Origin of the sequence: Bradyrhizobium sp. BR 10261 (genome assembly GCF_019455395.1) — a bacterium.
Taxonomy (GTDB): domain Bacteria; phylum Pseudomonadota; class Alphaproteobacteria; order Rhizobiales; family Xanthobacteraceae; genus Bradyrhizobium; species Bradyrhizobium manausense.
Genome location: NZ_JACOFQ010000005.1, coordinates 226,006 through 281,754, shown reverse-complemented (window position 1 = coordinate 281,754; position 55,749 = coordinate 226,006). Strand labels below are relative to the sequence as shown.

The window sequence follows — 55,749 nt, the reverse complement described above, 5'->3', positions numbered from 1 at the left end:
CGCGTCTGCGCGCGCCCACATGCTTCTTTGGGCATGGACAAATGGATATAGGTAAGTATTATTGACCTAATTTGCCCCCGACCAGGAAGCGGGGCCAATCAGGGAGAACGCCATGTCTAGATTTCATCAACCAGCAACGCTCGCCGCGCTCGGCCGCACCTGGGTCGAGGCCTGGAACGCGCGCGATCTCGAGCGCGTGCTCGCGCTCTATGACGATGCCACATTGATGACCTCGGACCGCATCCCCGCGATGGGGTTCGATGCCAGCGGCACCGTGCGCGGCAAGGACGCGTTGCGCGCCTATTGGAGCAAGGCGCTCGCGCTGCTGCCGGAGCTGCACTTCTCGCTGATCGAATTGTTCGTCAGCCCGGACAGCGTGGTGGTGTTTTACCAGAACGAGCGCGGCAAGAAGATCTGCGAGTATCTGCGGGTGAATGATGCGGGGCTGATCGTGCAGGGATCGGCGAACCATCTGCCGCATTGAGGGGACCCCACCCACCGCTGTCATTCCCTGCGAAAGCGGGGAATCCAGTACGCCGCGGCTTCTCAATGAATCACGGCTGCCTCGGAGTACCGGATCGCCCGATCAAGTCGGGCGATGACAGCGCGACTGAGGCGCGAGCGTTGGCTAAAACTGCGACCGCCGGCATCAAAACAGGATCCTCCCCATGAAACTGCCCACCTCGCCCTTCACCGTCACCGACTGGAGCAAGGTCGAAGCCACCAGGCACCCCGGCGAGACTGGGCACGCGCTGTGGCGCACGCTGAACATTGGCGATCTCCGCGTGCGGATGGTGGAGTATTCGCCGGGCTATCTCGCCGATCATTGGTGCGATCGTGGGCACGTGCTCTATGTGCTCGCAGGCGAGCTCGACAGCGAGTTGCAGGACGGGCGCAAGTTCAAGCTGACGCCGGGGATGAGCTACCAGGTCTCGGATTTCGGCGATGCCGCGCACCGCTCGTCGACATCAGTGGGCGCGACGCTCTTCATCGTGGATTGACGGAACCTCGCCGTGTGCAGCGCAAAATAGCAAAGCGTTGGCGGCTCGCTGTCCGCGGGCACTGCCTTGCTCTGGCCCCATTATTTCGCTAGATTGTGAACCATCGATCCTTGGCCGAACGACTGGGCCGCGACGCCTCATTTCCAATGGGCGAGCACGTTTCAGGTATTTCTCCAAAAATCGACCAATCGGGACGAAGGGCGCGACGATTCGCGCTTCAGTCCCCCTGAGTGCATCGTCAATTGAAAGGAAATGACTATGGCAATGGGCACCGTGAAGTGGTTCAACAACCAAAAGGGCTTTGGCTTCATCCAGCCGGATGACGGCGCAAAGGACGTCTTCGTTCACATCAGCGCCGTCGAGCGCGCTGGCCTGTCGACCCTCAACGAGGGCCAGAAGGTTTCGTTCGATATCGTCGCGGACCGCCGCAGCGGCAAGTCCTCGGCCGACAACCTCCGCGCCGGCTAGTCGCCGCGCTGACGCTCTGACCACGGACGTACCGGCAGAGTGTTGAGACAAGAAGCCCCGCGGCCGGGATCCGGTTCGCGGGGTTTTTGTTTGCGCTGTCATTCCGGGGCTCGCGAAGCGAGAGCCCGGAATCCATTGATCCGCAGAATGCGCCGCCCGATGGATTCCGGGTTCGCGCCTTCGTCGCGCGCCGGAATGACGGCGGAACGGATCAGCCGACCTTTTTCAGAACGGACACGAAGAACCCATCCGTCCCGGTGCGCCTTGGCGTCATCAGCCAGCCCTCAGGCGATTGCAGCGCGGCCTCTGCAAACGCCTCGGCCTTGTCCCAGAGCACGCTTGCGGTCTGCTCCGGCGGCACAACCGCAAACTCCGGATGCCGGGCGATGAAGGCCCTCACCTGCTCGCCGTTCTCTTCTGTCAGCACCGAGCAGGTGATGTAGGCGATACGGCCACCCTGCTTCACCAGCGGAACTGCCCGCGCGAGCACCTCGGCCTGATCTTTCAGGCGGATATCGAGCGCACCCGGCCGCATGCGCCATTTGGCATCGGGGTTACGGCGCCAGGTTCCGGTTCCCGTGCAGGGCGCATCGATGACGACGAGGTCGGCGGTGGCGCTGATGTCGGCGAGCGGATCGGCCTCGCCCTTCGGCGCGCGGACGTCGGCATTATGGACGCCGGCCCGCGACAGGCGCTCGTGGATCGGCGCAAGCTGGCGCTTGTCGCGGTCGGTGGCGATGAGCCGGCCCTTGCCCTGCATCAAGGCGGCGAGCGCCAGCGTCTTGCCGCCGGCCCCGGCGCAGAGATCGATCACCTGCTCGCCCGGCTTTGCCGCGGTGAACAGGGCCGCAAGCTGCGATCCTTCATCCTGCACTTCAATGCCGCCCTTGATGAAGTCCTCTTCCGCCTGGATGCCGGGGTTGCGCGCATCCGCCGAAAGCTCGATGCGCAGGCCGTTTGGCGACCAGGGCGTCGGGTTCGCATGAAGATGAGCAAGCGCCTTCAGCACCTTGTCGCGATTGGATTTTAGCGTGTTGACGCGCAGGTCCAGCGGCGCCCGGCTCGCCATCGCCACCGCTTCCGCCGCGCGGTCCTCGCCGAACACTTTTGCCAGATGGGAATCGAGCCATTCGGGATAGTCGCCGGCGGTCGCGGCGGGCGCATCCTTGAGGGAGCGATGGCTGAGCGCCGCCTGCTCGGCCTCAGTCAGCGGCGCCGGCGCAAACCGGCTGCCGTCGAACATCGCGGCCATGGTGGCGGTGTCCATGTTGCGCTCCAGGCGAAGCATGCCGATCAGGCGCGCACGCGCGGTGTCGGAATCCATCAGGAACGCGCTCGACGCGTAGCGGCGCAGCACGTCCCAGACCAGGCCGGCAATGGCGGCGCGGTCGCCGGAGCCGGCGAAGCGGTGCGCGGTGCCCCACTCCTTCAAAGCCTTGGCCGCGGGCACGCGGTCCTTCTCGATGATGTCGATCACTTCAATGGCTGCGGACAGCCGGGCAGCGGGAGTCATTTGAATCTTTCAGGTGAGATCCGACGGCTAACCGTCAGATCAGCAACAAAATCTTGAGTGCGAAGTAGATCCACATCGCCAGCAGCACGAGCACGCCGGCGAGCCAGACCGTGGAGCGGCGGCCGAGATCGTTCGAGGTGACGAACACGCCGGCATGGGCAAAGCGGCTCACCACGAACACCCAGGACATCAGCACGATGAAGAGATCGGCATGGCGCAGCGGCAGCGCCAGCGCGATCAGGGCATAGAACAGCACCGGCAGCTCGAACTGGTTGCGGTAGCAATTGGCGATTTGTGTGGCGCCCTTCGGCCAGTTCGGCTCGCCCAGCGCGATGTCGCGGATCTTGGTCTCGCCGGAGACCAGCGCCTTCCGGCGCCCGAACACCATGCCGATCAGGAGCGCGAAGGTGAGTCCGATCTGCACGAAAACAGGCAGCAGGACCATTTGAACTGACATCGGAACTTTCCCGTCGATCGCGGCATGCCGCGGACCGTCATTAGCCGCGACTTCTCGCGCTGACAATCAAGGAGTTGAACCGGCGTTCTCGATTCCGCGACCAACCGCCGATTGTTAAAGCGATTTTGCCCCATTGCGGGCCCTCGAGGCGAGCCGCCATGAACATCCTGTCCAGCCTTTGGACCGATTCCGCCGACGCCCAGCTCGGCATCTGGATGTCGGCGCTGTCGGGCGTCGCGGCGGCGCTCGCCGTCGCGCTGGCGATGGCGGTCTATTTCCGGCTCGCCTACCGCACCTGGCGCGATGTCGTCAGGCACGGACTGGCGATGCTCGCGGCAGCAGGATGCCTACTCGATCCGTTATCGCGTGCTTTAAACTTTGTTTCATCGCGGATTTGGCGCACGCGTCATCGTTCCGACGTTTGGGCGCGCGATAGTTCGCGCATGTCCGAATTTCGCCTCACGCAGATTTCCGACACGCATCTCGGCCGCCACTTCCCCGGTCTGATCGCGAATTTCCAGGCGGTCAGCGAGCACATCGATGCAAGCCGGCCCGATCTCGTCATCAACACCGGCGATGTATCGTTCGACGGGCCGAGCAGCCGCGACGATGTCGAATTCGCGAAGAGCCTGCACGCCGCCCTGCCCGTCGACTGTCGCTACATCCCCGGCAATCACGATATCGGCGACAACCCGACTGCACTCGGGCCCGCACCGAAGCCACCGGTCACTGAGGCGCACCGCCAGCAATTCCGCGACATCATCGGAGAGGACCATTGGTCGTTCGAAGCCGCCGGCTGGCGTTTCATCGGCCTCAACTCGCTGGTGATGAATTCAGGGCTCGCCTTCGAGGCCGAGCAGCTCGACTGGCTCGCCTCGGAGATCGCTGCGGTGAACGGCAGGCCGGTCGCGCTGTTCATTCACAAGCCGCTGTTTCTCAACCTCCCCGACGATCCTGAACTCCCGGAGACCTCGATCCGCTACGTGCCGCAGCCGGCGCGCGCGCAGCTGATCGACATGTTCGCGCGCGTCGATCTCCGCCTGATCGCCAGCGGTCACGTGCACCAGCGGCGCGACTTTACGTTCCGCCACATCAGGCACGTCTGGGCGCCGTCTGTCGGGTTCAAGATCAACGATTCACGCCAGGACCGGATCGCGATCAAGGAAACCGGCCTTGTCGAGTACCGCTTCGCTCCAGACAGTTTTGAAGTCTGCCACGTCCGCGCCGCGGGCCAGGTTGATATCGATATCGAAGAGGTCCTCGCCCAGATCGGCGCCCACCACTAGCTCAACCGGCGAGCATCTTTTCTTACCTTATTACCTTACTGCACCAAAGTTGATCTCAAAATGCTTGATTTTCACTGATGACAACGTTGTCATTAGCCCATATCGTTCTCTCCAGCGGCCTTGAGCCGCGCGAGGGGGGGCGATTGATGCAGTTCTTGGCCCGGTGGGATAACCAGCGCCTGTCCGCGACGACGCGGGGCATTCCGCTGGTTGATGGCATTGCCACCGACGACATCGGCACCCGGGGCTGGCAACCTTCACGCGGAGATCTCGCGCTGCCCGCCCTCACCCTCGATGAGACCGCCTTCGCCGCCAATCGCGACCTCTTTCTTCGTTGGTGCAAGAGCAGCGGCGTTGTCATTGCCCCGCACGCCAAGACGCCGATGTCCCCAGAGCTTGCGCGCTCGCTGCGCGAGGCCGGCGCCTGGGGCACGACTGTTGCGAACATCCAGCAGGCCGCTGTGCTGCTCAGCCATGGCGAGCGGCGCCTCTTGCTCGCCAACGAGATCGGCGGGCTCGCGGCTGGCCGGCGGCTCGGCGCGCTGCTGAGCGCCTATCCCGATGTCGAGCTTCATGCCTTTGCGGATTCACCTGAGGCGGTCGCAACGCTGGCCGAGGCGGCGCGTGTTGCCGACAGGCGCGAGCTGTCCGTGCTGATCGAGCTCGGCGCAGGCCGCGCCGGCGCGCGCGATCGCGCCGCCGTCGAGGCGACGATGGCCGCGGTGCTGGCCGCTGATGGCCTCGTGCTTGGCGGCGTTGCCGCTTACGAAGGCGCCGTCGCAACGCCTGATGCCGACGAAACCCTGAACTCGATCGCAGCGCTGATGGAGCGCACCGTCGAGGCCTTCACCATGGTCCGCGCCGCTGCGCCTCGCCTGCCGCTGATCCTCAGCGCCGGCGGCTCCGCCTATTTCGATGTCGTGGCCCGCGCGCTCGCATCTGGCGCGCAGGCCGATGGCAACGCCACCATCGTGCTGCGCTCCGGCGCGCTGTTCTTTGCCGATCACGGCATCTATGCCCGCGCCTTCACCGAGCTCGACCGGCGCGGCGGTCTTTCCATCGACGGTACGCATCACTCGGCGGCGCAAAGCTTTCGACCGGCGCTGACGCTGTGGGCTGAAGTGCTGTCGCGCCCCGAAGCCGGACTGGCGATCGCAGGCTTCGGCATGCGCGATGCCTCCTTCGACCAGGGATTGCCGGTTCCCCTGCGCGTCTTTCGCGACGGTGTCGAACAGGATGGGCTCGCCGGGCGCCTGTCGGTCACGCGTCTCAACGACCAGCACGCGTTCCTGTCCGTCGCGTCAGACAGTGCGCTCGCGGTCGGCGATATCATCGCCTTCGGCATCTCGCATCCCTGCACCTGTCTCGACCGCTGGCGCGTGATCTTCGGCCTCGATGCCGACGGCGTCGTGAGGCGCGCCCTTCCCACCCAGTTCGGCTGAGAGCGCTACGATGAATTTCCTGCCGCTCTGGCGCTATCAGAACCAGCTCATCGACGGGGCCATCGTCACTCTCGAGCTGACGGTGATCTCGGCCTTGTGCGGGCTCCTGATCGGCGTTGCCGGCGCGGTCGCGCTGAAGGGGCGCAGCGCGCCGCTACGTTTGATGGTGCGCGGTTACATCGAATTGTTCCGCAACACGCCCTCGCTGATCCAGATCTTCATCATCTTTTTCGTGCTGCCGAGTTTCGGCCTGAAGCTGCCGGCGTTCGAATCCGCTGCGGTCGCGCTGTCGCTGTATTTCGGCGCCTATTCGGTCGAGATCACCCGCGCAGGGCTCGATTCCATTCCGCCCAGCCAGGTCGAGGCCGGGCAATGCTTGGGGTTGTCAGGCTGGCAGGTGTTTCGTCACATCGTGCTGCCGCCGGCACTGCGCAATGCCTATCCGGCCGTGACCAGCCAGTTCGTGCTGCTGCTGCTCGGCACCTCGCTCGCCTCACAGGTCGCGGCCGACGAACTGTTTCATGTCGCCGGCTTCATCGAGAGCCGCACCTATCGCAGCTTCGAGGTCTACGCGGTGATCTGCGTGGTCTATTTCGCGATGGCGATGGCGTTCAAGGCGCTGTTCGCGATCATCGCGGCGGCCGCCTTCCGCTGGCCGCGACGGCGCTGAGGGACAGGCGATGCGATCCTTCACCCTCATCGACTTCGTCTCGCTGTTTTCGGCCCTGCGCTGGACCGTCGCGCTGGTCGTGCTTGCGCTTGTCTTCGGCGCGCCGCTGGCGCTCGGCCTCGCAATGGGTCGCATCAGCCGCTTCAAGGGCCTGCGCTGGATAATGGCGGCGCTGATCCAGACCATCCAGAGCGTGCCGCTGCTCGGGCTGTTGTTCTTCTTCTATTTCGGCATGCCCGTCTTCCTCGGCATCCAGGTGCCCGCGATCATCGCGGTCACCATCGCCTACACGCTCTACACCGCCGCCTTCCTCGGCGAGATCTGGCGCGGCGGGCTCGAGGCCGTGAAGCAGGCGCAGTGGGAGGCCGGTGCCTGCCTCGGCCTCTCCGCCTGGCAGCAATTCCGCCACATCATCGCGCCACAGGCGCTGCGCCTGTCGCTGCCGCCGACCGTCGGCTTCCTGGTGCAACTGATCAAAGGCACCTCGCTCGCCTCGATCCTCGGCTTCGTCGAGCTCGCCCGCGCCGGGCAAGTGGTGAGCGCGGCGACGTTCCAACCGCTGCTTACCTATGCGCTGGTCGCCGCGATCTATTTCGCGCTGTGCCTGCCGCTCACGCTCTGGTCCCGCTCCCTGGAGGCCCGCCTCGATGGCTCTCGTTGAAATTCGCGACGTGCACAAGACATTCGGCAAGACCGAGGTGCTCAAGGGCGTCTCGCTCGACGTCGAGGAAGGCGAGATCGTCACCATCATCGGCCGCTCGGGCTCGGGCAAGTCGACGCTGCTCCGCTGCATCAACGCGCTGGAGAGCGTCGATTCTGGCGAGATCCGCGTTGAGGGCCAGAGGGTCCACGCCAAGATGCCGGACCTGAAGAAATTCCGTCAGCGCGTCGGCATCGTATTCCAGGCCTTCAATTTGTTTCCGCATCTGAAGGTCGAGCGCAACATTACGCTGGCTCCCCTGCTCACCGGCCGTATCGACAAGTCGAAGGCCCGCGCACTCGCCGAGGACGTGCTGACCCGCGTCGGCCTCGCCGACAAGATCGACGCCTGGCCGGAGCAGCTCTCCGGCGGCCAGCAGCAGCGCGTTGCGATTGCGCGGTGCCTGGCCATGGCCCCTCACCTCATGCTGTTCGACGAGGTGACCTCCGCGCTCGATCCTGAACTGGTCGGCGAAGTCCTCAAGGTGATGGAGGCGATGGCGAGGCAAGGCATGACCATGGTCCTGGTCACGCACGAGATGGGCTTTGCCCGCAACGTCGCCAACCGCATCGTCTTCATGCATCAGGGCCGCGTCTGGGAACAGGGCCCGCCGGCAAAGCTGTTCGCCAACCCTGAAACACCCGAGCTCGCAAGCTTCATCGGTTCGGCGAAATGAACGTCGTCTCACCAATCCGGCCATCGTGCCGCCACCAGGAGAAAGCCATGAGAAAGCGGAAGTCCCTCTTCACGGTCGTAGCAGCGGCACTTGCCGTCCTCGCTGCGACAAGCCTTGCCAAGGCCGACAAGCTCCAGGACGTGCTCGGCGCGGGCAAGCTTCGCGTCGGTATCCTCACCGATGCCGCTCCCTGGGGCTTCAAGGACGACAAGGGCGAGATCGCAGGTCTCGATGCCGATCTCGCCAAGCTGATCGCGGCCGACATGGGCGTGAAGCTGGAGCTTGTCCCGGTGACGGGCCCGGCGCGCATTCCGAGCCTCTTGTCCGACAAGATCGACATGCTGATCGCAGGCCTCGGCGCCACACCGGAGCGCGCCCAGCAGGTGATGTTCTCGCAGCCCTATGCGGTGGTGAATCTCGGCGTCTACGGTGCGAAATCGATTCCCGCTGCCACCGGCAAGAAACCCGACAATCTGGAGGGGCGCACCGTCGCAGTCGCCAAGGGCACGACGCTCGACGTCTGGCTGACCGACAATGCGCCGAAGGTGAAGCTGGTGCGCTTCGAGGATACGCCGGCCGCACTCGCCGCGTTCCTGGCGGGACAGGCCGACACCTTCGCCGAGAACAGCGCCATCGCGATCAAGGCGCAGGAGCAGAACCCGGCCAAGGAGATCGAGCTCAAATTCCTGATCCGCCAGTCGCCCGCCCATGTCGGCGTGCGCCAGGGCGAGCAAAATCTGCTCAACTGGATCAACACCGACATCTTCACCAACAAGCTCAATGGCAAGCTCGGCGCGCTGCAATTGAAATGGTTCAAGGAAGAGCAGACGCTGCCGACGTTGTAAGTTCAGACCGGCTCCCGCGATTCTGCGGGAGCCGCCCTCAGGAGAATTCGAAATGATCAAACGTTATGTCGTCGGCTCGCGCATGAGTCAGGCCGTCGCGGCGGGCGGCATGGTGCACATCGCAGGTCAAGTCGCCGATGACCGCAAGGCGGGCATCGTGTCGCAGACGCAGCAGGTGCTCGCCAAGATCGACGCGTTGCTGAAGGAAGCCGGCTCCGACCGCTCCAGGCTGATCGCGGTCAACGTCTTCCTGCCTCACATCACCGACTTCGACACCATGAACTCGGTCTACGACGCCTGGATCGATCCGGCCAACCCGCCGGCGCGCGCCTGCGTTGAAGCACGCCTGGCCGATCCGGATCTGCGCGTCGAGATGACCGCGGTCGCGTTGCTGTAACGGCTGCCCCTTCCACCCTTCGGCCGGCGTCGGCAACGACCCGGCCATGAGGCCTCCCATGCATACCGGACTTTTCCACGAGATCGATTTCGAGAAGGACCAGAAATGGTCCGGGCATCTCGGCATTCCCTTCTCGATCGATCGCTCCCCCTACTTCCAGCTCAAGATCCCGATCTTCCGGATCAAGAACGGTGCCGGCCCAAAGCTGCTGCTGATGGCCGGCAATCATGGTGACGAGTATGAAGGCGAGATCACGCTGACGCGGCTGTATCGCCGGCTCGATGTTACGGCCGTCAAGGGCGAGATCACCATTCTTCCGTTCGCCAATCTGCCGGCGGTGATGGCGGCGCGCCGCCGCTCGCCGCTCGACGAGGGCAATCTCAACCGCGCCTTCCCCGGCGATGCCGGGGGCACGCCGACGTTTCGCCTCGCGCATTTCCTCGAGCACGAGCTGTTTCCGCGCCATGATGTCGTCTTCGACATCCATTCCGGCGGCACGTCGATGGCGCATGTGCCCTGCGCATTGATCGAGCGGCAGGGACCGCCCGAGATGTTCGGCCATGCGCTGCGCCTGATGGAAGGGCTTGGCATGCCCTTCGCCTTCGTCGCCGAGAACGGCGCCGCTGCACCGACCTCGATGGCAGCTGCCGCGCGCGCCGGCGCGATTGGCCTCTCGGGTGAATTCGGCGGCGGCGGCACCGTCACGCCGCAGACGATGGCGCTGACCGCGCGCGCTGTCGACCGCCTCCTGCTCGCACTCGGCCTGGTTCAGGCACCTGTGCTCGGACCGCACGCGCCGGTCGAGCGCGCCACCGAATTGCTGGCGCTGCAAAGCCATGCCCAGGCGGTGTTCGCGACACGCCGCGGCTGGTTCGAGCCGGCCGTCACCGTCGGCGCGCGGGTCAAGGCCGGCGACATCGCTGGTTGGTACCATGATTTCGAGCGGCCGGAGCTGGCGGAAGAGATGCTGCGCTTCCCTGCCGACGGCATCGTGATCTCGCAACGCCTACACACCGACAGCCAGAGCGGCGACTGCCTGGCCCAGGTCGGCCGCGCCCTCTCTCGCGACGAGGTGCTGGCGCGGTGAGCTGGAGCGCAGTGAGGTGAACAGGTGCCGCCGCGAACTCGCTGCACCTCTCCCGCTTGCGGGAGAGGTCGGATCGCGCGCGGCGATGCGAAGCATCGTCCGGCGCGATCCGGGTGAGGGCTTTTTCCTCTAGGGGATTCTGGCCGTAACCTTGGATAATCCCGACGTTGAGATACCCTCTCCCCAACCCTCCCCCGCAAGCGGGGGAGGAAGCGGAGTGCCGATGCGGTTGCAGTACGATCTGATCTCATGATGCTCTAACCTGACGTCTCTCCAGGAAATCGATGACCGATCCGGCCAAGCCGAGCTATGACGATGTGGTGCGCATTCCGGCGCCGCCCGGCCGCAGCAATGCGACCGGACGGCCGCCGCGCATCGAGGAGGTCGCGGAGCGCGCAGGCGTGTCGCCGATCACGGTGTCGCGCGTGCTGCGCCACCCCGAAAAGGTCAATCGCGAGACGCGCGAGCGCATCCTCGAAGTGATCGAAGCGACCGGCTATGCCTCCAACCCGCATGCGCGCGCGCTGCGCTCCGGCCGGTCGAACGTGGTCGTCGCCTTTGTCTCCAACATCCTCAGCCAGCAGTTCGGCCTTGCGGTGCGCAGCTTCGCCGCAACGCTCGAGCCGGAGGGTTTTGAAGTGCTGGTCGGCCAAACCTCCTACTCCTATGTCAAGGAGGTCGCGATGATCCAGTCGCTGCGCGGCATCAGGCCCGCGGCGGTGATGTTCACGGGCGTGATCGAGCTCGAAGAGAATCGTGCCGCCCTTGCCGAACTCGGCATTCCCGTGATCGAGACCTGGGCCTATCCGCGCGATCCCATCGACATGCTGGTCGGCCTGCCCAATGCCGATGCCGGCGCGATGGCGGCGCGCAGGCTGGCGACCGCCGGGCACCGCCGCGTCGCCTTCATCGGCCGCAGCAGCGGCCGTGGCGCGCTGCGCCGCGACGGATTTCGCGCAGCCGCGGCGCAGCTGGGGCTCACTGTTGTGCACGAGATCAGCGTCGGTGAAATCACCGGGCTCGTCGACGGCCGCGCCGCGTTCACTGCCCTGCTCGAGCGCGGCGACCGCGTCGATGCCGTGTTCTGCGCGAACGATCTGCTCGCAACCGGCGCGCTGATCGAGGCCCGCGCCCGCGGGCTCTCGGTGCCGCGCGATCTCGCCGTGCTCGGCTTCGGCGACAACGACGTTGCCGATCAGATTACGCCGGGACTCACCACCATCTCGTTCGATGCCGGGGCTGTGGGTCGTATCGCGGGCGAGCTGCTACTGGCACGACTATCAGGCACACCGCGCGGCGCGCAGCAGCTGGCCGTCGATCTGTTCCTGATTGAACGCGGCAGCGTCTGAGCGGGCAGCTCAGGCGACACTCCTGAGATCCTGCTGGATCGCAGCCAGCAACGACTGCAGCGCATCGCTGCTCACTGGCTTGGCCGTCTGATCATTGGCCTGCGCGATCTTGGTTGGCTGGGCTGGCTTGACTGGACGACTGGGAAAACGCGGAGGAGGTGTCGGCATTGCCGGAGCGGCGAAGTCGCCCTCGTCCTCGCTGTGCACGAACTTGCCGTGGATGACGTCGTCGTGGCGGCCCATGACATACATGGCCGCCCAATAGCCAGCAGCCAGCAGGATTACGCAGAAAATACCGATCTCTAACATCGCAGCACCCTAAATATGCGCGATGATTCAATGCCTTCACCCCGGCGTCAATGAACCCTCGGTCACAGCTTGCGGCTTTTACGGGCAGGTGTGGCCGATCGGTAACTATTCGTTAACCAGCGGCGTCTGGTGTGTGGCGCCAGCGCAACCCCAGGACGCTCCAAGCCTCCTGGAGACGCCAAAAGCCCAGGCTTTACGCCTTGTCCGGCCCGACCCGGACCAGCTGCTTGCCGAAATTGGCACCCTTCAGGAGACCGATGAAGGCGCCGGGAGCACTCTCCAGGCCCTCGGTGACGAATTCCTTGTATTTCACCTTGCCGTCACGGACCCACGCGGACATGTCGCGCAGGAAGTCGCCATGGCGCGAGGCGAAATCCGAGACGATGAAGCCGCGGAAGGTCAGCCGCTTGGTCAGCGTCGCGCGCATCATGCTGGCGGCCCATTTCGGCGGCTTGGCCTCGGTGTCGTTGTAATGCGCGATCAGGCCGCAGACCGGCACGCGCGCGAACGGATTGAGCAGCGGAAACACCGCCTCGAACACGGCTCCGCCGACATTCTCGAAATAGACGTCGATCCCCTTCGGGCACGCGAATTTCAGCTTGGCCGGGAAATCGGTTTCGCGATGATCGAGACACTCGTCGAAGCCGAGCTCCTTCACCACGTAGTCGCACTTGTCCTTGCCGCCGGCGATGCCGACTGCGCGCGCGCCCTTGATCTTGGCGATCTGGCCGACGGCGGAGCCGACTGCGCCTGACGCTCCGGCGACGACGACGGTCTCGCCGGCTTGCGGCTTGCCGATGTCGAGCAGGCCCGTATAGGCGGTCATGCCGGGCATGCCGAGCACGCCGATCGAGGTCGAGATCGGACCAAGCTTGGGATCGACCTTGATGAGACCCTTGCCATTCGAGATCGCATGCGTCTGCCAGCCAGTCCGTGCGCGCACGATGTCGCCTACCGCAAAATCAGGATTGTTGGAGGCCGCCACTTCGCTCACAGCCTCGCCTTCCATCACGCCGCCGACCGGCACTGGCGCGGCGTAGGATGGACCATCGCTCATGCGTCCGCGCATATAGGGATCGAGCGACAGCCAGATCGTGCGCAGCAGGACCTCGCCAGCGCCGGGCGTTGTCACCGCGAATTCCTCGATGCGGAAATCGGACGGCTTTGGTTCACCGACGGGACGCGCGGCGAGAACGATGCGTTTTGCTTGGGACATGGCTTCCTCCTGACTGCTTGTTGCAGACATTTAGGAGGTGCGCGGGAATGAAGCAAATCCCAACACGCGCTGTCATCGCCCGCGAAGGCGGGCGATCCAGTATTCCAGAGGCGGTTGTGATTGAACCGAGACGCCGCGGCGTACTGGATTCCCCGCCTTCGCGGGGAATGACACCGCCGGTGGGGCGAGTGCGCCCGCGAGCGAAGCGCCTAACCCCCGCCCGGATAATTCGGCGCCTCGCGCGTGATGGTGACGTCGTGGACGTGGCTTTCGCGCAGGCCCGCGCCGGTGATGCGGACGAAGTTCGCCTTCTCGTGCAGCTCCTTCATGTCCTTGGCGCCGACGTAGCCCATCGCCGCACGGAGGCCGCCGGCGAGCTGGTGCATGACGTTGCCGACCGGGCCCTTGTAAGGCACCTGGCCTTCGATGCCTTCAGGCACGAGCTTGAGGGAATCCTTGATGTCCTGCTGGAAGTAGCGGTCGGCAGATCCCCGCGCCATCGCGCCGACCGAGCCCATGCCGCGATAGGCCTTGTAGGAACGGCCCTGCCACAGGAACACTTCGCCGGGAGTCTCGTCGGTGCCGGCGAGCAGCGAGCCGACCATGGCGATATCGGCGCCGGCGGCGAGCGCCTTGGCGAGATCGCCGGAGAACTTGATGCCGCCGTCGGCAATGACGGGAATGTCGGACTTCTTGGCCGCCTCGACCGCGTCCATGATCGCGGTGAGCTGCGGCACGCCGACGCCGGCGACGATGCGCGTGGTGCAGATCGAGCCCGGGCCGATGCCGACCTTGATGCAATCAGCGCCTGCATCGATCAGCGCCTGCGCGCCGTCCGAGGTCGCGACATTGCCGGCGACGACCTGCACCGAATTTGAGAGACGCTTGATGCGGTTGACCGCATGCAGCACGTGGCGGGAATGGCCGTGCGCGGTGTCGACGACGACGAGATCCACGCCGGCATCGATCAGGCGCTCGGTGCGCTCGAAGCCGGTGTCGCCGACGGTGGTGGCGGCGGCAACGCGCAGGCGCCCCTGCGCGTCCTTGCAGGCGAGCGGATGGGCGACTGCCTTCTCGATGTCCTTGACGGTGATCAGGCCGACGCAGCGATATTGATCGTCGACCACCAGCAGCTTCTCGATGCGGTGATGGTGCAGCATCCGCTTGGCTTCGTCCTGGCTGACATTCTCGCGCACCGTGACGAGGTTCTCGTGCGTCATCAGCTCGGAGACTTTTTGCCGGCGGTCGGTGGCAAAACGCACGTCGCGGTTGGTGAGGATGCCGACCAGCTTGCCGGGCGTCGCCTTGCCTGCACCGGTGACGACGGGAATGCCGGAGATGCCGTGATCGCTCATCAGCTTGAGCGCATCGTCGAGCGTGGCCTCGGGGCTGATGGTGAGCGGGTTCACCACCATGCCCGACTCGTAGCGCTTGACCTGCCGCACCTGGGCGGCCTGGCCTTCGGGATCGAAATTGCGGTGAATGACGCCGAGGCCGCCGGCCTGCGCCATGGCGATCGCCATGCGGGCCTCGGTGACGGTGTCCATGGCCGAGGCCATGATCGGGATGTTGAGCGGGATGGCGCGGGTGACCCGGGAGCGGATGTCGACCTCGCCCGGCATGACGTCGGACAGGCCCGGCTTGAGCAACACGTCGTCGAACGTAAAGGCTTCGCGGATGCCCTGAAGTTGCACCGTGGCCATATGCCAACTCCTTCCTGCGGCCCTGCCGCAAATGAGAATGGATGAGCGCCGCCCTCGGCGTACCTTGCGGCATCGCCTTGAGAATCGGAGCCCATCGGTGGGGTTGACGCGGGTCGATAGCATGTCCGCGTGACGAATCAAAGCAAATCGGGCCGCTGGCCAGCCATGCACAGGCTTTTTACGTCAATTCAGTGCGGATTGCCGGTCGGGGGGAGCCCATCCACCCGTCATTCCGGGGCGCGACGAAGTCGCGAGCCCGGAATGACGAAGGAGCGAGCGCAGGATTTAGGTGCTATGCGTCGATCTGCAATGGTCCCGCCGGGGTGGTGGTGATAAGCCGAAATTCTCGTCCTTCCACCCCATTTCCATGACCAACCCGACATGATCGACAAGCAACGCATCATTCCGCTGATCGTGGCCACGGCTCTCTTCATGGAGAACATGGATTCCACCGTCATCGCCACCTCGCTGCCGGCGATCGCGGCCGATATCGGCACCAGCCCGCTGACGCTGAAGCTCGCGATCACCTCGTACCTGCTGTCGCTCGCCGTGTTCATCCCCGCGAGCGGCTGGACCGCTGACAGGTTTGGCGCGCGCCTGGTGTTCGCGATCGCGGTCGGCGTGTTCATGATCGGCTCGGTCGGCTGCGCGCTGTCAGGTTCGGTCACCGGCTTCGTGTTCGCACGCATCCTGCAAGGCATGGGCGGCGCGATGATGACGCCGGTCGGGCGTCTCGTGCTGCTGCGCTCGGTCGACAAGAGCGCGCTCGTCAACGCGATGGCCTGGGTGACGGTCCCTGCCCTGATCGGTCCCGTGATCGGCCCGCCGCTCGGCGGCTTCATCACCACCTACGCGTCATGGCACTGGATCTTCCTGATCAACATCCCGATCGGGCTGCTCGGCATCTTCATGGCCTTGAAGTTCATCGATCCGATCAAGAGCGAGACGCAGGAGAAGTTCGATCTCTACGGCATGGTGCTCGCGGGCGTCGGGCTTGCCGGCATCGCCTTCGGACTTTCGGTGGCAGGCCTCAATTTGTTGCCGTGGAGCACGGTGGCGGCCCTGGTTGCGGGCGGCGCGATCTCGATGACGCTCTACGTCATTCATGCCCGGCGGACGGGCTCGCCAGTGCTGGATTTCTCGCTGCTCAGGCTGCCGACGTTGCGCGCGGCGATTATCGGCGGGTTCCTGTTCCGACTCGGCATCGGCGCCCTGCCCTTCCTCTTGCCGCTGTTGATGCAGATCGGCTTCGGGCTCACGCCATTCCACTCCGGTCTCGTCACCTTCTCCTCCTCGCTCGGTGCCATGGGCATGAAGACGCTGGCGGCACGGCTCATCCGTGCCTTCGGCTTCCGCAACCTGATGACGGTGAATGCGATCGTCAGCGCGTTCTTCCTCGGCGTCTGCGCGCTGTTCACGGTGACGACGCCGCTTCTGATCATCATGGTCATCCTGGTGGTCGGCGGTTTCTTCCGCTCGCTGGAGTTCACCGCGATCAACACCGTGGCCTATGCCGAGGTCGAGAGCCCGCAGATGAGCCGGGCCACCACGCTGGTCAGCGTCAACCAGCAGCTCGCCGTCTCCGCCGGCGTTGCGGTCGGAGCCGCCTCGGTGGAGACGACAATGTGGCTGAACCACGTCAGCGAGCTCAACGCCACCGTGTTCATGCCGGCCTTTGTCGTGGTGGCGCTGACCTCGGCAGCCTCGAGCTTTTTCTTCTGGCAGATGCCCGCCGATGCCGGCCACGAGATCTCCGGCCGCAAGGCGATCGAAGTCGCAAGCCGCAAGGGTGCGGCGAAGAGCGCCGCGAGCGCCGCGGTCAAGGCGGCGACGGAAGACACGCAGGACATGCGGGATCAGCGGCTGGGGTGATCGCACCATCGTCATTCCGGGGCATGCGCTGCATCGAGCCCGGAATCCATTGCATCGCTGGAACGCTCGGAGAAATGGATTCCGGGCTCGCCTCTTCGAGGCGCCCCGGAATGACGGAGTTTGGAGCTACGCCTTCGTTTCACCGCGAAACCCGGTCGCCAGCACATAGCGCTCCGAGGAATCCTGCCGGCTTGCCGCCGGCTTCACGTGGCGCACCGTCGCAAAATCGCGCTTGAGCTGGGCGAGCAGATCGGCGTCGGCGCCGCTCTGGAAGGTCTTGGCCAAAAACGTCCCGCCGGGCTTGAGCACATCGCAGGCAAAGGCCGCCGCCGTCTCGACCAGGCCGACGATGCGGAGCTGGTCGGTCTTGCGGTGGCCGGTGGTGTTGGCGGCCATGTCGGACATCACGACATCGGCGCCGCCGCCCAGCATCGCGGTGAGTTTTTCCGGCGCAGCATTGTCCATGAAATCGAGCTGGGCGAAGTCGACGCCGGGGATTTCAGGCATCTCCAGCAGGTCGATCGCGACGACCTTGCCCTTGCCGTCGACCGAGCCGACGCGCTTGGCGGCGATCTGGCTCCAGCCGCCGGGCGCCGCGCCGAGATCGACCACGGCCATGCCTGGCTTCAGCAGCCGAAACTTGTCGTCGATCTCGAGCAGCTTGAACGCCGCCCGCGAGCGATAGCCCGCGGTCTTGGCCTTGGCGACATAGGGATCGTTGAGCTGCCGCTCCAGCCACAGCTTCGACGACAGCTTGCGCTTGCCGCCGGTCTTGACCTGAACGTGCAGGCGGCCGGTGGTGTCCTTCGCCATCTCACCAGCTCCTGAGCGCGCCGTCCTCGCGCATCATCTCGACCAGCATGCCCTCGCGCAGGCCGCGGTCGGCGACGCGCAGGCGCGGCAGCGGGAAGGCGTGCCTGATGGCATCGAGGATGGCGCAGCCGGCCAGCACCAGATCGGCGCGCTCGACGCTGATGCAGCTGTTGCCCGCGCGGTCCTCGTAGCTCATGCCGAGCAGCTTGTTGATGGTCGCGGTGATGTCGGTATCGTTCATCCAGATGCTGTCGATGCGGCGACGGTCGTAGCGGACGAGATTGAGATGGATGCCGGCGAGCGTCGTCACCGTGCCCGACGTGCCGAGCAGATGCATGTCGGTGAGATCGCGGCCGTGCTCCGCGGCGAAGGGCGCAACGTGACCCGCGACCTCCTGCTCCATCGCAGCATAGATCTCCGGCGTCACGTCGCGGCCGCCGAACTGCTCGGCCAGCGTCACGACGCCAAGCGGGATCGACATCCAGGCCTTGATCCGCGGCTCCGGATTGGCGGGATCGCGCTCGATCCGCACCAGTTCGGTCGAGCCGCCGCCGATGTCGAACAGGATGGCGCCGCGGCCCCTGGGATCGACCAGCGGCGAGCAGCCGAGCATGGCGAGCGAGGCCTCGGTCTCGCGGTCGATCACCTCGAGCTCGATACCGGTCTCGGCCGCGACGCGGCTGCGAAAACCCTCCGCATTCGAGGCGGCGCGGCAGGCTTCGGTGGCGATCAGCCGCAGCCGCTTGGCCTTGCGCAGGTTGATCTTGTCCCGGCAAATGCTGAGCGCGGCGATGGCGCGATCGATCGCGGCCTCGCTGATGCAGCCCGTGGCCGATACGCCCTCGCCGAGCCGGATGATGCGCGAGAAGGAATCGACCACGCGAAAACCATCGTGGGTCGGACAGGCGATCAGGAGCCTGCAATTGTTGGTTCCGAGGTCCAGCGCCGCATAGACGCCGGTTGCCGGCGCCGGCGCAGGGACCGCAGGCTCGATGGCCAACGCCACCGCCGCCATCGACCCCTCCAGCTCACCGTGCGGCCCATGTTGGCTTACATGGCCGTCGCGGAGCCGCGTGTGGTCATTCATACAAACTGTCTTTCCACGGCCCCTAAGGGGCCGATCCGGAATTGCTTTTTCGCCTGAAACATTAGCAGCGCGGCTGACATGCGCAACATCGCATCACATAGGACCATGTCCATTCGTGCGTTGTCGTGAACGGGACCGTGGGCTATTTTTGCAGAGTCCGGCCCTCCAGGCGCCCCCAAACGCGCAATTTGCCGGCGTTTCAGGTCAAATCCCATGCAAGAACACACCAAATCGTCCACGCTCGAAAATGCTATTGCACTGCAAAAATATGGCGTCGGGCAGCCCGTCCGCCGCAAGGAGGACGACACCCTGGTGCGCGGCAAGGGACGCTACACCGACGATTTCAACCTGCCGGGCCAGGCCTATGCCGTGATCGTCCGCTCTACCCATGCCCATGGCGTGATCCGCGGCATCGGCATCGACGCCGCCAAGGCGATGCCGGGCGTCCTCGGCGTCTGGACCGGGACGGATCTGGATGCCGCGGGCTACGGCCCCTTCACCTGCGGCCTGCCGCTGAAAAGCCGTGACGGCTCGCCCCTGCTCCAGACCAACCGCCAGCCGCTGGCCACCGACAAGGTGCGCTTCGTCGGCGATCCCGTCGCCTTCGTGGTGGCGGAAACGTTGGCGCAGGCCCGCGATGCGGCCGAGGCGGTCGAGCTCGATATCGAGCCGCTGCCGGCGGTCACGGATCCCGAGGAAGCTGCCAAGCCCGGCGCGCCGCAGCTCTATGACCACATCCCCAACAACGTCGCGCTCGACTATCACTATGGCGACACGGAGAAGGTGAACGCGGCCTTCGCCAGCGCCGCCCATGTCACAAGGATCGACATCGAGAACACCCGTGTCGCGGTGGTTTCGATGGAACCGCGCGTCGGGCTTGCCTCGTACGACAAGGCCACCGGGCGCTACACCATCCAGATGCCGACGCAGGGCGTTGCGGGCAACCGGGCCAACCTCGCCAAGAATTTGAAGGTGCCGAACGAGAAGGTGCGCATCCTCACCGCCAATGTCGGCGGCTCGTTCGGCATGAAGAACGTGAACTATCCCGAGTACATGTGCATCCTGTACGCGGCGAAGGCGCTCGGGCGCCCGGTGAAGTGGCTCGACGAGCGCTCGACCAGCTTCCTCTCCGACAGCCACGGCCGCGCGCAGAAGATCCATGCCGAGCTGGCGCTCGATGCCGAGGGGCACTTCCTCGCCGCTAGACTGTCCGGCTACGGCAATCTCGGCGCCTATATCACCGGCGTTGCGCCCAGCCCACTCTCGCTCAACACCGGCAAGAACTTTTCCAGCGTCTACCGCACGCCGCTGATGGCGATCGACATCAAGACGGTCTTGACCAACACCACGCTGATGGGCGCCTATCGCGGCGCCGGACGGCCCGAGGCGAACTACTACATGGAGCGGTTGATCGACCGTGCCGCCGACGAGATGGGCATCAACCGGCTGACCCTGCGCAAGCGCAACTTCATCAAGCCGAACCAGATGCCGTTCCCGGCCTCGTCAGGCGTCACCTATGACAGCGGCGACTTCCAGGCCGTGTTCAACAAGGCGCTCGAGATCTCCGACCACGAGAACTTCCCCAAGCGCAAGAAGGAGAGCAAGAAGGCCGGCAAGCTGCGCGGCATCGCGGTCGGCTCCTATCTCGAGGTCACCGCGCCGCCCGGCGTCGAGCTCGGCAAGATCGTGTTCGATCCTGACGGCAGCGTTCAGCTTATCACCGGTACGCTCGACTACGGCCAGGGCCATGCCACCCCGTTCGCGCAGGTGCTATGCGCGCAGTTAGGGGTTCCCTTCGAGAGCGTGAAGCTCGTCCAGGGCGACAGCGACATCGTCCACACCGGCAACGGCACCGGCGGCTCGCGCTCGATCACGGCAACCGGCATGGCGATCGTCGAGGCCGCCAAGCTCGTCATCGAGAAGGGCAAGCGTGCCGCCGCGCACCTGCTGGAGGCCTCCGAGGCCGACATCGAGTTCGCAGACGGCACCTTCACCATTGCCGGCACCGACCGCAGCATCGACATCATGGAGCTTGCCAGAAAGCTTCACGACAGCAAGGTGCCCGATGGCGTGCCTGACTCACTCGACGTCGATCACACCAGCGAGCCGGTGCCATCGGCTTTTCCGAACGGCTGCCATGTCGCCGAAGTCGAGATCGATCCGGACACCGGCGTGGTGCAGATCGTGCGCTACAGCGCGGTCAACGATTTCGGCACGGTGATCAACCCGATGCTGGTCGCCGGCCAGCTCCATGGCGGCGTGGTCCAGGGCATCGGCCAGGCGCTGATGGAGCACGTCCGCTACGACGAGAGCGGCCAACCGATCACGGGCTCGCTGATGGACTACGCCCTGCCGCGCGCGGAGGACGTGCCCAACATGACGGTCGGCGATCATCCGGTACCGGCCACGACCAATCCGCTCGGCAGCAAGGGCTGCGGCGAAGCCGGCTGCGCCGGCAGCCTGTCGACGGTGGTCAACGCGGTGCTCGATGCGCTTTCCGACTACGGCATCAAGCACATCGACATGCCGCTGACCCCGGAGCGGGTGTGGCGCGCGATCCAGGATGCGAAGCGGAAGGCGGCGTAAGGCTGCCCTTCCGCCTCCACAAGAATGCTGTCATCGCCCGGCTTGACCGGGCGATCCAGTACTCCGAGACAGCAGTGATTCACCGAAGGGCCGCGGCGTACTGGATGCCCCGCCTTCGCGGGGCATGACACCGTATTTAAATTGACGCGCTTGCCTCTTCCCGTGCTACGCCGCCGCCTGCTCACGCGGCTGGTAGATCGCAATGTGCTGGCAGCGTGCAATCGGCGTCGTGCCGTTGGCGACGACCAGCGCGTCGAGCTCGACGAAGCGGTGGCCTTTCTTCTCATAATTCGCAGTGACCTTCGCCCGCGCGACAATCTCGTCGCCGATGCGTGCGGTCGACAGCAGCTGCATGCGGCTGCCGACATGGATCCACGGGCCGAGGATGGTGTTGTCGACCAGCACGCGATTCATGACGCGCTGGATCAGGCCGGGATGGCCGAGGCCCTCACGCACGAAAATCGGATCCGTCTCCCTGATGTCGGCGAGATAGTCGCTCGCCGCCTGCCCGGCCCAGCGGCGCGGCGCCGTGCCCAGCCACTTGCCGACTTCGAAGGTCGAACGGCTGACCGGCTTGCGCTCGGCGATCGCGGGCACCTCCACATATTCGTCCAATGACACCGCAGGCGCTGTCGCCGGCAGCGAGGCTGTGCCCGTCGCACACAGCTCGGTGCGGCTGAACACCTCGATCGTGAGCAGGCCGTTGTGCTCGGTGGCATCGACATCGGCGGCCTCGCCGTCATAAACCGGCTTGATGAAGCGGGCCTCGACCAGCCCGCGGGACAGGAAATCGCGGCCCCAGCGCGCCACCGGCACGTGCATCATGTAGGCGAAGACGTCGACGCCGGGGACCAGCCCGCCGGAAAAACCGAAGCGGCGCGCCACGGTGTCGTCGTGCATCTTGTTTTCGGACTGTTTGGCGGTGTTGTAGGCCTCGACGCGCCAGGTTTCGAGCCGGTTCGGCATGGCTTGGCTTCCCCATATTCTTGTTGTTCGGGGCTGATCGTAGGCCCCGGGGAACAGCGGTCAATCCCCTCGCCTTTGCGGCCCGAATGCGGTACCACGCGGCGAATGACAGACACTTCCACCCGCATCTATGTCGACGCCGACGCCTGCCCGGTCAAGGACGAGATTTATCGCGTCGCGATCAGGCACGGCGTGCCCGTCAGCGTGGTCGCCGGCAATTTTATCCGCGTGCCGCAGGACCCCCTGATCGAACGCATCGCTGCCGGCGCCGGCATGGACGCGGCCGACGACTGGATCGCAGAGCGGGCGAGGCCCGGCGACGTCGTCATCACGTCTGACATTCCGCTGGCGAGCCGCTGCGTGAAGGCGGGGGCCGACGTGATCGCGCCGAACGGCAAGCCGTTCACGGAGGAATCGATCGGCATGACACTGGCCGTGCGCAATCTGATGACCGATCTGCGCTCGGCCGGCGAAGTCACCGGGGGCCCGCGCTCGTTCGCGCCGCGCGACCGCTCCGCTTTCCTCTCGGCGCTCGACCAGACCTTGCGCCGGATCCAGCGCCGCCGCGCCGATCAGGCTGCTACGAGCCAGGGCTGACGATGGCGCCGCCGCTGATCCAACTCAAGGACATCAAGCTGACCTTCGGCGGCACGCCACTGCTGTCTGGCGTCGAGCTCAATGTCGCGCCATCCGAGCGAGTCTGCCTGATCGGCCGCAACGGCTCCGGCAAGTCGACGCTGTTGAAGATCGCGGCTGGCCTGGTCGAGCCCGACGACGGCACGCGCTTCGTGCAGCCGGGTGCGACCATTCGCTATCTGCCGCAGGAGCCTGACTTCGGCGAGCACAAGACCCTGCTCGCCTATGTCGAGGCCGGTCTCGCGCCCGGCGACGACCCCTATCAGGCGCGCTACCTGATCGAGCAGCTTGGGCTTACCGGCAACGAGAACCCGGCGAACGCCTCCGGCGGCGAGGCGCGCCGCGCCGCGCTGGCGCGGGTGCTGGCGCCCTCGCCCGACATCCTGCTGCTGGACGAGCCGACCAACCATCTCGATCTCTCCACCATCGAGTGGCTGGAAAAGGAGCTCGACTCCCGGCGCAGCGCGCTTGTCATCATCAGCCACGACCGCCGCTTCCTCACCAATCTCTCGCGCTCCACCGCCTGGCTCGATCGCGGCAAGATCAAGCAGATCGATCGCGGCTTTGCCTCATTCGAGAGCTGGCGCGATGAGGTGCTGACGGAAGAAGAGCGCGACCAGCACAAGCTCGACCGCAAGATCGTCGACGAGGAGCACTGGCTCCGCCACGGCGTCTCGGGCCGCCGCAAGCGCAACGTCAAGCGTCTCGCCAATCTGCATGCGCTGCGCGACCAGCGCCGCAACTATCGCGGCACCGCCGGCACCGCCAGTCTCGCCGCGGCGGAAGCCGAACAATCCGGCAAGCTGGTGATCGAGGCCAAGGGCATCACCAAGGCGTTTGGCGATCGCGTGATCGTCGACAATTTCTCCACCCGCATCCAGCGCGGCGACCGGCTCGGCATCATCGGGCCGAACGGCGCCGGCAAGACCACGCTGGTCAATCTGCTCACCGGGGGCATGCAGCCTGACACCGGCACGGTGCGGCTCGGCGCCAATCTGGAGATGGCCACTCTCGACCAGCACCGCGAAAGCCTCGATCCGAAATCGACACTCGCGGAAGCGCTGACCGGCGGCCGCGGCGACCATGTCATGGTCGGCGGCAAGCCGAAGCATGTCGTCGGCTACATGAAGGACTTCCTGTTCGCGCAGGAGCAGCGCGGCACGCCGCTGGAGGTGCTCTCGGGCGGCGAGCGCGGCCGGCTGATGCTGGCGCGCGCGCTGGCGAAACCGTCCAACCTGTTGGTGCTGGACGAGCCCACCAATGATCTCGATCTCGAAACCCTCGACGTGCTCGAGGAGATGCTCGGCGATTACGAGGGCACCGTCATCCTGATCAGCCATGACCGCGACTTCCTCGACCGCGTCGTCACCTCGGTGATCGCGCCGGAGGGCAACGGCAAGTGGATCGAATATGCCGGCGGCTACAGCGACATGCTGGCGCAGCGCGGTGCGGATTTGAAGCGCGAGACGGCCAAGGCGCCGGCGCCAGCGGAGAAGAAAGAGGAGCGTGCCGCCGCTCCCGCCTCCACGCCCAAGCGCAAGCTGAGCTTCAACGAGAAGCACGCGCTGGAGACGCTGCCGCAGAAGATGGAGACGTTGCACGCCGATATCGCCAGGCTGCAACGCGTGCTCGACGATCCAAATCTGTACGCCAGGGATCGCAAGACATTCGACGACACATCCGCCGCCATCGCCAAGGCGCATGAAGAATTATCAGCCGCCGAAGAGCGCTGGCTCGAACTTGAAATGCTTCGCGAAGAGATAGAACAGGCTTAACCCATGACAACGACCCTTGCTGCAAAGATCGCCCGCGAATATGGCACGCCCTGTGCCGTCATCGACATGGACAAGGTCGAGCGCAACATTGCCCGGATCCAGAAGGCCTGCGACGACGCCGGCGTCGCCAATCGCCCGCACATCAAGACCCACAAGAACCCGACCATTGCGAAGATGCAGGTCGCGGCCGGCGCCAAGGGCATCACCTGCCAGAAGATCGGCGAGGCCGAGATCATGGCCAATGCAGGGATCGACGACATCCTGATCAGCTACAATCTCTTGGGCGAAGAGAAGATGGCGCGGCTCGGCGCGCTCAATGCCAAGACCAGGATGACCGTGGCGGCCGATAACTCGACGGTCGTTGCGGGCTTGCCGAAGGCCGCCGAGGCGTCGGGCCGTCCGCTCTCGGTCGTGGTCGAATGCGACACGGGTCGCAAACGCGCGGGCGTCGAGACGCCGGCGGAAGCGATCGCGCTGGCGCGCGAGATCGCCGCGTCCAAGGGGCTCGAGTTCGCCGGCTTTCTGCTGTATCCGACCGAGACCGGCTGGGGCGATGCGCAGAAATTCTACGACGAGGCGCTGGCCGGCGTACGCGCGCACGGGCTGGACGCAAAAATCGTCTCGACCGGCGGCACGCCCAACCTCGTCAATATCGGCAAGCTCAAGGGCGGCACCGAGCATCGCTTCGGCACCTATATCTACAACGATCGCATGCAGGTGGCAGCCGGCGTCGCCAGCTGGGACGATTGCGCGCTGCATATTTATTCGACCGTGGTGAGCCGCGCGGCTCCCGAGCGCGGCATTCTCGATGCCGGCTCGAAGACGCTGACATCAGACACCGGCGGGCTCGATGGCCACGGCCTGATCCTCGAGCACCCCGAAGCCAAGATCGCAAAATTCGCCGAGGAGCACGGCTTCCTCGACCTCTCGCGCAGCAACACCCGGCCGAACGTCGGCGACGTCGTCCGTATCGTGCCGAACCATGTCTGCGTGGTGGTCAACATGATGGACGAGGTGGTGATGGTGCGCGGCGATGAGATCATCGGCACGCTGCCGGTGGCTGCGCGCGGGAAGCTGCGGTAGGGCACGCTGCCGTAGGGTGGGCAAAGCGAAGCGTGCCCACGACCTCTCGTCGTAACTGCGAAGATGGTGGGCCCGGCGCTTCGCGCCTTTGCCCACCCTACGATTTCTGCAACTGGGCGAGCCACGCCAACACACCCCTGCCCGCCGCCACACCTGTCGCAAACGAGGCCTGCAGCAGATAGCCGCCGGTCGGCGCTTCCCAATCCAGCATCTCGCCAGCGGCGAACACGCCGGGCAGCTTGCGCAGCATGAAGTGATCATCGAGTTCGTCGAAGGCAATCCCGCCAGCAGTCGAGATCGCGCGCTCGATCGGGGCGACGCCGGTCAGCTGAACCGGAATCGCATTCGCCAGATGCGCCAGCTCCGCCGGCGCGAACGAGGCCAGCTGCCGACCTGATCCGATCGCCGCCTCCTGCATCAGGCCAATGCCGACGGGCGACAATTGCGCTGCCTTGCGCAGGAAGTTTGCGAGCGACTGCTTGCCGCGCGTGCCTGACAGCCGCATGGTCAGCGCGGCGGTGTCGAGATCCGGCCGCAGCGCGATCGTCAGCGTCGCCTGCCCGATCCCCAGCACCGCCTCACGCAGCTCCGCCGACAGTGCGTAGATCGCGCCGCCTTCGATGCCGCTGCGCGTGATCATGGCTTCGCCGCGCACAGTGTGCGGACCGACCGTCAGCGCCACGCCCTTGAGCGGCTGGCCTTCAAAACGATTGCGGAAGACATCGGACCATGCAACCGCGAAGCCGGAATTGGCTGGCCGAAGCTTCGAGATGGAAATACCTTTTGCAGCCAGGATATCGACCCAAGCGCCATCCGAGCCCAATCGTGGCCAGCTCGCGCCGCCGAGTGCGAGCACCGTTGCACCAGCGGCGATGGCAAGCGTGCCGTCCGGCGCGCGAAGCTTGAGCCGTCCCTCCGCGTCCCAACCGGTCCACCGATGGCGAAAAGCGAACTGCACACCCGCCGCATCGAGCCGCCGCAACCAGGCACGCAGCAGGGGCGAGGCCTTGAACGTCTTTGGAAACACCCGTCCGCTGCTGCCAATGAAGGTCAACTGCCCGAGGCCCGCGCTCCAGTCGCGCAGCGCGTCGGGCGGAAACGCCTCGATCGCATCGCGCAAGCGCGGCATCGCCTCCCGGTAACGCGGGAGGAAATCCGCCAGCGGCTCGCTGTGAGTGAGGTTGAGCCCGCCCCGGCCGGCCATCAAAAATTTGCGGCCGGCCGACGGCATGGCATCGTAGACGATGACGCGGGCGCCGCCTTGCGCCAGCACCTCCGCCGCCATCAGCCCGGCGGGACCGGCACCGATGACGGCGACGTCGGTCAGAGCTTGATCCCCGCCCGCACTGCTGCCTGCGCGACATACTTTTGCGTCTGCTCGAACGCACCGGCAAGCGCCTTGGCCTTGGACATGTCGCTGATCTCGGCGAAATGCGCCGCAATCGCGTCCGGGGTCCAGTCGGACTCGGGCAGGTTGATGCCTTCGCTCTCGACGATCTTGATCACGGCGAAGGAGCCGGCGCCGGCACCCATGATGGTGCGGGTCGGTGCGTCCTCGCTCAGCATGTATTCGACCGCCGGCGTGATCGCGTTCGGCTTCATCAGTTGCAGCGCCTGCGGCGGCAGCAGCTCTTCGGTCATGCGTGTCGCCGCCGTCGGCGAGATGATGTTGACGCGGATGTTGTTCTTGCGGCCCTCTTCCGCGAGCACATTCATCAGCCCCACCATGCCCGACTTGGCCGCGCCGTAATTGGCCTGGCCGAAATTGCCGTAGAGGCCGGAGGAGGACGTGGTCAGCACGATGCGGCCGTAATTGCGGTCGCGCATGCCGGCCCACACCGCCTTGCAGCAATAGAAAGTACCGACCAGATGCACGTCGAGCACCTTCTGGAAGTCGGCTGCTTCCATCTTGCCGAACGACTTGTCGCGCAGGATGCCGGCATTGGCGCACATGATGTCGACGCTGCCCCACTCCTTGGTGGCGCGCTCGACCATGGCGGTCACCTGCTCGAAGTTCGAGACGTCGGCGCCATCGGCCATGGCGGTGCCGCCGGCTTTGCGGATCTCCTCGACCACGGCCTCTGCCGGCGACAGCGAGCCTCCGGTGCCGTCGCGCGCGCCACCGAAATCATTGACCACGACCTTGGCGCCGCGGCTGGCGAGGCCCAGCGCGTGCGCCTTGCCGAGACCATTGCCCGCGCCGGTGACGATGGCGACGCGTCCGTCGAACCTGATTGCCATTGTGTGTTTCCCAGAAGTTAGATCGTCATGGTCAGGCTTGACCCCGCCATCGATCAAAATCGACAGGCTTTTGAGCAGCGATGGATTGCCAGGTCAAGCCCGGCAACGACGCCTCAAGTCAGGCGAAATAGGTCAGGCCGAGCCACTCGGCGACCAGCGCCGGCTTTTCCTCGCCTTCGATCTCTACCGTCACGTTGGTGCGGGTCTGAAATTCGTTGGGCTTGCGCAGCTTGGCCTCGGCCAGCACAAATCGGCCGCGGACACGCTTTCCGGAACGCACCGGCGAGATGAAGCGCAGCTTGTCGAAGCCGTAGTTCACGCCCATCGTGGTGCCGGAGATGACCGGCATCACCTCATAAGACATGATTGACAGCAGCGACATCGTCAGAAAGCCGTGCGCGATGGTGGTGCCGTATGCCGTCTCCTGCTTTGCCCTCTCGGGATCGACGTGGATGAACTGGTGATCCTCGATCACGTCGGCATAGGCGTCGATGCGGGGCTGGTCGATCAGGTGCCAGGACGACACGCCGATCTCCTTGCCGACCAGGGCCTGATAGGCCTGAAGCGTGATCGGCGGCTTCTTCCAGATTTGGTTCATTGGTAACTCCAAATACCGTCATTCCGGGGCGATGCGCAGCATCGAACCCGGAATCCATTATGCCGCAGCGCTGTTGCTGAATGGATTCCGGGTTCGTGCTCCGCACGCCCCGGAATGACAAGCTTCACCTAAGTCTCACTTCTCGTTTTTGGCAGCTCCGAAAAATCCTCCTCACGGAATTCCCGGCCGCGCAGCGGATCGTCGCGATCGTTGTCGCGTTCGAGCCGTCGTAGCTGCACGCGGCGGATTTTGCCAGAGATCGTCTTCGGCAGCTCGGAGACGATTTCCAGCCGGCGGATGCGCTTGAACGGCGCAAGCCGGGTGTGCAGGTGCTTGAAGATGGAAAGCGCCGTCTCCGGTGTCCGCTCGGCGCCCGCGGTCAGCAGCACAAAGGCCTTGGGAATCGCGAGCCTGATGGGATCGGGGCTCGGCACCACCGCGGCTTCCGCGACGAGCTCATGCTCGAGCAGCACGCTCTCGAGCTCGAAGGGGCTGATGCGATAGTCGGAGGATTTGAACACGTCGTCGGAGCGGCCGACGAAGGTGAGATAGCCGTCCTCGTCTGCGAAGACGACATCGCCACTGCGATAGAGCTCGCCTTCCGCGCCCGACAGCTTACCGTCGTCGCCCTGATAGCCTTGCATCAGGCCGGCGGGACGAGCAGCGCCCAGCAGCAGCGCCACCTCACCTTCCTTGGCTGGATAGCCGTCGGCGTCGCTGACTTGCACACGGTAGCCCGGCAGCGGCCGGCCCATCGAACCAACCTTGATCTTTTGCCCAGGCGAGTTGCCGGCAAGCGCAGTCGTCTCGGTCTGGCCATAGCCGTCGCGGATGGTCAGACCCCAGGCGGCCTGAACCTGGTCGATCACCTCAGGATTGAGCGGCTCGCCCGCGCCGCAGACTTCGCGCAAGGCAACCTTGAACGAGGACAGGTTCTCCTGGATGAACAATCGCCACACCGTAGGCGGCGCGCACAGCGTGGTGACGCCGCAGCGGCCGATGGTGGCAAGCAGGCCCTTCGCGTCGAAGCGCGGCTGGTTGACCACAAACACGGTCGCACCCGCATTCCACGGCGCGAAGAAGCAGCTCCAGGCGTGCTTGGCCCAGCCGGGCGAGGAGATGTTGAGATGGACGTCGCCGGGCTTTAGCCCGATCCAGTACATGGTCGACAGATGCCCGACCGGATAGCTGCGCTGGCTATGCCGCACCAGCTTCGGCTTTGCCGTCGTGCCCGAGGTGAAGTAGAGCAGCATCGGGTCGTCAGCGTTGGTCGGGCCGTCGGGCGTGAAACTCACAGGCGCCTTCGCCGCTTCGTCGTAAGCGAGCCAGCCCTCGGACGTCTCGCCCACAACGATACGCGCGACACCATCGACGCCAAGGCTGGCAAACTTCGCGACCTGATCCTGTGCAGCCACCACCGCCTTCGCCTTGCCGCGATCGAGCCGGTCGCGCAGCTCGTCGGCCGTGAGCAGCGTGGTCGCGGGGATCACGACGACGCCGAGCTTCATTGCGGCGAGCATCGTCTCCCACAACGGAACCACATTGCCGAGCAGCAGCAGGAGATGATCGCCGCGCTTCAGGCCCTGCGCACGGAGGAAGTTGGCAACCTGGTTGGAGCGCTGCGAGAGCGCCGCAAAGGACAGTTTCGTCTGCTTGTCCTGCGCAGCATCGACAATCCAGAGCGCGGGCCGATCCTTGCTCTCCGCATTCGTCGCCAGCTCGGCGTCGAACCAGTCGAGCGCCCAGTTGAAGGGATCAGGATCGGGCCAGCGGAAATCCCTGACCGCTGTCTCGTAATCCGTGCGGTGCTGAAGCAGAAACGCGCGCGCTTTCTGAAATGTCGTCATCAAGATTTCCCGGCCAGCTCCCTAACGTGCTTGATAATTCCGGAAAAATCCACCCCGCCATGGCCAGCTGCGTCGAAAGACTGGTAGATCTCCTGCGCATGCTTGCCGAGCGGCGTCGCTGCACCGGCGGCCTTGGCGGCGTCCTGCGCCAGGGTCAGGTCCTTCACCATCAGCGCCGAGGCGAAGCCCGGCTTGTAGTCGTTGTTGGCAGGCGAGGTCGGCACCGGGCCCGGAACCGGGCAATAGCTCGTCAGCGACCAGCACTGGCCCGAAGACGTCGAGGCGACGTCGAACAGCGCCTGATGCGAGAGGCCGAGCTTCTCAGCCAACGCAAAAGCCTCGCTCACCGCGATCATGGAAATGCCGAGGATCATATTGTTGCAGATCTTGGCGGCCTGGCCCGCTCCGGCGCCGCCGCAATGCACGATCTTCTTGCCCATCTTCTCCAGCACGGGCTTGGCTGCCGCGAACGCGCCCTCCTCGCCGCCGCACATGAAGGTGAGCGACGCACCCTTGGCGCCACCGGTACCGCCGGACACCGGCGCGTCGACCGAAAGTACACCGTGTTTGGCTGCGAGCGCATGGGCAGCCCGCGCGCTCTCGACATCGATGGTGGAGCTGTCGATGATCAGCGCGCCGTTGGTCATAACAGGTACGACCTCGTTCCAGACGGCGAGCACGTGCTTGCCGGCCGGCAGCATGGTGACGACGACATCGGCGCCTCTCGCCGCGCCCGCCGCGCTGTCGGCGATGCTGGCGCCATCGGCCTTGGCCTGGCTGCGCGAGGCCTCGACGAGGTCAAAGGCCACGACCTTGCGGCCGGCCTTGACCAGATTGGCCGCCATCGGGCCGCCCATGTTGCCGAGACCGATGAATGCGATCGTAGCCATTGTCGTTTCCTCCACTTCGATCTTTATTGGTTGAATTTGAGCTCGTCGGCGCCGATCTCGGCAAAATAAGGTTCAAGCATCTCTGGCGTCACATCCTCGATGCGCGGCGGCGACCAGGTCGGATTGCGGTCCTTGTCGATCACGGCGGCACGCACGCCCTCGCGGAAATCATCGCTGCGGAAGACCTCCAGCGCGGCGCGATATTCCCGCACCAGGCATTCTTCCAGGCTCGACGCGGTGCGCGCCAGCCGCAGCAGTTTCAGCGTCACCACCATGCCGCGCGGCGATTTTTCGTTGAGCGTCTTGAGCGTTGCCAACGCAAAGTCTGAGCCGTCGCGCTTGAGCGCGGCCAAGATGTCTTCCATGCGGTCGAAGCCGAACAAGGCATCAATCACCGGCTCCTTTGCCGCGACCGGCCCCGCGGTCTCGCCGGTCGCAAAACCGTTGATGAGCTTGCTGATATCAGTCGCGGTCGCGCCCGCGCGCACCTTGGTCAGCGCCTCACGCAACTCCGGCAATTTCGCTGCAGGAACCACCCAATCGGCAAATCTCGCGTGGATCGCATCCGGCCCGTTCATGGTCTGGCCGGTCAGGCCGAAGAACGTGCCGATCTCGCCGGGCGAGCGCGACAACAAATAGGTGCCGCCGACATCGGGAAAGAAGCCGAGCCCGACCTCCGGCATCGCCAGCTTCGTGCGATCGGTAACGACCCGATGGCTCGCATGCGCGGACAAGCCGACGCCGCCGCCCATCACGATGCCGTCCATGAAAGCGACATAGGGCTTTGGAAACTTCTTGATCCGGGCGTTGAGGATATATTCCTCGCGCCACAGGATCTTGCCGAGATCGCCGCCGGCCTTCGAGCTTTCCCAGAGCGTGCGGATGTCGCCGCCGGCGCACAGGCCGCGCTCACCGGCGCCTTCCAGCAGGATCACGGCAACGGTGGGATCGCTCTCGAAGCGGTCGAGCGCCGTCTCGATGTCGCGAAACATCTCCAGCGTGACGGCATTGATGGCTTTGGGACGATTCAGCCTGATCACGCCAGCCCCGCCCTCGATACGGGCGACCAGATCGCCCTCCTCCACTTCGTTCATCGCGCGCCCTCAATCAGTTTGCGCGCCACGATGAGCCGCATGATCTCATTGGTACCTTCGAGGATCTGATGCACACGCAGATCGCGCACGATCTTCTCGATGCCGTATTCGCTCAAGTAGCCGTAGCCGCCGTGCAGCTGCAGGGCATGATTGGCGACCTCGAAACCGACATCGGTGCCGAAGCGTTTTGCCATCGCGCAGAGCATGGTGGCGTCGGGGTCCTTGCGATCCAATGCGGCCGCGGCCCGCCACAGGAAGGTGCGTGCGGCCTCAAGCTCGATCGCCATATCCGCGAGCTTGAACTGCAAGGCCTGGAATTCGTCCAGACGTTTTCCGAACGCCTTGCGCTCCTTCATGTAGGCGCGCGCCTTCTCCAGCGCCGTCTGTGCGCCACCGAGCGAGCACGCCGTGATATTGAGGCGGCCGCCGTCGAGGCCGGCCATCGCAATCTTGAAGCCGACCCCCTCCTCGCTCAGCCTGTGGGCAACAGGCACGCGGGCGTTCTCGAACATCACGGCGCGGGTCGGCTGCGCGTTCCAACCCATCTTGCGCTCATTGGCGCCGAAGGAAACGCCTGATGTCTTGCCGTCGATGACGAGGGTCGAGATGCCGCCCGGGCCATCACCGCCGGTACGCACCATTGCGACCAGGAGATCGGTGCCGCCAGCACCAGAGATAAACTGCTTCTGGCCATTGAGGACGTAGTGATCGCCGTCGCGCACTGCACGCGTCCGCAGCGCCGCTGCATCGGAGCCGGCGCCCGGCTCGGTCAGGCAGTAGCTCGCGATCAGCTCCATCGAGCAAAGTTTTGGCAACCATTGATGGCGCTGGGTGTCGCTGCCGAACGCATCGATCATCCATGAGGCCATGTTGTGGATGGAGATAAAGGCCGACGTGGTCGGGCAGCCCGTCGCCAGCGCCTCGAAGATCAACGCGGCGTCGAACCGCGTCATGGCGGAGCCGCCGACATCGTCACGGATGTAGATGCCGCCCATGCCGAGGGTTGCGGCCTCGCGCATCACATCGACCGGGAAATGCTTCTCTTCGTCCCAGCGTAGCGCATGCGGCGCGATCTTTTCCGCCGCAAACGCCAATGCCATGTCGCGAACCGCGATCTGATCCTCGTTCAGAGCGAATTGCATGCTGGCGCCTACCCTCTTCACTCCATCGTCATTGCGAGCGCAGCGAAGCAATCCAGCATCCCTCCGTGGAGACAGTCTGGATTGCTTCGTCGCACCAGTGCAAAATTGCTACGCAATTTTGTCACGGGCTCCTCGCAATGACGGCTACGCCGTCACTTCATCAGCGGGATCGAGAACTCCGCACCTTCCTTGACGCCGGACGGCCAGCGCGAGGTCACCGTCTTGGTCTTGGTGTAGAAGCGGACCGAATCCGGACCGTGCTGGTTGAGGTCGCCGAAGCCCGATTTCTTCCAGCCGCCGAAGGTGTAATAGGCGATCGGCACCGGGATCGGCACGTTGATGCCGACCATGCCGACATTCACCTTGGCCGCGAAGTCGCGCGCGGCGTCGCCGTCGCGGGTGAAGATGGCAACGCCGTTGCCGTAATCATGCTCGGACGGCAGCGCCAGCGCCTCCTTGTAGTCGTGCGCGCGCACGACCGAGAGCACGGGCCCGAAGATCTCTTCCTTGTAGATCCGCATGTCCTTGGTGACGTTGTCGAACAGCGAGCCGCCGAGATAGAAGCCGTTCTCGTAGCCCTGCATCTTGAAGCCGCGGCCATCGACGGCGAGCGTCGCGCCTTCCTTGATGCCGATGTCGATGTAGCTCTTGACCTTTTCGACCGCCTCGCGCGTCACCAGCGGGCCGTAATCGGCCGACGGATCGATCGAGGTGCCGATCTTGAGCGACTCGACGCGCGGGATCAGCTTTTCCATCAGACGGTCGGCGGTGGACTTGCCGACGGGCACCGCAACCGAGACCGCCATGCAGCGCTCGCCGGCCGAGCCGTAGCCCGCGCCGATCAGCGCGTCGACCGCCTGGTCCATATCGGCGTCAGGCATGACGATGGCGTGGTTCTTGGCACCGCCGAAGCACTGGCAGCGCTTGCCGGTCTGGGCGGCGCGCTCGTAGATGTACTGCGCGATCGGCGTGGAGCCGACGAAGCCGATGGCCTTGATGTCAGGGTCGTCGAGGATGGCGTCGACCGCTTCCTTGTCGCCATTGACGACGTTGAGAATGCCGGCCGGCAGGCCCGCCTCCATCATCAATTGGGCGAGCAGCATCGGCACGCCGGGGTCGCGCTCGGATGGTTTGAGGATGAAGGCGTTACCGCAGGCGATCGCGGGCGCGAACTTCCACATCGGGATCATCGCCGGGAAATTGAACGGTGTGATGCCGGCGACCACTCCCAAGGGTTGCCGCATCGAATAGATGTCGATGCCGGGACCGGCGCCCTCGGTGTACTCGCCCTTCATCAAATGCGGGATGCCGCAGGCGAACTCGGCGACTTCGAGGCCGCGCTGAATGTCGCCCTTGGCGTCGGGCACGGTCTTGCCGTGCTCGCGCGCCAGCAGCTCGGCCAGCTTGTCGTAATCGCGCTGCACCAGCTCGAGAAATTTCATCATCACGCGGGCGCGGCGCTGCGGATTGGTGGCGGCCCATTCGGGCTGTGCGGCGCGGGCGTTCTCGACGGCCGCGCGAACCTCGGCCTTGGACGCCAGCGCGACCTTGGCCTGGACGTCACCGGTCATCGGCTCGAAGACGTCGGCGGTGCGGCCCGAGGTACCCTTGACCTCCTTGCCGCCGATGAAATGTCCGATTGAGCGCATGGAATGATCTCCTTCAGGCCGAGCTTGAACGCTTTGACAAATCCTATTGACCTGCATTTTATAGGATTCAAGTCTGAGATAATGCACCATAGATGTGCGAAAATGCTGGATCAAGGCGCTATCGACTGGGACGACTTCCGCTTCGTGCTGGCCATCGTGCGGGGCGGCTCGGTGTCGGCTGCCGCAAAGCAGCTCGGCGTCGACCATGCCACCGTGATCCGGCGTGTGGACCGGCTGGAGAAGCATCTCTCGGCAAAGCTGTTTGACCGGCGAAAGACCGGCTACCTGCTCACCGAATCCGGCCAGCGCGTGGCCGACAGTGCGGAGGCGATGGAATCCACCATTGTGGCCAACCAGGAGCAGGTCGGTGGCTCCGTGGCGCGGTTGACCGGCACGGTGCGGATCGGCGCGCCCGATGGCTTCGGCACCGCCTTCCTGGCGCCAAGGCTCGCCCCGTTCGCCGACCGCTATCCCGACCTCGATCTGCAACTTGTGGCCACTGCGCGGCTGTTCAGCCTCTCCAAGCGCGAGGCCGACATCGCGATCAGCCTGACCATGCCGAAGGAAGGCCGCATCGTTGGCCGCAAGCTGCTCGACTACCGCCTCGGGCTCTACGCCGCCCCCGCCTATCTCGATCGTTTCCCGAAAATCGTCTCGCGGCAGGACCTGCCGCAGCACCGTTTCGTCGGCTACATCGAGGAACTGCTGTTCACGCCGGAGCTTGACTACCTTCCGCAGGTGTCGCCGCGGATCTCTGCGCGCTTCCGCAGCGCCAATCTGATCGCGCAGCTCAACGCGACTCTCTCAGGCTTCGGCATCGCTGTGCTGCCGCACTTCATGGCGAGCGACTATCCGCAGCTCGTGGCGGTGCTACCCGAGGAGATTTCGATCACAAGGACGTTCTGGATGCTGATGCACGCCGACAGCAAGGATCTGGCGCGGATCCGGGCGGTGGCGGATTATATCGGCGAGATCGTGGAGCGTGAGCGGGCGTTGTTTGCGGGGCGATAAAAGCCGGGCTCGGAGGGTGGGCAAAGCGAAGCGTGCCCACGCATTTTTGTGACCGAGAGAGATGGTGGGCACGGCGCTTACGCGCCTTTGCCCCCCTACGGCACCTCGCCTAGTTTTGCTTCGCCTTTTTCGCCGCCGCCACCTTCGGCTCCCGCTTGGCGATCTCCAGCGCGCTGTCCCGGCCCGCCTTCAGCACCTCATCCGACAGCTCGCTGGAGCCGGCGATGCGCGCCAGCAGCATGGTGCCGGCCATGGTCGCCAGCGTGGCGATCGCCTGCTTGCGCGCGGCCTTGCGCGGAACGTTCGGGATGAAATCGGTCATCATCTCGATCATCTCGTCGAGCTTGCCAGCAAAGGCTTTTCGCGTCTTCGGGCTCTCGCGGGCGATCTCGGCGCCGAGCGCTGGGATCGAGCAGCCCTGGCCGGGATTGTCGCGGTGCAACGCCGAGAGATAGGTTTCGACGATCTGGGTGAGCTGCTTCTCGGGCGCAACCTGATCGGACTGCTTGCGCCAGTGCTCCATGGAGCGGTCCATGGCGTAGGCAAAGGCTTCGATCACCAGCGCCTCGCGCGAATCGAAATGGGCGTAGAAGCCGCCATGAGTGAGGCCCGCCTCCTTCATGAGGTCGGCAACGCCGATACCATGGGCACCTTTTTCGCGCAGCCGCACGGAGGCCTTCCTCACGATGCGGTCGTGGGTTTCCTGCTTGTGTTCCCGAGAATAGCGCATGCAGCTCTCATTGGATGTCGGAGGTCATCTCATAACACGAATATCGACCGAGCGGCGCATTATTTCCCGGCAAAGATGTTGCCGACCATGGAAAAAGTTGCAGTTGCATGGACCGCGAGTGCCCCTTTACCATCGCGCACAAACCCTTCGGTATAGCTGGTCTGGCGCCCAAGCTTGATGACCTTGCCTTCGGCTGAGATCAGCCCGGACCGGACCGAGAGCGGCCGCAGGAAGGTGATTTTCAGGTCGAGCGTCACCGACGACTGCCCGGCCTCCAGCCGCGTCGAGATCGCACAGCCCATGGCGGTGTCGAGCAGAGCCGCCGCGGTCGCCCCATGCAGAAGGCCGATGGTATTTTCGAGATCCTCGCGCGGCTCCAGTTCCATCACGATCCTGTCAGGCTCGACCACGGCCATGATAAAACCGATCAGCCTGGCGAAGGGCGGCGGTGGCAGCCGACCATCGCGGATGCCAAGCATGGCGTCCAGGCCTGATAGCCCCATGGCCACTTTCGCGACCGGCGCAGGCACCTGCCAGTCGACCACGCGCTCGCGCCGCTGCGCGGATGAAAACAAATCGACTTGAGCGGATTCGGCCATGATGCCCTCTTTGATATTATGATAATCATACTATGCGACGGACTTCATGCTGGCAACAGTGCCGCATCCGCTTGACAAGCGCGGCGTTTCGGCCCGGAAGTAATACCGACGGCCGCGCCTCGCGCCCGTCCACGAAAGATTCGAGATCTCGCGATGGAAATGCTCAACGACCACTGCGGCGTGACACGCGATGCGCGCGGCGTCGTTCATGTCGCAATCTGCAACGCCGGCTCACTGAACATTTTGAGCTCGCACGTCACCGACGCAGTCCGCGAAGGGCTGCAAAAGCTCGCCACTGACCGCAGCATCCGGGTCGTGGTGCTGCGCGGCCAGAGCGAGAAGAGCATGATCGGGGGCGCCGACATCAAGGAGATGGCCAAGCTCGACCAGAAGTCCGCGGAGGCCTTCATCAGCCGGCTGCGCGATCTCTGCGAGGCGGTGCGGCAATTCCCTGCCCCGATGATCGCCCGCATGCCGGGCTGGTGCCTCGGCGGGGGGCTCGAGGTGGCAGCGGCCTGCGATTTCCGGATCGCGGCGCATGATGCGCATTTCGGCATGCCGGAGGTGCGCGTCGGCATCCCCTCGGTGATCCACGCCGCGCTGCTGCCGCGCCTGATCGGCTGGGCCCGTGCGCGTTGGCTGGTGATGACCGCAGAAAATATCGATGCGCCGACGGCGCTGTCCTGGGGCCTCATCGACAAGGTCGCGCCGGCGGGCGGGCTGGATGCCGAGATCGAGCACTTGATGCGCACGCTGCTCGAATGTGGCCCGGAGGCGTTGCGCTCGCAGAAGGCGCTACTGCGGCAATGGGAGGAATTGCCACTCACGGAGTCCGTCGACCTCAGCGTCAAGGTGTTCGGCGAGTCGTTCCTGACCGACGAGCCGACGCGGCTGATGCAGGCGTTCGTGAACAGGAAGCGGTAGGTTCTGGGCGAAGACCCAGGGACCACTCCGTCCCCCGCTGTCATGCCCCGCGAAGGCGGGGCATCCAGTACGCCGCGGCCCCTCATTCAACTACAAGCGTCTCGGAGTACTGGATGCCCCGGTCGAGCCGGGGCATGACACCATCTTTGGAGGGACGCCCTCGTTCCTCGCGCCCACCCGACTTCGCTCGCACCACCGAATGTCATCCGGACCACGACATTTTCTCATGCCGGTCGCGGTTGCATTTTTTGCGGCGCATCATATGATGATCATAATTTAACAGATCATCGCCAAGGAGTTCTGTCATGGCCGATTCCGTCGTCATCGTCTCCGCCGCCCGCACCCCGCTCGGCCGCTTCATGGGCGAATTATCGCCGCTTGCCGCGCACAAGCTCGGATCGCACGTGATCAATGCAGCGTTGGAACGCGCCGAGCTCGCGCCCGAGAAAGTGGACGAGGTCTTCATGGGCTGCGTGCTGCCGGCTGGCCAGGGCCAGGCGCCGGCGCGGCAGGCGGCGCGTGGCGCTGGTCTGCCCGACGCGACAGGGGCCACCACAGTGAACAAGGTTTGCGGCTCCGGCATGAAGGCGACCATGCTGGCACACGACATCATCCGCGCCGGCTCGGCCGAGATCGTCGTCTCGGGTGGCATGGAGAGCATGAGCAACGCGCCCTATCTGCTCGCGAAGGCGCGTGGCGGCTACCGCGCCGGGCATGACCGCATCATCGACCATATGATGATGGACGGCCTTGAGGATGCCTACGAGACCGGCCGCTCGATGGGCGATTTCGGCGAGGCCACGGCCGAGGCTTATCAATTCACCCGTAAGGACCAGGACGCCTATGCGATGGAGACGTTGAGCCGCGCGCGCAAGGCGGTCGAGGGCGGTGCGTTCAAGGCCGAGATCGCGCCTGTTACGCTGACCGAGAAGGCTGGCCCGCGCGTGATCGCCAATGATGAGCATCCGCTGAAGGTCGATCCCGACAAGATCCCCGGACTGAAGCCGGCGTTCCGTGCCAACGGCACCATCACGCCGGCGGCCTCCTCCGCCAATGCCGACGGCGCCGCAGCGCTGGTACTGACGAAGCGCTCGCTCGCCGATCGCAACAACCTTCCTGCCATCGCCGAGATAAGGGGCCACGCCACCCACAGCCAGGAGCCGCAATGGTTCACCACGGCGCCGATCCCGGCGATCAGAAAACTGCTCGACAAGGTCGGCTGGAGCGCGGGTGATGTCGACCTCTTCGAGATCAACGAGGCCTTCGCCGTCGTCGCGATGGCGGCGCAGCGCGATCTCGGCATCCCGCGCGAAAAACTCAACATCAATGGCGGCGCATGCGCGCTCGGGCATCCGATCGGCGCGACCGGCGCGCGGCTCGTCGTGACGTTGCTGCATGCGCTCGAAGCCAACAACCTCAAGCGCGGCGTCGCGGCGCTCTGCATCGGCGGCGGCGAGGCCACCGCAATCGCGGTGGAGCGCCTGACGCCCTAGGCATCGCAACGTCCGAAATTGAGGGAAGTCTGTCATTTCAGACTTCCCGTTTTCGTGTCAGAACTGCAACAATGACGCGGGCCTGCCAAAACCCGCCAACCTGGATTGAGGCGCAATGATCTCGAACTGGCTCTCGGCCGCGCTCGGCCGTCGCAACATCCATTACGGCTGGGTGATGGTCGGCGTGACCTTCTTCGCAGCACTGATCAGCGCCGGCACGGTCGGCGCGCCCGGGGTGTTCATCGTTCCGCTTCAGAAGGAGTTCGGCTGGAGCACGGCCGAGATCTCCTCCGCGCTGTCGATCCGCTTCATCCTGTTCGGGCTGATGGCGCCGTTCGCGGCCGCCCTGCTCAACCGTTATGGCCTGCGCAACGTCACGCTGACGGCGCAGCTCATCGTCGTCTCGGCGCTGGTGCTCTCGCTCGGCATGACGCAGGTCTGGCAGCTCGTGATGCTGTGGGGCGTGGTGGTCGGCATCGGCACCGGCATGACCGCGCTGGTGCTGGGCGCCACCATCGCGACGCGCTGGTTCACAGCGCGCCGCGGCCTTGTCATCGGCATCATGACCGCGAGCGTCGCCACCGGCCAGCTCGTATTCCTGCCCCTGCTGGCGAGCCTGACCGAACGTTTTGGTTGGCGACCGGCGCTCGGCTTCGTCTGCATCATGCTTGGCGTTTCCGCAACGGCGGTCATGCTCATCATGCGCGACCGCCCAAGCGATGTGGGCCTGCGCCCATTCGGCGACGAGGGCAGCGAGCCCATGCCCGCACCTCCCGTGAGCCACGGCTCGATCACGGCGGTGGCGCTCGGCACGCTGCGCGACGCCTCGAAGTCGAGCGCGTTCTGGATCCTGTTTGCGACCTTCTTCGTCTGCGGCGCATCCACCAACGGCCTCGTGCAGGTGCATTTGATCCCAATGTGCCTCGATTTCGGCATCCCGCAGGTGCAGGCGGCGAGCCTTTTGGCGGCGATGGGCATCTTCGACTTCTTCGGCACCATCATGTCGGGCTGGCTGTCGGATCGCTACGACAATCGCTTCCTGCTGTTCTGGTATTACGGCCTGCGCGGCCTCTCGCTGATCTTCCTGCCCTTCAGCGATTTCTCGTTCTATGGCCTGTCGATCTTCGCGATGTTCTACGGCCTCGACTGGATTGCGACGGTGCCGCCCACGGTGCGGCTCACCGCGCAAAAGTTCGGCCCCGAACGTGCCAATCTGGTGTTCGGCTGGATTTTCGCCGGGCATCAGCTCGGCGCCGGCACTGCCGCTTTCGGCGCTGGCTTGTCGCGGACGCTGCTGCAGAGCTATCTGCCCGCCTTCTTCATTGCCGGCGCGCTCTGCGTATTTGCCTCGCTGATCGTGCTGGCACTATCGCGACAGCCGAAGCCACAGGCAAAACCCGCGATGGCCTAAAGCGATCGCGGCGGTGAATCAGCCGATCCGGATCCGAGGTGCCTCGCCGCCGCCGAAATGGAGCTGTTGACATGCTCGCCAGTGATGGCATCGCCATCAACGCCCGGCCGGGGACCGGCTTTCCCATTGCTCAAGGCGGTCGATCGACGCCTGCCATTCGTGCTGGCCCAGCCAAATCGTGAGGAGAACCAGCGCACCAACGAGAGCACTGATGCCGAAATAAAGGTTCTTCATGCGCGTTGAATGCAGCGCGGCGAAAATCGTTCCTAGCATCGCGGCGCGAACAGCGTTACGGATCGAGAAGTGGTCGCGGAAGCCCCGAATACCGGCGTCAGGCCACCATTGGACATCCGACGAGCGAGCGAAGACCTTCCCGGACCAGATCCTCCACTCACCGATCAACCGGACGCAGCCGGGAGCAAGCCGGGCTAACGGGAGGCCGTTCTTGAAGCGTCCTCGCCAAGTTGCTGGCCCTGCGCGAGTCTGCGCTCGACCATCCCCATGACGGAGCTCACCTCGTCGAAGGCTCTGGAGTGGGAATCGTCTCCACCAAGCTGGGTGAGGTCGAACACCAGGATCTTCTGCTGCGCCAACGCACTTCTGTACGGCTCTTCCTGCGGATTGATATCACCGAGGCGAATTGTCCCTCCGGCAAGCGACTTCGAGATTTTGAGAGCGACATCATCCTGCGACAGGAACAGGCCGATGCGGGGGCGCCGCGGCCCCAAAGCTCCGACCGCGCTGATGAACTCGTCGAAGCCGATGTCGGGCGCAACCAGCGCGACATTCTTCAGCTTCGACACCGATCCACTCCGCGAGACCCTGCTCCGCAGCGCGTCGAGTGTAACCAGGCAGCCCATGGAATGGCAGACGAACGTGATCTCCTTGATGGCGGGATTGGCGTTCACGGCCACCAGCAGTTCGGCCAGTGCCGCGCCCGATTGGCCCGCGACCTTGCGGTCGTGGTCGTATGACCCAAGATTGCCTGCCCCCTGCGACGGCCATGAAAACAGGATGGGAATGACGGGAAGCCGGCCGTCATGGACGAATTGCGCGTAGCGATACACCGCATCGTCAAAACGGTTGTTGAAGCCGTGCACGAAGACCATCGCCTTGTTGCGATGCGTGGCCTTCACCGCTTGGGTGATGGCAGCATTGAATTCGGCGCGATCCAGATAACCAACCGATGCGGTGACGAACTCCTTGCGCGGATCGCCGGGAGGCGAGAGCGGCCACTGGATCTCTCCGACCTTGCGCGATCCATCCGGTGGAATCGACACCGTGACCTGGGCAAATGCCATCTCGGTCGACGGCTCCCGGCTGAACATCTCCCCGGGATCGCCGCTTGAACGCGCCCGTGTCGTTCCGATCAGAACAGGAATTTGGGAGCTCGCTTCAACGGCCTCACTGCTCGGCACCAGCACGCCTTGCAGGGGGCGCATGGTGCAGGAAGCGCAGGCCAGCATGGCCAGCACGACAGCAGCAACATGCAGGGAAGCGACGATACGGCTCCGAGGATGCATCCGGTTCTCCTTCCGGCGCACACAATGGGGTCCGGAGCACTTACAATCGCCTGTTGCCGGCCCCGATTTTGACGCCGCCAGCGGGTGCATCCGGCAAGCAAAGGCAGCCGCACGCTGTTCCGATTGATCCAGATCAAACCTCCGGTCAGGCAGGCCGGCTCCCGACGACGCGATGATCCCTTGCCAGAACTCCGGCCCAAAGGCTTCTATGCCGGAAACCAGCCTTGATGTGCATCAAACGGTCGGGGAACGAAGCGGCTAGGAAATGAGGCCTAACTCGCCGGCGTCGGAGCGCGACATGGGAAAACATGCTGTCAAGTGTTTGATAATTGCCGGTCTTACCGCTGGTTTCACCGCCGCGGCCCAGGCTGAAGACGTCGACGTCGGCAAGTCAGAGTTTCAGTCGTCCTGCGCGAGCTGTCATGGTGCGGATGCGAGGGGCAAAGGGCCGGTCAGCAACCAGCTGAGGACACCGCCTGCCGATTTGACGATGCTGGCCAAGAACAACAACGGCGTATTTCCCGCGGACGCCATTTACGAAACAATAGAGGGAATGAAAACAGTTCCCGCTCACGGCTCTCGTGAAATGCCGATTTGGGGCGAGCGGTTCAATCCCATCGTCAACCTGCCTCACTATGTCGATCCGTCATATTGGGAAAAGGCCGGGCCGGAAAAGAACCCCGAGGTCGTTGTGCGAAAGCGCATCCTCTCTGTTGTCGATTATCTCAGCCGGATTCAGCAAAAGTAGCAGCCGGCAAGGCGAGATGACCTGCCCCCGGCGCTTGGCTGCCCTCCAGAGCGGCCCGCCGCTCAATGCCTCCCACCCCTGGCTCGGGGCATATTGCCGTTAGACTTGGCGGCCCAAACGTGGACAATGCGGCCTCAAGCGCTTCGCGCGCGCAGTGCACACCAAGATGCGCCAGAGGAAACACGATGCCGACTGCCTTCCCGTCGCCCGTCCCCACCATTCCGACCACTCCCCTGACTGCCCAGCTCCGCGACGCGATGCGCGCGATCGTGGGCGAGAAGGGCTTCATCGAGGACGAGCACGGCATGCAGCCGTTCGTCACCGATTGGCGGGGGCTGCTGTTTGGCCGCGCCGGCGCCGTCGTTCGTCCCGGAAGTACCGAGGAAGTCTCAAAGCTCGTCCGGCTGTGCCATGAGCATGGCGTCGCCATTGTGCCCCAGGGCGGTAACACCGGGCTGATGGGTGGGGCCACGCCCTGGCCTGCGCACACCGGCATCGTGTTGTCGCTGGGCCGGATGAACCGCGTGCTCGACGTTGACCCCGTCGGCTATGCCATGACGGTCGAGGCCGGCTGTGTGCTGGAAACGCTTCAGGAGACAGCTAGCCGTCACGACAGGTTCCTGCCGCTCAGCCTGGGTGCCCAGGGCTCCTGCATGATCGGCGGCAACCTTTCGACCAATGCCGGCGGCGTGCAGGTGCTGCGCTATGGCAATGCCCGCAATCTCGTGCTCGGGCTCGAGGTCGTGCTGCCCAATGGCGACGTCTGGAATGGATTGCGCGCGCTGAAGAAGGACAACACCGGCTACGACCTCAAGCACCTCTTCATGGGCGCGGAGGGAACGCTCGGCATCATCACCAAGGCCGTCCTCAAGCTGTGGCCGGCGCCCAAGGATGTCTGCACGGCGTGGCTGGCCGTTCGCGATCCGCGCGCGGCGCTGGAGATCCTCTCCGAAGCGCACGCGGCGTCAGAGGACAATGTCGGCTCTTGCGAGCTCTTGAGCCGCGCGGCCGTCGACCTCGTGATGCGCCACATTCCCGGTGTGCAGGATCCGCTGAAGGCGGACACGCCATGGTACCTGCTGCTGGAATGGTCGTCCTCGCGCCCGCGGCAGGACGGGGCCGACGGCATGTCGGAGAAGCTGGAGGCGTTTCTCGCCGACCAGCTCGAAGCCGGTCGCGTACTCGATGCGGTGATCGCGCAGACCGTCAGTCAGTCACGCAACATGTGGCGCATCCGGGAAGCCATGGCCGAGGCCTCCCGCGCCGAGGGACCGGGGATCAGCTATGACGTGTCGGTGGCGATCTCGGGGATCCCCGAGTTCATCGACAAGGGACTCAAGGCCGTGCTCGACATTCTCCCGAGCATTCGCCCCTATCCGCTCGGGCATATCGGCGACGGCAACCTGCATTTCTCGTTCATGGGACCCATCGGCGTGGATCAGCAGACGCTGAACCAGTACACCGCTGCCATCACGCGGGCCGTGAACGACCTCATCTCCTCCATGGGCGGCTCGATCTCGGCCGAGCACGGCATCGGCATCGAAAAGCTCGACGAGCTCAGCCACTACCGCTCGAAGACCGAGCTCGACATCATGCGCACCATCAAGCGCGCGCTCGATCCGCAGAACATCATGAATCCAGGCAAGGTGCTGCGGGTGTGATGGGCCGAGCACCTCGCCGTTGCCTCAGCCGCGCGGATTGACGATAGTGTAGCCCCGCAGCGAACGCGCGTGCATGCGTGTGGCGTGACCGCCCGAGTTGGCGTCGTACGCCATCCACATGTCGCCGCCGAGAGACTGCTCGAGAACGAAAACATGCCCCCGTCGCGCCGCGACCATGCCCGGCGCCGGCGCCGCACGCGGAAAGCGCAGCCAGTTGGATGCAAGATTCAATTCCGGCACGACATGACCGAACACGCGCAGCGCCGCGCCGCAGCCACAGAACGACGATGGGCAACCGGCGGGCCGGCCTCCGATGATGCGCTCGCCGGAGACGTTGATCGTGGTGGCCGTGGCGCCGGCATCGGTCAGCGTCATTTGCGCTGAGCGATAGGCCTGCAACGGCCTGGGAGCCCGTTCGCGTCGGGCGGGCGAATAGGAGAAGTCGCAGGGCATGGTGACGTTGCACTGAGACGCTTGGGCGGGGCGATAAGGCCGCGCGTCGGCAACGGTAGAACTGACGACAACAAAAATGCACGCAGAAAGAACTGGCTTGATCATTTGCAGGACTCTGAGTTGGAGGGTCCTGCCCCCCTGCAAAAGACCAGTATTGGTTTGGCTGAAATGAGCCTGAAGAGCGGCGGAAAAGAGTGTGCGATTAACCTGAGTTAACTTTCCGACCCGAGCACGGACGCACTCACGCGACAATCATCATTGCGGACAAGCAATCCAGACCGTTTCCTACGTGCCCTGTTGCAGAGCCGGGGCCTATCCTTGCGCGATCTTGCTTGTGGCTTTCTGGGTCCCGGCTCTGCGCAGCAACGCTAACGCGTTGCCGCTTGTCCGAGACACGAGAGACGGTCCATCACGGCCTGATCGTCATGTTCTCCGGCGGCCCCGCTTTGCGCAGCGGCTCGGCAAGACGTGCGAACTCGCACAGCAGCGAACGCGTCTTGCGGGGATCGATGATCTCCTCGACCCAGAATTTCTCGGCCGAGCGGAACGGCGAGCGCAGTCTGTTGAGTCGCTCCTCGATCTCCTTCAGCTTGGCTGCCTTGTCCTCGGCCGCATCGATGTCGGCGCGGTAGGCGGCTTCGATGCCGCCTTCAAGCGGCAGCGAGCCCCAATAGGCGGACGGCCAGGCGTAGCGGATCGAGAAGCGGTCGGCGGGCTGGTGCACCACGCCGGCGACCCCGAAGGCGTTGCGCAGGATCACGGTGCACCAGGGCACGGTGGTCTGGTTGACCGCGGCCATGGCGCGGACGCCGTGGCGGATGGTCGCCGCCTTCTCGGCATCGAGACCGATCATGAAGCCCGGGCAGTCCATGAGATAGACGATCGGCAGGTGGAAGGTTTCTGCGAAGTCGACCCAGCGCACCACCTTCTGGCAGGCATCGGCCGTCCAGGAGCCGCCATAGTGAAAACTGTCGCTGGCGAGCAGCATCACCGCCCTGCCCTCGAGCCGCGCGAGGCCGACGATGATAGGCTTGCCGAAATTACTGGCGACCTCGAAGAACGAGCCCTTGTCGACGACCTGCTCGATGATCGGCCTGACCTTGTAGACCTGCTTGCGGTTGCGCGGCACCGCCTTCATCAGCGCTTCTTCCATGCGCTCCGGATTGTCGATGCAAGGCAGGGTCGGCGGCAGCTCGTAGACCGACGACGGCAGATAGGACAGGAAGCGCCGGGCGCAGGCAAAGGCCTCTTCCTCGGTATTGACGGCGTGATCGACCGCACCGGCCTTGGTCTGAATATCAGCGCCGCCGAGCTCTTCCTTCGAAAGGTTCTGACCGAGCGCCTTCACCACCGGTGGACCCGCCACGAACATCGCGGACTTCCGGGTCATGATCGAATAGTGGCTGGCGGCAAGGCGCGCAGCGCCAAGGCCCGCGACCGAGCCGAGGCCGAGCGCGACGACAGGCACGCGCGACAAATTCTCCGTCGTGAAGCGATACCAGCGCGTGCCGCCGATGCCGCCGGGCAGGTTAGCCGCACCCTTGGTCTCAATGGTCTTGACCGAGCCGCCGCCGCCGGAGCCCTCGATGATGCGGATGATGGGCAGACGGAAGTCGTGCGCCATCTCCTCCGCCATCAAGGGCTTTGCCGAGATCGACGCATCCGCCGAACCGCCGCGCACGGTGAAATCGTCGCCGACAACCACGACCGTGCGGCCGTCGACGCGCGCGCGGCCGAACACGCAGTTCGCCGGCGTCACGGTCTTCAGCTCGCCTTTGGGATCGTACTCACCGATGCCGGAGACGGCACCGATCTCGTGGAAGCTACCTTTGTCGATCAGTCTGTCGATGCGTTCCCGAACTGTCAGCCGGCCCTGGTCATGCTGTCGCTTGACCTTGTCAACGCCGCCCATCTCCCGCGCGAAGGCTTCGCGCCGGGCGAGCTCGTCGAGTTCCGGCTTCCAGTTCATTCACTCCCTCCGAACTGATCGGCTTGTTATTGTTATGCACTGATATTGCGACCGGCTTGCGCGAGATGCGGTTGTTGAAGGCATCGCCTTCGGCGCCCTCCATCAGGCTGCCGAGCGAGCGGCCGAGCGCCAGCATCAGCGGCGCGACCTCGTCATGCAGGCGCTGCTCGTCATACATCGCCGACAGAAGCCCGATCGTGACGACCACGAAGGTCTGGTACTGCGGCGACCAGATCGGTACCGCCAGGCCGTTGATGTGCGGGCTCCACAGCCCGCAAGCCGTGACATAGCCGCGCTCGCGCAGCGACTGCCTGTTGGCCTCGATGCGGGGCCGCAGGATCTTTGCAGCCTCCGGCGCTTCGCGCTCCATGTCGTTGATGAAGGCATCGCCGACCTGCGGCGCCAGAGCCGCGGTGTAGGCCGCGCCCGCCGCAGTCGAGGCCATCGAGATACGGCTGCCGGTGCCCTCGTGCAGGCCGAGCGCAGAAGGCGAGCGCGCAAACTGGAGATAGACCAAATGGAAGCGATCGGGCACGACGAAGCCGACCGTGCCGGGCAGCTGCTCGGCGACTTCCTGAAGCCGCTGGCGGATCATGCTGCGAAGCTGCGCGCCCTTCATCATCGAGGCGCTCATCGCCACCGCGCTCGGACCGATCCGGTACTTCTGATCACGCGGCAGATAGACGAGCTGCCCCATGCGCGTCAGCGTGTGCGTAAGCCGCGACACCGTCGAGCGCGGCAGGCCGCAGCGATTCGAAATTTCGAGATTGCCGAGCCGCGCCTCGTGGCCCTCGAAGCATCGCAACACGTCGAACGCGCGCGACACCACCTGGATGACATCACCCTCACCGGCATCGCCAGCGAGCGCACCTTGCCTGCTTAACCGCTCCGAACGTCGTCCCATGATCCCTACCGTTTGTTCCGCTCTGCGGAATTAAATTCCACTTTGTGAACGACGCTACCTCAGGCATTTTGCGACGACAACAAAAAGGCGATGGCATGCCAGAAATTAAGATCGTGACGGAGGTCGCGGCCGCCTTTGCGCAGCTCCCGTGCAAGTTGGAGGAACTGTCGCCGATGGCGAGGACGTTGTGGTCGTCGAAGCCATGAAGATGGAGATACCGGTGCAATCGCCCGCATCAGGCGCGCCGACTTCATTGCTCGTGAAGATCGATGACCGCGTTGCGGAGGGACAGGCGATCGCGATCGTCGTGAGCTGAGCACGCGCCATCGGCGGCTTCTCAGCCACGACAATCTGAAACAGATGATATCGGAAGGGCACGCGGCGTCTTGCGTTCGGGCGTCACCACGAGACCGACGGGTTGCGCATATGTTTAATGCGTTGCACAAGGGAGCGATGATAGCGCAACCGTTGCACGCCTCCGCCTGGACCCGCTCGAAGCCGCCGCTGCTGCGGTTTCTCGACACATGCCTGAATGAATTCTCCGCGGAGACTGCAGGTCATGTCGCAGATTATATTCCCGAACTGAGCAAAGCCGATCCTGCCTATTTTGGCATCAGCCTCGCCACGCTTGACGGCCATGTCTACGAGGTGGGCGACTCCCGGGTGCCCTTCACCATCCAGTCGATGTCCAAGCCGTTCGTGTTCGCTTTGGCCCTGGATCTTTTGGGCGCGGGCAAGGTCGAGGGGGCGATCGGTGTCGAACCCTCGGGCGATCCCTTCAATTCGATCCGGCTCAACGCGGAAAATCATCCGTTCAATCCGATGGTGAATGCCGGCGCGATCGCCTGCACGGGGCTGATCTACGACAGCAAGGGATCTGAGGCTTTCGAGCAGATCCGACTTGCGCTCAGCCGCTTTGCCGGGCGCGAGCTCGCCGTCGACGAGGCGGTTTACTCTTCGGAGAGCCAGACCGGCGACCGCAATCGCGCCATCGGCTACCTGCTCAAGACCAATGCGGTGATCTCGGACAATGTCGCTGAAGTCCTCGACGTCTATTTCCGCCAATGTGCCGTGCTGGTCACCGCGCGCGACATCGCGGTGATGGCGGCGACGCTGGCCAATCGCGGCGTCAATCCGGTGACCGGGGAACAGGTGCTGACGCCGTATGCGATCTCGCGCACGCTGTCGGTGATGACGTCGTCGGGCATGTATGATTATGCCGGCGAGTGGATCTACCGGATCGGCATCCCCGCCAAGAGCGGCGTCGGCGGCGGCATTCTGGCCGCGCTCCCGGCCCGTCTCGGGCTCGGCAGTTATTCGCCAAAGCTCGACAAGCACGGCAACAGCGTGCGCGGCATCAAGGTCTGCGAGGCGCTGTCCTCGCATTACGACCTGCACATGCTCAACCGCAGCGATGACGCCCGCAACGCCGTGATCGCCGACTACGACATCGGCAAGAGCCCGTCACGCCGCGTCCGCCGCCAGCAGGAGCGCGACATCCTTGCCGCGCACGAGCAGGCCGTGCGCGTGATCGAGCTGGTCGGCGTGTTGTCGCTGTCGGCCGTCGACTATGTCTCGCGGCGGCTCGCCGGGCGGCCGCGACCGCAAATCGTCGTGTTCGACCTGCACCGCGTCACCTCCACTACGCGCGCTGGCGCCCGCCTGATCGCCGAAGCCTTCGAGGAGCTCGCCGCGCTTGATGTCACCGTGGTTCTGTCAGGCGTCAGGCGCGCCTCCAGGGAATGGGACAGCTTGCGCGAATGGACCGCGGAGCTGAAGAACGTCCGCGACTTCTACCTGCTCGACACGGCGATCGAATGGGCGGAAGACCAGATCGTCTATCGCTACGGAGGCTCGATCGATTTTCACGAGACCACCGAGCTGTCCGAACAGCCGCTGCTCGACGGCCTCAGCGCGGAAGAGCTGACCGATCTCGCCTCGATCTGCACCATCAGGACCTATCAGTCCGGCGCAAAGATCGTCACGACGGGCGATCCGGCCGATGCGCTGTTCTTCCTGCGCAGCGGCGCGGTGCATGTCACCCTGCCCGACGGCGTGCGCCTGGCGACGCTGACCGCCGGCATGGCCTTCGGCGAGATGGCCCTGATCGAGACCGCCCGCACCGCCGACGTGTTCGCGGATATGGCAGCGACCGCGTTCGAAGTGCCCCTGAAGGACTTTGAGCGCTTTCGCAAGCAGCACCCGCGGGCAAGCGAGCGCATCATGCGCAACCTGGCGCAGCTGCTCGCCGATCGCCTGATCGTCGCCAATACCAAGGTGGACATTCTGACGTCGACCTGAGCCGCGATCATTCATTCGCGGGAGGTCGTCATGCCCCGGCTTGTCCCGGGCATCCACGTTCACCGTGCTGCTTAGCAAGGCGTGGATGGCCGGGACAGGCCCGGCCATGACGCTGCGGAGACTGTCAGTGCCCAAAACGCGCAGCTGCCTTACCGGCTCGCCGCCTCGCTGATCCGCCGCTTGATCTTGGCGGCGCTGGCCTTGAGCAATTCGGACGGCTGCTGGCCGGTCGCGGCGCACAGGCAGGCCCAGTAGTAGATGACGTCGCCGAGCTCTTCGACGAGACCCGCCTTGTCGAGCCAGTCGTCACGCAGGAGTTTCTTGATGTGCTCTGCGACTTCGCCCGCTTCGCCGGCGAGGCCCAGCCCGAGATAGGACAGCCGCTCGTTCGAGGGATGCTCATCGACTTTCGCAATGGTTGCAGCCCAGGCCGCATATTCATCGATCGTCATGACCATCCCCCGCAGCTCGCGTCTGATCAGCCCACCACTTCGGTGACGGGCTGGAGATCGATCTCAAATGTCTCCAAAAACTTTGACGTCATGATGTAGAATCCGACCGAGAGCTGCAACTCGACCAGTGCAGCCGGCGTCAGCCTCGCGGCGATTGCCCTGAAGGTCGCATCGGTCGGCTTCTTCAGCTTGACGATCTCGTCGGTGAAGGCCAGCGCGGCGCGCTGCGTCTCATCGAAACAGTCGGCGGCCTGCCAGTTCTCCAGCCCCTCGTTCTGCGCGTCGGTGACGCCGACATTCTTGCCGATCCGCTTGTGCGCAATGATCTCGTACGGCGCCTCGCACAGAATGCCGGTGCGCGTGATTGCAAGCTCGCGCACGACAGGATCGAGCTCGCCCTTGTGCCTGATGGCGCCGCCGAGCCGGCAATACTGCTCAAAATAGCTCGGCGAATGCGCCATCATGCGGAAAATGTTGGCGTTGCGATTTTTGTCGAGGATTTCGCGGGTGCGGTCGGACGCCTTGGACGGATCGCTGTAGTCGATACGGGCCATGATTTACCTTGAGTTTTTCCTGACGCCTTTGAGGCTTATTGTCGTTACCGGAATAAGTACCCAAAAACTCTATTCGCAGCCCGACGCAGGAGCAACATTATCGAGTCAAATTGCCGCCGCATTGCTGATCGACCTTGGCACAGTCGATATTCGCTGCGTGGGGACTTAATTGCGGTGAATACTCGAGTGGGGTGTTCCGAGTAAAAACAATTGGCCGTCTGCGCGCTTACCACGCAACGACGAGTCATGCCCAAGTCTAGGGAGAAACGGCATGAAGGAAGCCTCCAAGGGGGCAGCCTCGGAAGCGTTCGCGCATATGCTGGCGGTGATGGCGATGCTCGTCGTCGCCAGCATCTTGTTCTACGCGCGCTGAGGAGTTTTCGTCATTCCGGAGTGGCCCTCGGACCGCGCAAAGCGCGGCCCTGGCAGGCCAGGCCCAGAATTCCCGTTCCAGGCTCGGTCCCACGACCGCCCCCGAATGACGAAATCCCTCGTTGCTGCCGTAGCCCGGATGGAGCCAACGGGTCGGTGCGAAGCGCCGCCCGATGACAGGCTCCGCGCAATCCCGGAAAATCCGCGAGGTGAGATTCCCTGATTTCGCTGCGCTCCATCCGGGCTACAGCATCCCAATCCCACTATTTCTCTTTGGCGAAGTACGGCACGAGCTTACCGGCAAAAGGCCTGAAGCTCGCCATGACCGCATCGCCAATGGCCAATCCGTTATCGCCATGGGCCATCATCCGAAATCCTTCGGCGCAATCGACCAGGAGGATGTTGTAGGGCACGTGCGCGCGCGTCTCGGACGTGGCGGCGCGGCAGACCAGAGAGGCCGCGTAGACCCTGCCCCTGCCGCTGGCGCGCGCCTCGCGCGGACCTGCGGCTCCACACGCGGCGCAGAAAGCGCGGTGGAAATACTGGACATGACCGCACGCGGCGCAGGCCTGGTAGGTAATGCCCTCTTCGCCGCTGGTCCAATCAGCTAAGCGCTCGCTCATCGCACTTGCTCCAGAAACATGCTGACATGGGACGACAGCACGCCGCCGTCGCCGTGCAGCAGCGCAATCGAGGCGTCACGCACCTGGCGATTCGCTGCCCGGCCCGTCATCTGCAAATGCGCCTCGACCAGATGCGCCATGGCGCCGCCGACGCCGCAATGGCCGTAGCTGAGCAGGCCACCATGAGTGTTGAGCGGCATCTCGCCGTCGCGGCCGAAATGCCCCGATCGCACGCGCGCAGCCGCCTCGCCTCGTCCGGCAAGGCCAAGGTCTTCCAGCAGCATGGCCAGCGTGATGGTGAAACTGTCGTAGATCGCGGCGTAACGCACGTCTGATATTGCCAGCCCAGTAGCCTCCTTCGCGCGCGCGATGGAGATTTCGGCGCCGAGCTCGCTTAAGCCTGGTGCGGCGGTGACATGCTGATGCGTATGCGCCTGCGCGCAGCCGCGAATCCGCACGCCCGCCTCGCCGGTTCGCTCGCGGCTGATCACAAACGCAGCGCCGCCGTCGGACACCGGGCAGCAATCCAGCAGCTTTAACGGCATCGCCACGGGCTTCGAGGCCATGACATCGGCCACCGTGATGGGATCGCGGAATTGCGCCCCAGGATGGGTGCAGGCGTGCGCACGCATCAGCACGGCGAATTCGGCGAGGTCTTCTGCGGTCACGCCATATTCGTGCATGTACCTGCTGGCAACGAGGCCGTAATAGGCGGGAATGGTCGGACCGAGCGGCACCTCGTAGTCGGGGTGGCCGACCTGCGCCAGCGCCTGGATCGAGGCATCGCGGCTCTGCCCGGTCAGGCGGTTCTCGCCGGCGACGACGAGCACATTGCGGCAGACACCTGATACGACGAGGTGATGGGCGAGCATGGTCATCGCAAGGCCCGTCGCGCCGCCGACCTGCACGGCATGGGCGTAAGACGGGCGGATGCCAAAATGCTCGGCGAAAACAGTCGCCAGCATGATGTGCGGCGAGACGGTGGAATAGCCGCAGAGGGTGCCGTCGATCTCGGCGCGTTTGAGGCCGGCGGCGTCGAGCGCGGCTTGCGCCGCCTTTCTCATCAGTTCGAGCGAGGACGAACCTTCGTGTTTGCCGAAAGACGTGAGGCCGACACCGGTGATGAAGCTCATGGTGCGCCCCCATCGTCATTCCGGGGCGGTCCAAAGTGCCGAGCCCGGCTCGCGACTTCGTCGCGCCCCGGAATGACGGATGAGAGAGTTAGCCCCATCACTTCCTCCCCCTACTCCGGTGCCGCGCGTGTGACGCCGTCGCGGACCATGGCGGCGATCTCGCCCTCGGAGTAGCCGATCTCGCGCAAGATCTGCGCGCCATGCTCGTTGAGGCGTGGCGCCAGCCGCACCGGCTCGGCCTCGGTCTCCGACCAGCTCGCCGTCACCTTCATGCTGCGGATCGGGCCTTCGGTCGGATGGTTGACGACGGGGAAGAAACCGGTCGCTTCGAGATGTTCATCGTGGAGGATCGACGCGAGGTCGTGCATCGGCATGACGGGCACGTCGGCCCTGGTCAGCAGGTTGATCCATTCAGCCGTGGTGCGCGTCTCGAAGATGCGGGCGAGCTCGGCATAGACGACATCGATATTGGCGGCGCGCCCCGCAAAGGTCGCGAATTTGGGATCAGCGCGCAGGTCCTCGCGCCCGGTCGCCTTGAAGAAATTCTCCCACTGCTTGTCGTTGTAGACGATGACGCTGAGATAACCGTCCGAGGTCTTGTACGGCCTGCGGTCGCGCGAGAGGTGGCGGGCATAGCCGCCCTTGTCGAGCGGGGGCTCGTAAGTCAGCCCGCCCATGTGATCACCCATGACGAAGCCGGCCATGGTCTCGAACATCGGGATGTCCAGACGCTGGCCGCGGCCGGTTCGGTCGCGATGCACGAGGCTGGCACAGATCGCGCCGACGGCGGTGAGGCCGACGATGCGGTCGACCAGTGCATTCGGCACGTAGCGCGGCACGCCGTCGCCGGTCTGCGCCATCAAGGCGGGCAGCGCGGTGGCGCCCTGGATCAGGTCGTCATAGGCAGGCTTTGCCGCGTATGGCCCGTCCTGGCCGAAGCCGAACACACCGGCATAGACGAGCCGTGGATTGATCGCGGAGACCACGTCATAGCCGAGCTGCAGCCGCGCCATTGCCTGTGGTCGGACGTTGTAGACGAGAACGTCAGCGTCCTTCAGCAGCCGCAGCACGGCCTCGCGGCCAGCGGGCTTCTTCAGGTCGAGGCAGATCGAACGCTTGCTGCGGTTGGTGTTGAGAAACACCGGGCCCATGCCGGCATGCCGCATCGGGCCGATCAGGCGGGTGACGTCGCCGTCGAGCGATTCCACCTTGATGACGTCGGCCCCGTAGTCGCCGAGCATCTGGGTCGCATAAGGCCCCATCAGCACGGTGGTCATGTCGACGACCTTGATGCCCTTCAGCGGCCCCATTGGTTCGCTCCCGATTGCGCGGGCTCTCCCGCGATTTCGGTTCAGCTAAGGGGAGTGGTGGCGCATGCGCAAGGGCTGCCGGCGAATAGCCGCATGCGCGCGGACGCGGCCGCTATTTCTTCTGGCGGGATTCGCGGATCTTCATGAGACGCTCGAGCTCGTCGTTCTGCTGGTTGATGC

At 64.7% G+C, this 55,749-nt stretch carries 54 protein-coding genes and 1 pseudogene (1 of these 55 only partly in view); 26 read left to right on the top strand and 29 right to left on the bottom strand.

Features of this window, described 5'->3' with window-relative positions:
- Positions 1–112: 112 nt before the first annotated feature.
- From HYH07_RS08170 to HYH07_RS08160, 3 genes are all read left to right on the top strand, one after another.
- Positions 113–484 carry a nuclear transport factor 2 family protein gene (locus tag HYH07_RS08170; protein ID WP_220002009.1) on the top strand — a complete coding sequence of 124 codons (372 nt, stop codon included), beginning with the start codon at positions 113–115 and terminating at the stop codon, positions 482–484.
- Between the two features lie 184 nt (positions 485–668).
- The gene (locus HYH07_RS08165; RefSeq protein WP_220002008.1) at positions 669–1,001 is read left to right on the top strand and encodes a DHCW motif cupin fold protein; all 333 of its coding nucleotides are present in this window, start codon (positions 669–671) and stop codon (positions 999–1,001) included.
- Positions 1,002–1,259: 258 nt separating this feature from the next.
- Positions 1,260–1,469 (top strand): cold-shock protein, encoded by a 210-nt coding sequence (locus HYH07_RS08160; RefSeq protein ID WP_027532363.1) that lies wholly within the window; start codon positions 1,260–1,262, stop codon positions 1,467–1,469.
- 211 nt (positions 1,470–1,680) lie between these two features.
- Here HYH07_RS08160 and HYH07_RS08155 read toward each other — a convergent pair whose 3' ends face one another.
- Positions 1,681–2,982, bottom strand: coding sequence for an RsmB/NOP family class I SAM-dependent RNA methyltransferase (locus tag HYH07_RS08155; RefSeq protein WP_220002007.1), 1,302 nt, complete (start codon positions 2,980–2,982; stop codon positions 1,681–1,683).
- A 34-nt stretch (positions 2,983–3,016) separates the two neighbouring features.
- Complete coding sequence (locus HYH07_RS08150) at positions 3,017–3,439, bottom strand: MAPEG family protein (RefSeq protein ID WP_057758099.1); 423 nt, start codon at positions 3,437–3,439, stop codon at positions 3,017–3,019.
- A gap of 443 nt (positions 3,440–3,882) precedes the next feature.
- Here HYH07_RS08150 and HYH07_RS08140 point away from each other — a divergent pair, with 443 nt between their 5' ends.
- The 9 genes from HYH07_RS08140 to HYH07_RS08100 all read left to right on the top strand — a co-directional run bounded on the left by HYH07_RS08140 (position 3,883) and on the right by HYH07_RS08100 (position 11,891).
- On the top strand, positions 3,883–4,725 hold the full coding sequence (locus tag HYH07_RS08140; RefSeq protein ID WP_220002031.1) for a metallophosphoesterase: 843 nt from the start codon (positions 3,883–3,885) through the stop codon (positions 4,723–4,725).
- Between the two features lie 146 nt (positions 4,726–4,871).
- Complete coding sequence (locus tag HYH07_RS08135) at positions 4,872–6,167, top strand: amino acid deaminase (RefSeq protein ID WP_220002006.1); 1,296 nt, start codon at positions 4,872–4,874, stop codon at positions 6,165–6,167.
- A 10-nt stretch (positions 6,168–6,177) separates the two neighbouring features.
- A complete protein-coding gene (locus tag HYH07_RS08130) occupies positions 6,178–6,837 on the top strand; it encodes an amino acid ABC transporter permease (protein ID WP_220002005.1) in 660 nt (219 codons plus the stop codon).
- A gap of 10 nt (positions 6,838–6,847) precedes the next feature.
- Entirely contained in the window at positions 6,848–7,498 is a 651-nt protein-coding gene (locus HYH07_RS08125) for an amino acid ABC transporter permease (RefSeq protein WP_220002004.1), read from the top strand.
- Positions 7,485–8,213 carry an amino acid ABC transporter ATP-binding protein gene (locus HYH07_RS08120; RefSeq protein WP_220002003.1) on the top strand — a complete coding sequence of 243 codons (729 nt, stop codon included), beginning with the start codon at positions 7,485–7,487 and terminating at the stop codon, positions 8,211–8,213. The genes HYH07_RS08125 and HYH07_RS08120 overlap by 14 nt, the downstream gene beginning before the upstream one ends.
- A gap of 47 nt (positions 8,214–8,260) precedes the next feature.
- Positions 8,261–9,058, top strand: coding sequence for a transporter substrate-binding domain-containing protein (locus HYH07_RS08115; protein WP_220002002.1), 798 nt, complete (start codon positions 8,261–8,263; stop codon positions 9,056–9,058).
- 52 nt (positions 9,059–9,110) lie between these two features.
- Positions 9,111–9,455 (top strand): RidA family protein, encoded by a 345-nt coding sequence (locus tag HYH07_RS08110; protein WP_220002001.1) that lies wholly within the window; start codon positions 9,111–9,113, stop codon positions 9,453–9,455.
- Between the two features lie 58 nt (positions 9,456–9,513).
- The gene (locus HYH07_RS08105) at positions 9,514–10,542 is read left to right on the top strand and encodes a succinylglutamate desuccinylase/aspartoacylase family protein (RefSeq protein WP_220002000.1); all 1,029 of its coding nucleotides are present in this window, start codon (positions 9,514–9,516) and stop codon (positions 10,540–10,542) included.
- Between the two features lie 284 nt (positions 10,543–10,826).
- Positions 10,827–11,891, top strand: a complete 1,065-nt coding sequence (locus HYH07_RS08100) for a LacI family DNA-binding transcriptional regulator (protein WP_220001999.1) — start codon at positions 10,827–10,829, stop codon at positions 11,889–11,891.
- A 9-nt stretch (positions 11,892–11,900) separates the two neighbouring features.
- Here HYH07_RS08100 and HYH07_RS08095 read toward each other — a convergent pair whose 3' ends face one another.
- The 3 genes from HYH07_RS08095 to guaB form a co-directional block, all read right to left on the bottom strand.
- Positions 11,901–12,200 (bottom strand): hypothetical protein, encoded by a 300-nt coding sequence (locus HYH07_RS08095; protein ID WP_220001998.1) that lies wholly within the window; start codon positions 12,198–12,200, stop codon positions 11,901–11,903.
- Between the two features lie 193 nt (positions 12,201–12,393).
- Complete coding sequence (locus HYH07_RS08090) at positions 12,394–13,416, bottom strand: NADP-dependent oxidoreductase (protein ID WP_220001997.1); 1,023 nt, start codon at positions 13,414–13,416, stop codon at positions 12,394–12,396.
- Positions 13,417–13,625: 209 nt separating this feature from the next.
- On the bottom strand, positions 13,626–15,119 hold the full coding sequence (guaB, locus tag HYH07_RS08085; RefSeq protein ID WP_220001996.1) for an IMP dehydrogenase: 1,494 nt from the start codon (positions 15,117–15,119) through the stop codon (positions 13,626–13,628).
- A gap of 381 nt (positions 15,120–15,500) precedes the next feature.
- Between guaB and HYH07_RS08080 the strand changes: the two genes are divergently transcribed.
- Positions 15,501–16,991 (top strand): MFS transporter, encoded by a 1,491-nt coding sequence (locus HYH07_RS08080; protein ID WP_057758124.1) that lies wholly within the window; start codon positions 15,501–15,503, stop codon positions 16,989–16,991.
- A gap of 126 nt (positions 16,992–17,117) precedes the next feature.
- On the opposite strand, the gene HYH07_RS08075 is transcribed toward HYH07_RS08080, so the two are convergent.
- Positions 17,118–17,804, bottom strand: coding sequence for an RlmE family RNA methyltransferase (locus HYH07_RS08075; protein WP_220001995.1), 687 nt, complete (start codon positions 17,802–17,804; stop codon positions 17,118–17,120).
- Position 17,805: 1 nt separating this feature from the next.
- Complete coding sequence (locus HYH07_RS08070; RefSeq protein ID WP_220001994.1) at positions 17,806–18,891, bottom strand: Ppx/GppA phosphatase family protein; 1,086 nt, start codon at positions 18,889–18,891, stop codon at positions 17,806–17,808.
- 213 nt (positions 18,892–19,104) lie between these two features.
- On the opposite strand from HYH07_RS08070, the gene HYH07_RS08065 reads away from it, so the two are divergent.
- Positions 19,105–21,477, top strand: coding sequence for a xanthine dehydrogenase family protein molybdopterin-binding subunit (locus tag HYH07_RS08065; protein WP_220001993.1), 2,373 nt, complete (start codon positions 19,105–19,107; stop codon positions 21,475–21,477).
- A gap of 165 nt (positions 21,478–21,642) precedes the next feature.
- Here HYH07_RS08065 and HYH07_RS08060 read toward each other — a convergent pair whose 3' ends face one another.
- Entirely contained in the window at positions 21,643–22,443 is an 801-nt protein-coding gene (locus HYH07_RS08060; protein ID WP_220001992.1) for a hypothetical protein, read from the bottom strand.
- A 105-nt stretch (positions 22,444–22,548) separates the two neighbouring features.
- On the opposite strand from HYH07_RS08060, the gene HYH07_RS08055 reads away from it, so the two are divergent.
- The 3 genes from HYH07_RS08055 to HYH07_RS08045 are packed head-to-tail and all read left to right on the top strand — an operon-like array spanning position 22,549 to position 25,937.
- On the top strand, positions 22,549–23,040 hold the full coding sequence (locus HYH07_RS08055; protein WP_220001991.1) for a YaiI/YqxD family protein: 492 nt from the start codon (positions 22,549–22,551) through the stop codon (positions 23,038–23,040).
- Between the two features lie 2 nt (positions 23,041–23,042).
- Entirely contained in the window at positions 23,043–24,854 is a 1,812-nt protein-coding gene (locus tag HYH07_RS08050; RefSeq protein WP_220001990.1) for an ABC-F family ATP-binding cassette domain-containing protein, read from the top strand.
- Positions 24,855–24,857: 3 nt separating this feature from the next.
- Positions 24,858–25,937 (top strand): D-TA family PLP-dependent enzyme, encoded by a 1,080-nt coding sequence (locus HYH07_RS08045; RefSeq protein WP_220001989.1) that lies wholly within the window; start codon positions 24,858–24,860, stop codon positions 25,935–25,937.
- Positions 25,938–26,034: 97 nt separating this feature from the next.
- Here the strand turns inward: HYH07_RS08045 and HYH07_RS08040 are convergent, their stop codons facing one another.
- From HYH07_RS08040 to HYH07_RS08005, 8 genes are all read right to left on the bottom strand, one after another.
- Entirely contained in the window at positions 26,035–27,264 is a 1,230-nt protein-coding gene (locus HYH07_RS08040) for a TIGR03862 family flavoprotein (protein WP_220002030.1), read from the bottom strand.
- Positions 27,261–28,178, bottom strand: coding sequence for an SDR family NAD(P)-dependent oxidoreductase (locus HYH07_RS08035; RefSeq protein ID WP_220001988.1), 918 nt, complete (start codon positions 28,176–28,178; stop codon positions 27,261–27,263). Before HYH07_RS08035 ends, HYH07_RS08040 begins: the two co-directional genes overlap by 4 nt.
- A gap of 118 nt (positions 28,179–28,296) precedes the next feature.
- A complete protein-coding gene (locus tag HYH07_RS08030) occupies positions 28,297–28,776 on the bottom strand; it encodes a MaoC family dehydratase (protein ID WP_220001987.1) in 480 nt (159 codons plus the stop codon).
- Between the two features lie 128 nt (positions 28,777–28,904).
- The gene (locus HYH07_RS08025) at positions 28,905–30,623 is read right to left on the bottom strand and encodes an AMP-binding protein (protein ID WP_220001986.1); all 1,719 of its coding nucleotides are present in this window, start codon (positions 30,621–30,623) and stop codon (positions 28,905–28,907) included.
- The gene (mmsB, locus tag HYH07_RS08020; protein ID WP_220001985.1) at positions 30,623–31,513 is read right to left on the bottom strand and encodes a 3-hydroxyisobutyrate dehydrogenase; all 891 of its coding nucleotides are present in this window, start codon (positions 31,511–31,513) and stop codon (positions 30,623–30,625) included. The genes HYH07_RS08025 and mmsB overlap by 1 nt, the downstream gene beginning before the upstream one ends.
- Before the next feature lie 23 nt (positions 31,514–31,536).
- Positions 31,537–32,607 (bottom strand): enoyl-CoA hydratase/isomerase family protein, encoded by a 1,071-nt coding sequence (locus HYH07_RS08015; protein ID WP_220001984.1) that lies wholly within the window; start codon positions 32,605–32,607, stop codon positions 31,537–31,539.
- The gene (locus tag HYH07_RS08010; RefSeq protein ID WP_220001983.1) at positions 32,604–33,749 is read right to left on the bottom strand and encodes an isobutyryl-CoA dehydrogenase; all 1,146 of its coding nucleotides are present in this window, start codon (positions 33,747–33,749) and stop codon (positions 32,604–32,606) included. Before HYH07_RS08010 ends, HYH07_RS08015 begins: the two co-directional genes overlap by 4 nt.
- A 152-nt stretch (positions 33,750–33,901) precedes the next feature.
- Positions 33,902–35,398: a CoA-acylating methylmalonate-semialdehyde dehydrogenase gene (locus HYH07_RS08005; RefSeq protein WP_220001982.1), complete on the bottom strand. Its 1,497-nt coding sequence runs from the start codon at positions 35,396–35,398 to the stop codon at positions 33,902–33,904.
- A 102-nt stretch (positions 35,399–35,500) separates the two neighbouring features.
- Between HYH07_RS08005 and HYH07_RS08000 the strand changes: the two genes are divergently transcribed.
- Positions 35,501–36,409 (top strand): LysR family transcriptional regulator, encoded by a 909-nt coding sequence (locus HYH07_RS08000; RefSeq protein ID WP_057758154.1) that lies wholly within the window; start codon positions 35,501–35,503, stop codon positions 36,407–36,409.
- A gap of 109 nt (positions 36,410–36,518) precedes the next feature.
- On the opposite strand, the gene HYH07_RS07995 is transcribed toward HYH07_RS08000, so the two are convergent.
- Together HYH07_RS07995 and HYH07_RS07990 are read right to left on the bottom strand one after the other, a co-directional pair.
- Entirely contained in the window at positions 36,519–37,139 is a 621-nt protein-coding gene (locus HYH07_RS07995) for a TetR/AcrR family transcriptional regulator (RefSeq protein ID WP_220001981.1), read from the bottom strand.
- A gap of 59 nt (positions 37,140–37,198) precedes the next feature.
- Positions 37,199–37,738, bottom strand: a complete 540-nt coding sequence (locus tag HYH07_RS07990; protein WP_220001980.1) for a PaaI family thioesterase — start codon at positions 37,736–37,738, stop codon at positions 37,199–37,201.
- A gap of 153 nt (positions 37,739–37,891) precedes the next feature.
- Here HYH07_RS07990 and HYH07_RS07985 point away from each other — a divergent pair, with 153 nt between their 5' ends.
- The 3 genes from HYH07_RS07985 to HYH07_RS07975 all read left to right on the top strand — a co-directional run bounded on the left by HYH07_RS07985 (position 37,892) and on the right by HYH07_RS07975 (position 41,566).
- Positions 37,892–38,662: an enoyl-CoA hydratase gene (locus HYH07_RS07985; RefSeq protein WP_220001979.1), complete on the top strand. Its 771-nt coding sequence runs from the start codon at positions 37,892–37,894 to the stop codon at positions 38,660–38,662.
- 305 nt (positions 38,663–38,967) lie between these two features.
- Positions 38,968–40,155, top strand: a complete 1,188-nt coding sequence (locus HYH07_RS07980; protein WP_220001978.1) for an acetyl-CoA C-acyltransferase — start codon at positions 38,968–38,970, stop codon at positions 40,153–40,155.
- A 115-nt stretch (positions 40,156–40,270) separates the two neighbouring features.
- Positions 40,271–41,566: an MFS transporter gene (locus tag HYH07_RS07975; RefSeq protein ID WP_220001977.1), complete on the top strand. Its 1,296-nt coding sequence runs from the start codon at positions 40,271–40,273 to the stop codon at positions 41,564–41,566.
- Positions 41,567–41,662: 96 nt separating this feature from the next.
- Here the strand turns inward: HYH07_RS07975 and HYH07_RS07970 are convergent, their stop codons facing one another.
- Positions 41,663–41,968, bottom strand: coding sequence for a hypothetical protein (locus HYH07_RS07970; protein WP_220001976.1), 306 nt, complete (start codon positions 41,966–41,968; stop codon positions 41,663–41,665).
- A 26-nt stretch (positions 41,969–41,994) separates the two neighbouring features.
- Positions 41,995–43,089, bottom strand: a complete 1,095-nt coding sequence (locus HYH07_RS07965) for an alpha/beta hydrolase (protein ID WP_220001975.1) — start codon at positions 43,087–43,089, stop codon at positions 41,995–41,997.
- Between the two features lie 298 nt (positions 43,090–43,387).
- Between HYH07_RS07965 and HYH07_RS07960 the strand changes: the two genes are divergently transcribed.
- Positions 43,388–43,837 (top strand): cytochrome c, encoded by a 450-nt coding sequence (locus HYH07_RS07960; RefSeq protein WP_220001974.1) that lies wholly within the window; start codon positions 43,388–43,390, stop codon positions 43,835–43,837.
- A gap of 185 nt (positions 43,838–44,022) precedes the next feature.
- Positions 44,023–45,498 carry an FAD-binding oxidoreductase gene (locus HYH07_RS07955; protein WP_220001973.1) on the top strand — a complete coding sequence of 492 codons (1,476 nt, stop codon included), beginning with the start codon at positions 44,023–44,025 and terminating at the stop codon, positions 45,496–45,498.
- A 24-nt stretch (positions 45,499–45,522) separates the two neighbouring features.
- Here the strand turns inward: HYH07_RS07955 and HYH07_RS07950 are convergent, their stop codons facing one another.
- The 3 genes from HYH07_RS07950 to HYH07_RS07940 form a co-directional block, all read right to left on the bottom strand.
- Entirely contained in the window at positions 45,523–46,056 is a 534-nt protein-coding gene (locus HYH07_RS07950) for a hypothetical protein (protein ID WP_220001972.1), read from the bottom strand.
- A gap of 304 nt (positions 46,057–46,360) precedes the next feature.
- Entirely contained in the window at positions 46,361–47,920 is a 1,560-nt protein-coding gene (locus HYH07_RS07945) for an acyl-CoA carboxylase subunit beta (RefSeq protein WP_220001971.1), read from the bottom strand.
- Positions 47,850–48,824, bottom strand: coding sequence for an IclR family transcriptional regulator (locus tag HYH07_RS07940; protein WP_220001970.1), 975 nt, complete (start codon positions 48,822–48,824; stop codon positions 47,850–47,852). The genes HYH07_RS07945 and HYH07_RS07940 overlap by 71 nt, the downstream gene beginning before the upstream one ends.
- A 95-nt stretch (positions 48,825–48,919) precedes the next feature.
- On the opposite strand from HYH07_RS07940, the pseudogene HYH07_RS07935 reads away from it, so the two are divergent.
- Positions 48,920–49,140, top strand: a pseudogene (locus HYH07_RS07935) (acetyl-CoA carboxylase biotin carboxyl carrier protein subunit).
- Positions 49,141–49,277: 137 nt separating this feature from the next.
- Positions 49,278–51,125 (top strand): glutaminase A, encoded by a 1,848-nt coding sequence (gene glsA, locus HYH07_RS07930; protein ID WP_220001969.1) that lies wholly within the window; start codon positions 49,278–49,280, stop codon positions 51,123–51,125.
- A gap of 149 nt (positions 51,126–51,274) precedes the next feature.
- Here glsA and HYH07_RS07925 read toward each other — a convergent pair whose 3' ends face one another.
- Together HYH07_RS07925 and HYH07_RS07920 are read right to left on the bottom strand one after the other, a co-directional pair.
- Complete coding sequence (locus HYH07_RS07925; protein ID WP_057759035.1) at positions 51,275–51,577, bottom strand: nucleoside triphosphate pyrophosphohydrolase family protein; 303 nt, start codon at positions 51,575–51,577, stop codon at positions 51,275–51,277.
- Between the two features lie 26 nt (positions 51,578–51,603).
- Entirely contained in the window at positions 51,604–52,131 is a 528-nt protein-coding gene (locus HYH07_RS07920) for a carboxymuconolactone decarboxylase family protein (RefSeq protein ID WP_220001968.1), read from the bottom strand.
- On the opposite strand from HYH07_RS07920, the gene HYH07_RS07915 reads away from it, so the two are divergent.
- Positions 52,130–52,300 (top strand): hypothetical protein, encoded by a 171-nt coding sequence (locus tag HYH07_RS07915; protein ID WP_220001967.1) that lies wholly within the window; start codon positions 52,130–52,132, stop codon positions 52,298–52,300. The two genes, HYH07_RS07920 and HYH07_RS07915, sit on opposite strands and share 2 nt — an antisense overlap.
- Positions 52,301–52,766: 466 nt before the next feature.
- Here the strand turns inward: HYH07_RS07915 and HYH07_RS07910 are convergent, their stop codons facing one another.
- The 4 genes from HYH07_RS07910 to HYH07_RS07895 form a co-directional block, all read right to left on the bottom strand.
- Positions 52,767–53,126: a Zn-ribbon domain-containing OB-fold protein gene (locus HYH07_RS07910; protein WP_220001966.1), complete on the bottom strand. Its 360-nt coding sequence runs from the start codon at positions 53,124–53,126 to the stop codon at positions 52,767–52,769.
- Complete coding sequence (locus tag HYH07_RS07905; protein ID WP_220001965.1) at positions 53,123–54,259, bottom strand: thiolase family protein; 1,137 nt, start codon at positions 54,257–54,259, stop codon at positions 53,123–53,125. Before HYH07_RS07905 ends, HYH07_RS07910 begins: the two co-directional genes overlap by 4 nt.
- 110 nt (positions 54,260–54,369) lie before the next feature.
- Entirely contained in the window at positions 54,370–55,569 is a 1,200-nt protein-coding gene (locus HYH07_RS07900; RefSeq protein ID WP_220001964.1) for a CaiB/BaiF CoA-transferase family protein, read from the bottom strand.
- Positions 55,570–55,681: 112 nt separating this feature from the next.
- On the bottom strand, positions 55,682–55,749 hold the end of the coding sequence (locus HYH07_RS07895) for a hypothetical protein (protein ID WP_057758191.1). It continues 139 nt past the right edge of the window; only the last 68 of its 207 coding nucleotides appear in the window; its start codon lies off the right edge, out of view; it ends in the stop codon at positions 55,682–55,684.

Coding starts and splice junctions, on each gene's coding strand:
- HYH07_RS08170 (WP_220002009.1), top strand. CDS start 113: ATGTCTAGATTTCATCAACCAGCAACGCTCGCCGCGCTCGGCCGCACC.
- HYH07_RS08165 (WP_220002008.1), top strand. CDS start 669: ATGAAACTGCCCACCTCGCCCTTCACCGTCACCGACTGGAGCAAGGTC.
- HYH07_RS08160 (WP_027532363.1), top strand. CDS start 1,260: ATGGCAATGGGCACCGTGAAGTGGTTCAACAACCAAAAGGGCTTTGGC.
- HYH07_RS08155 (WP_220002007.1), bottom strand. CDS start 2,982: ATGACTCCCGCTGCCCGGCTGTCCGCAGCCATTGAAGTGATCGACATC.
- HYH07_RS08150 (WP_057758099.1), bottom strand. CDS start 3,439: ATGTCAGTTCAAATGGTCCTGCTGCCTGTTTTCGTGCAGATCGGACTC.
- HYH07_RS08140 (WP_220002031.1), top strand. CDS start 3,883: ATGTCCGAATTTCGCCTCACGCAGATTTCCGACACGCATCTCGGCCGC.
- HYH07_RS08135 (WP_220002006.1), top strand. CDS start 4,872: ATGCAGTTCTTGGCCCGGTGGGATAACCAGCGCCTGTCCGCGACGACG.
- HYH07_RS08130 (WP_220002005.1), top strand. CDS start 6,178: ATGAATTTCCTGCCGCTCTGGCGCTATCAGAACCAGCTCATCGACGGG.
- HYH07_RS08125 (WP_220002004.1), top strand. CDS start 6,848: ATGCGATCCTTCACCCTCATCGACTTCGTCTCGCTGTTTTCGGCCCTG.
- HYH07_RS08120 (WP_220002003.1), top strand. CDS start 7,485: ATGGCTCTCGTTGAAATTCGCGACGTGCACAAGACATTCGGCAAGACC.
- HYH07_RS08115 (WP_220002002.1), top strand. CDS start 8,261: ATGAGAAAGCGGAAGTCCCTCTTCACGGTCGTAGCAGCGGCACTTGCC.
- HYH07_RS08110 (WP_220002001.1), top strand. CDS start 9,111: ATGATCAAACGTTATGTCGTCGGCTCGCGCATGAGTCAGGCCGTCGCG.
- HYH07_RS08105 (WP_220002000.1), top strand. CDS start 9,514: ATGCATACCGGACTTTTCCACGAGATCGATTTCGAGAAGGACCAGAAA.
- HYH07_RS08100 (WP_220001999.1), top strand. CDS start 10,827: ATGACCGATCCGGCCAAGCCGAGCTATGACGATGTGGTGCGCATTCCG.
- HYH07_RS08095 (WP_220001998.1), bottom strand. CDS start 12,200: ATGTTAGAGATCGGTATTTTCTGCGTAATCCTGCTGGCTGCTGGCTAT.
- HYH07_RS08090 (WP_220001997.1), bottom strand. CDS start 13,416: ATGTCCCAAGCAAAACGCATCGTTCTCGCCGCGCGTCCCGTCGGTGAA.
- guaB (WP_220001996.1), bottom strand. CDS start 15,119: ATGGCCACGGTGCAACTTCAGGGCATCCGCGAAGCCTTTACGTTCGAC.
- HYH07_RS08080 (WP_057758124.1), top strand. CDS start 15,501: ATGATCGACAAGCAACGCATCATTCCGCTGATCGTGGCCACGGCTCTC.
- HYH07_RS08075 (WP_220001995.1), bottom strand. CDS start 17,804: ATGGCGAAGGACACCACCGGCCGCCTGCACGTTCAGGTCAAGACCGGC.
- HYH07_RS08070 (WP_220001994.1), bottom strand. CDS start 18,891: ATGAATGACCACACGCGGCTCCGCGACGGCCATGTAAGCCAACATGGG.
- HYH07_RS08065 (WP_220001993.1), top strand. CDS start 19,105: ATGCAAGAACACACCAAATCGTCCACGCTCGAAAATGCTATTGCACTG.
- HYH07_RS08060 (WP_220001992.1), bottom strand. CDS start 22,443: ATGCCGAACCGGCTCGAAACCTGGCGCGTCGAGGCCTACAACACCGCC.
- HYH07_RS08055 (WP_220001991.1), top strand. CDS start 22,549: ATGACAGACACTTCCACCCGCATCTATGTCGACGCCGACGCCTGCCCG.
- HYH07_RS08050 (WP_220001990.1), top strand. CDS start 23,043: ATGGCGCCGCCGCTGATCCAACTCAAGGACATCAAGCTGACCTTCGGC.
- HYH07_RS08045 (WP_220001989.1), top strand. CDS start 24,858: ATGACAACGACCCTTGCTGCAAAGATCGCCCGCGAATATGGCACGCCC.
- HYH07_RS08035 (WP_220001988.1), bottom strand. CDS start 28,178: ATGGCAATCAGGTTCGACGGACGCGTCGCCATCGTCACCGGCGCGGGC.
- HYH07_RS08030 (WP_220001987.1), bottom strand. CDS start 28,776: ATGAACCAAATCTGGAAGAAGCCGCCGATCACGCTTCAGGCCTATCAG.
- HYH07_RS08025 (WP_220001986.1), bottom strand. CDS start 30,623: ATGACGACATTTCAGAAAGCGCGCGCGTTTCTGCTTCAGCACCGCACG.
- mmsB (WP_220001985.1), bottom strand. CDS start 31,513: ATGGCTACGATCGCATTCATCGGTCTCGGCAACATGGGCGGCCCGATG.
- HYH07_RS08015 (WP_220001984.1), bottom strand. CDS start 32,607: ATGAACGAAGTGGAGGAGGGCGATCTGGTCGCCCGTATCGAGGGCGGG.
- HYH07_RS08010 (WP_220001983.1), bottom strand. CDS start 33,749: ATGCAATTCGCTCTGAACGAGGATCAGATCGCGGTTCGCGACATGGCA.
- HYH07_RS08005 (WP_220001982.1), bottom strand. CDS start 35,398: ATGCGCTCAATCGGACATTTCATCGGCGGCAAGGAGGTCAAGGGTACC.
- HYH07_RS08000 (WP_057758154.1), top strand. CDS start 35,501: ATGCTGGATCAAGGCGCTATCGACTGGGACGACTTCCGCTTCGTGCTG.
- HYH07_RS07995 (WP_220001981.1), bottom strand. CDS start 37,139: ATGCGCTATTCTCGGGAACACAAGCAGGAAACCCACGACCGCATCGTG.
- HYH07_RS07990 (WP_220001980.1), bottom strand. CDS start 37,738: ATGGCCGAATCCGCTCAAGTCGATTTGTTTTCATCCGCGCAGCGGCGC.
- HYH07_RS07985 (WP_220001979.1), top strand. CDS start 37,892: ATGGAAATGCTCAACGACCACTGCGGCGTGACACGCGATGCGCGCGGC.
- HYH07_RS07980 (WP_220001978.1), top strand. CDS start 38,968: ATGGCCGATTCCGTCGTCATCGTCTCCGCCGCCCGCACCCCGCTCGGC.
- HYH07_RS07975 (WP_220001977.1), top strand. CDS start 40,271: ATGATCTCGAACTGGCTCTCGGCCGCGCTCGGCCGTCGCAACATCCAT.
- HYH07_RS07965 (WP_220001975.1), bottom strand. CDS start 43,089: ATGCATCCTCGGAGCCGTATCGTCGCTTCCCTGCATGTTGCTGCTGTC.
- HYH07_RS07960 (WP_220001974.1), top strand. CDS start 43,388: ATGGGAAAACATGCTGTCAAGTGTTTGATAATTGCCGGTCTTACCGCT.
- HYH07_RS07955 (WP_220001973.1), top strand. CDS start 44,023: ATGCCGACTGCCTTCCCGTCGCCCGTCCCCACCATTCCGACCACTCCC.
- HYH07_RS07950 (WP_220001972.1), bottom strand. CDS start 46,056: ATGATCAAGCCAGTTCTTTCTGCGTGCATTTTTGTTGTCGTCAGTTCT.
- HYH07_RS07945 (WP_220001971.1), bottom strand. CDS start 47,920: ATGAACTGGAAGCCGGAACTCGACGAGCTCGCCCGGCGCGAAGCCTTC.
- HYH07_RS07940 (WP_220001970.1), bottom strand. CDS start 48,824: ATGGGACGACGTTCGGAGCGGTTAAGCAGGCAAGGTGCGCTCGCTGGC.
- glsA (WP_220001969.1), top strand. CDS start 49,278: ATGATAGCGCAACCGTTGCACGCCTCCGCCTGGACCCGCTCGAAGCCG.
- HYH07_RS07925 (WP_057759035.1), bottom strand. CDS start 51,577: ATGACGATCGATGAATATGCGGCCTGGGCTGCAACCATTGCGAAAGTC.
- HYH07_RS07915 (WP_220001967.1), top strand. CDS start 52,130: ATGATTTACCTTGAGTTTTTCCTGACGCCTTTGAGGCTTATTGTCGTT.
- HYH07_RS07920 (WP_220001968.1), bottom strand. CDS start 52,131: ATGGCCCGTATCGACTACAGCGATCCGTCCAAGGCGTCCGACCGCACC.
- HYH07_RS07910 (WP_220001966.1), bottom strand. CDS start 53,126: ATGAGCGAGCGCTTAGCTGATTGGACCAGCGGCGAAGAGGGCATTACC.
- HYH07_RS07905 (WP_220001965.1), bottom strand. CDS start 54,259: ATGAGCTTCATCACCGGTGTCGGCCTCACGTCTTTCGGCAAACACGAA.
- HYH07_RS07900 (WP_220001964.1), bottom strand. CDS start 55,569: ATGGGGCCGCTGAAGGGCATCAAGGTCGTCGACATGACCACCGTGCTG.